General features: G+C 63.9%; 54 protein-coding genes, 1 tRNA gene and 2 pseudogenes (2 of these 57 only partly in view). 21 read left to right on the top strand and 36 right to left on the bottom strand.

Going from position 1 to position 54,245, the window contains the following annotated elements; translation table 11 throughout:
• The 3 genes from ACMGF8_RS30960 to ACMGF8_RS30950 all read left to right on the top strand — a co-directional run.
• Positions 1-941 carry the 3' portion of a TolC family protein gene (locus ACMGF8_RS30960; protein WP_416758294.1) on the top strand. It extends 310 nt beyond the left edge of the window, so the window shows 941 of its 1,251 coding nt (coding positions 311-1,251); its start codon lies beyond the left edge, outside the window; it ends in the stop codon at positions 939-941.
• A gap of 197 nt (positions 942-1,138) precedes the next feature.
• Positions 1,139-2,317 carry an efflux RND transporter periplasmic adaptor subunit gene (locus tag ACMGF8_RS30955; protein ID WP_250329651.1) on the top strand — a complete coding sequence of 393 codons (1,179 nt, stop codon included), beginning with the start codon at positions 1,139-1,141 and terminating at the stop codon, positions 2,315-2,317.
• Between the two features lie 26 nt (positions 2,318-2,343).
• Positions 2,344-5,481 (top strand): CusA/CzcA family heavy metal efflux RND transporter, encoded by a 3,138-nt coding sequence (locus ACMGF8_RS30950; RefSeq protein ID WP_416758291.1) that lies wholly within the window; start codon positions 2,344-2,346, stop codon positions 5,479-5,481.
• A gap of 484 nt (positions 5,482-5,965) precedes the next feature.
• On the opposite strand, the gene ACMGF8_RS30945 is transcribed toward ACMGF8_RS30950, so the two are convergent.
• The 3 genes from ACMGF8_RS30945 to ACMGF8_RS30935 form a co-directional block, all read right to left on the bottom strand.
• Positions 5,966-6,424, bottom strand: a complete 459-nt coding sequence (locus tag ACMGF8_RS30945) for an REP-associated tyrosine transposase (protein ID WP_250329650.1) — start codon at positions 6,422-6,424, stop codon at positions 5,966-5,968.
• A gap of 341 nt (positions 6,425-6,765) precedes the next feature.
• On the bottom strand, positions 6,766-6,984 hold the full coding sequence (locus tag ACMGF8_RS30940; RefSeq protein WP_102880967.1) for a hypothetical protein: 219 nt from the start codon (positions 6,982-6,984) through the stop codon (positions 6,766-6,768).
• A 176-nt stretch (positions 6,985-7,160) separates the two neighbouring features.
• Entirely contained in the window at positions 7,161-8,489 is a 1,329-nt protein-coding gene (locus tag ACMGF8_RS30935; protein WP_250329649.1) for an OprD family porin, read from the bottom strand.
• Between the two features lie 330 nt (positions 8,490-8,819).
• Between ACMGF8_RS30935 and ACMGF8_RS30930 the strand changes: the two genes are divergently transcribed.
• Positions 8,820-9,152 carry a DUF2790 domain-containing protein gene (locus ACMGF8_RS30930; protein ID WP_102860207.1) on the top strand — a complete coding sequence of 111 codons (333 nt, stop codon included), beginning with the start codon at positions 8,820-8,822 and terminating at the stop codon, positions 9,150-9,152.
• Between the two features lie 16 nt (positions 9,153-9,168).
• Here the strand turns inward: ACMGF8_RS30930 and ACMGF8_RS30925 are convergent, their stop codons facing one another.
• A complete protein-coding gene (locus ACMGF8_RS30925; RefSeq protein ID WP_250329648.1) occupies positions 9,169-9,663 on the bottom strand; it encodes a RidA family protein in 495 nt (164 codons plus the stop codon).
• 166 nt (positions 9,664-9,829) lie between these two features.
• Between ACMGF8_RS30925 and ACMGF8_RS30920 the strand changes: the two are divergent.
• The 4 genes and pseudogenes from ACMGF8_RS30920 to ACMGF8_RS30905 all read left to right on the top strand — a co-directional run.
• Positions 9,830-10,606 (top strand): annotated as a pseudogene (locus ACMGF8_RS30920) (PAS domain-containing protein); the annotation flags it as partial.
• A gap of 60 nt (positions 10,607-10,666) precedes the next feature.
• Positions 10,667-11,200, top strand: a complete 534-nt coding sequence (locus ACMGF8_RS30915; RefSeq protein WP_240322062.1) for a methyl-accepting chemotaxis protein — start codon at positions 10,667-10,669, stop codon at positions 11,198-11,200.
• Positions 11,201-11,390: 190 nt separating this feature from the next.
• Positions 11,391-12,164 (top strand): annotated as a pseudogene (locus ACMGF8_RS30910) (PAS domain-containing protein); the annotation flags it as partial.
• Entirely contained in the window at positions 12,147-12,707 is a 561-nt protein-coding gene (locus ACMGF8_RS30905; RefSeq protein ID WP_416760410.1) for a methyl-accepting chemotaxis protein, read from the top strand. The pseudogene ACMGF8_RS30910 and the gene ACMGF8_RS30905, both read left to right, overlap by 18 nt.
• Before the next feature lie 57 nt (positions 12,708-12,764).
• Here the strand turns inward: ACMGF8_RS30905 and ACMGF8_RS30900 are convergent, their stop codons facing one another.
• The 3 genes from ACMGF8_RS30900 to ACMGF8_RS30890 form a co-directional block, all read right to left on the bottom strand.
• On the bottom strand, positions 12,765-13,292 hold the full coding sequence (locus ACMGF8_RS30900) for a GNAT family N-acetyltransferase (protein ID WP_102860211.1): 528 nt from the start codon (positions 13,290-13,292) through the stop codon (positions 12,765-12,767).
• A gap of 57 nt (positions 13,293-13,349) precedes the next feature.
• Entirely contained in the window at positions 13,350-14,255 is a 906-nt protein-coding gene (locus ACMGF8_RS30895; RefSeq protein ID WP_102860212.1) for a LysR family transcriptional regulator, read from the bottom strand.
• A gap of 110 nt (positions 14,256-14,365) precedes the next feature.
• On the bottom strand, positions 14,366-15,139 hold the full coding sequence (locus tag ACMGF8_RS30890) for an SDR family oxidoreductase (RefSeq protein WP_102860213.1): 774 nt from the start codon (positions 15,137-15,139) through the stop codon (positions 14,366-14,368).
• Between the two features lie 161 nt (positions 15,140-15,300).
• Between ACMGF8_RS30890 and ACMGF8_RS30885 the strand changes: the two genes are divergently transcribed.
• A complete protein-coding gene (locus ACMGF8_RS30885) occupies positions 15,301-15,906 on the top strand; it encodes a flavin reductase family protein (RefSeq protein ID WP_102860214.1) in 606 nt (201 codons plus the stop codon).
• Positions 15,907-15,972: 66 nt separating this feature from the next.
• Here ACMGF8_RS30885 and ACMGF8_RS30880 read toward each other — a convergent pair whose 3' ends face one another.
• Positions 15,973-16,857, bottom strand: a complete 885-nt coding sequence (locus ACMGF8_RS30880) for a LysR family transcriptional regulator (RefSeq protein WP_102860215.1) — start codon at positions 16,855-16,857, stop codon at positions 15,973-15,975.
• Positions 16,858-16,953: 96 nt separating this feature from the next.
• Here ACMGF8_RS30880 and ACMGF8_RS30875 point away from each other — a divergent pair, with 96 nt between their 5' ends.
• Entirely contained in the window at positions 16,954-18,360 is a 1,407-nt protein-coding gene (locus ACMGF8_RS30875) for an MFS transporter (protein ID WP_102860216.1), read from the top strand.
• Positions 18,361-18,367: 7 nt separating this feature from the next.
• On the opposite strand, the gene ACMGF8_RS30870 is transcribed toward ACMGF8_RS30875, so the two are convergent.
• Positions 18,368-19,297 (bottom strand): DMT family transporter, encoded by a 930-nt coding sequence (locus tag ACMGF8_RS30870; RefSeq protein WP_102860217.1) that lies wholly within the window; start codon positions 19,295-19,297, stop codon positions 18,368-18,370.
• A gap of 102 nt (positions 19,298-19,399) precedes the next feature.
• On the opposite strand from ACMGF8_RS30870, the gene ACMGF8_RS30865 reads away from it, so the two are divergent.
• Complete coding sequence (locus ACMGF8_RS30865) at positions 19,400-20,299, top strand: LysR substrate-binding domain-containing protein (protein ID WP_102860218.1); 900 nt, start codon at positions 19,400-19,402, stop codon at positions 20,297-20,299.
• A gap of 35 nt (positions 20,300-20,334) precedes the next feature.
• Here the strand turns inward: ACMGF8_RS30865 and ACMGF8_RS30860 are convergent, their stop codons facing one another.
• From ACMGF8_RS30860 to ACMGF8_RS30845, 4 genes are all read right to left on the bottom strand, one after another.
• On the bottom strand, positions 20,335-22,575 hold the full coding sequence (locus ACMGF8_RS30860; RefSeq protein ID WP_102860219.1) for an ATP-binding protein: 2,241 nt from the start codon (positions 22,573-22,575) through the stop codon (positions 20,335-20,337).
• Entirely contained in the window at positions 22,572-23,186 is a 615-nt protein-coding gene (locus ACMGF8_RS30855; RefSeq protein WP_207815939.1) for a biliverdin-producing heme oxygenase, read from the bottom strand. The genes ACMGF8_RS30860 and ACMGF8_RS30855 overlap by 4 nt, the downstream gene beginning before the upstream one ends.
• A 257-nt stretch (positions 23,187-23,443) precedes the next feature.
• The gene (locus tag ACMGF8_RS30850; protein WP_102860221.1) at positions 23,444-23,830 is read right to left on the bottom strand and encodes a cupin domain-containing protein; all 387 of its coding nucleotides are present in this window, start codon (positions 23,828-23,830) and stop codon (positions 23,444-23,446) included.
• Between the two features lie 80 nt (positions 23,831-23,910).
• Positions 23,911-24,720 (bottom strand): AraC family transcriptional regulator, encoded by an 810-nt coding sequence (locus tag ACMGF8_RS30845; protein ID WP_102860222.1) that lies wholly within the window; start codon positions 24,718-24,720, stop codon positions 23,911-23,913.
• A gap of 242 nt (positions 24,721-24,962) precedes the next feature.
• Between ACMGF8_RS30845 and ACMGF8_RS30840 the strand changes: the two genes are divergently transcribed.
• The 4 genes from ACMGF8_RS30840 (at position 24,963) to ACMGF8_RS30825 (ending at position 27,682) form a co-directional block, all read left to right on the top strand.
• Entirely contained in the window at positions 24,963-25,604 is a 642-nt protein-coding gene (locus ACMGF8_RS30840; RefSeq protein WP_060841068.1) for a LysE family translocator, read from the top strand.
• Between the two features lie 74 nt (positions 25,605-25,678).
• Positions 25,679-26,158 (top strand): GNAT family N-acetyltransferase, encoded by a 480-nt coding sequence (locus tag ACMGF8_RS30835; protein ID WP_108545186.1) that lies wholly within the window; start codon positions 25,679-25,681, stop codon positions 26,156-26,158.
• Positions 26,159-26,203: 45 nt separating this feature from the next.
• Positions 26,204-27,298 carry a D-alanine--D-alanine ligase gene (gene ddlA, locus ACMGF8_RS30830; protein WP_207815940.1) on the top strand — a complete coding sequence of 365 codons (1,095 nt, stop codon included), beginning with the start codon at positions 26,204-26,206 and terminating at the stop codon, positions 27,296-27,298.
• Between the two features lie 30 nt (positions 27,299-27,328).
• The gene (locus ACMGF8_RS30825; protein ID WP_102860224.1) at positions 27,329-27,682 is read left to right on the top strand and encodes a gamma-glutamylcyclotransferase family protein; all 354 of its coding nucleotides are present in this window, start codon (positions 27,329-27,331) and stop codon (positions 27,680-27,682) included.
• A gap of 9 nt (positions 27,683-27,691) precedes the next feature.
• Here the strand turns inward: ACMGF8_RS30825 and ACMGF8_RS30820 are convergent, their stop codons facing one another.
• The 11 genes from ACMGF8_RS30820 to ggt all read right to left on the bottom strand — a co-directional run bounded on the left by ACMGF8_RS30820 (position 27,692) and on the right by ggt (position 35,428).
• Positions 27,692-28,273, bottom strand: coding sequence for a hypothetical protein (locus tag ACMGF8_RS30820; protein ID WP_416758281.1), 582 nt, complete (start codon positions 28,271-28,273; stop codon positions 27,692-27,694).
• A 43-nt stretch (positions 28,274-28,316) separates the two neighbouring features.
• Entirely contained in the window at positions 28,317-28,826 is a 510-nt protein-coding gene (locus ACMGF8_RS30815; RefSeq protein WP_416758279.1) for a GNAT family N-acetyltransferase, read from the bottom strand.
• Positions 28,823-29,539 (bottom strand): polyphenol oxidase family protein, encoded by a 717-nt coding sequence (locus ACMGF8_RS30810; RefSeq protein ID WP_416758277.1) that lies wholly within the window; start codon positions 29,537-29,539, stop codon positions 28,823-28,825. The genes ACMGF8_RS30815 and ACMGF8_RS30810 overlap by 4 nt, the downstream gene beginning before the upstream one ends.
• Before the next feature lie 133 nt (positions 29,540-29,672).
• Entirely contained in the window at positions 29,673-30,485 is an 813-nt protein-coding gene (locus ACMGF8_RS30805) for a MerR family transcriptional regulator (RefSeq protein ID WP_102860227.1), read from the bottom strand.
• A gap of 78 nt (positions 30,486-30,563) precedes the next feature.
• On the bottom strand, positions 30,564-30,935 hold the full coding sequence (locus tag ACMGF8_RS30800) for a helix-turn-helix domain-containing protein (protein ID WP_060844620.1): 372 nt from the start codon (positions 30,933-30,935) through the stop codon (positions 30,564-30,566).
• A 5-nt stretch (positions 30,936-30,940) separates the two neighbouring features.
• On the bottom strand, positions 30,941-31,243 hold the full coding sequence (locus tag ACMGF8_RS30795; protein WP_060841059.1) for a type II toxin-antitoxin system HigB family toxin: 303 nt from the start codon (positions 31,241-31,243) through the stop codon (positions 30,941-30,943).
• 115 nt (positions 31,244-31,358) lie between these two features.
• Positions 31,359-31,625, bottom strand: coding sequence for a DUF3077 domain-containing protein (locus tag ACMGF8_RS30790; RefSeq protein WP_416758274.1), 267 nt, complete (start codon positions 31,623-31,625; stop codon positions 31,359-31,361).
• A gap of 465 nt (positions 31,626-32,090) precedes the next feature.
• Complete coding sequence (locus tag ACMGF8_RS30785) at positions 32,091-32,408, bottom strand: helix-turn-helix domain-containing protein (protein WP_053153790.1); 318 nt, start codon at positions 32,406-32,408, stop codon at positions 32,091-32,093.
• The gene (locus ACMGF8_RS30780; RefSeq protein ID WP_172682028.1) at positions 32,395-32,715 is read right to left on the bottom strand and encodes a transcriptional regulator; all 321 of its coding nucleotides are present in this window, start codon (positions 32,713-32,715) and stop codon (positions 32,395-32,397) included. The genes ACMGF8_RS30785 and ACMGF8_RS30780 overlap by 14 nt, the downstream gene beginning before the upstream one ends.
• A 228-nt stretch (positions 32,716-32,943) precedes the next feature.
• A complete protein-coding gene (locus tag ACMGF8_RS30775) occupies positions 32,944-33,438 on the bottom strand; it encodes a GNAT family N-acetyltransferase (protein ID WP_207815948.1) in 495 nt (164 codons plus the stop codon).
• Between the two features lie 154 nt (positions 33,439-33,592).
• Positions 33,593-35,428, bottom strand: coding sequence for a gamma-glutamyltransferase (gene ggt / locus ACMGF8_RS30770; protein WP_416758271.1), 1,836 nt, complete (start codon positions 35,426-35,428; stop codon positions 33,593-33,595).
• Between the two features lie 247 nt (positions 35,429-35,675).
• Here ggt and ACMGF8_RS30765 point away from each other — a divergent pair, with 247 nt between their 5' ends.
• From ACMGF8_RS30765 to ACMGF8_RS30750, 4 genes are all read left to right on the top strand, one after another.
• The gene (locus ACMGF8_RS30765; RefSeq protein ID WP_416758269.1) at positions 35,676-36,668 is read left to right on the top strand and encodes a cytochrome-c peroxidase; all 993 of its coding nucleotides are present in this window, start codon (positions 35,676-35,678) and stop codon (positions 36,666-36,668) included.
• Between the two features lie 144 nt (positions 36,669-36,812).
• Positions 36,813-37,325 (top strand): sigma-70 family RNA polymerase sigma factor, encoded by a 513-nt coding sequence (locus ACMGF8_RS30760; protein ID WP_060841054.1) that lies wholly within the window; start codon positions 36,813-36,815, stop codon positions 37,323-37,325.
• 2 nt (positions 37,326-37,327) lie between these two features.
• Positions 37,328-38,269, top strand: coding sequence for a FecR domain-containing protein (locus ACMGF8_RS30755; RefSeq protein ID WP_416758267.1), 942 nt, complete (start codon positions 37,328-37,330; stop codon positions 38,267-38,269).
• A gap of 119 nt (positions 38,270-38,388) precedes the next feature.
• Positions 38,389-40,869 carry a TonB-dependent siderophore receptor gene (locus ACMGF8_RS30750; protein WP_416758265.1) on the top strand — a complete coding sequence of 827 codons (2,481 nt, stop codon included), beginning with the start codon at positions 38,389-38,391 and terminating at the stop codon, positions 40,867-40,869.
• Positions 40,870-40,929: 60 nt separating this feature from the next.
• On the opposite strand, the gene ACMGF8_RS30745 is transcribed toward ACMGF8_RS30750, so the two are convergent.
• The 7 genes from ACMGF8_RS30745 to ACMGF8_RS30715 all read right to left on the bottom strand — a co-directional run bounded on the left by ACMGF8_RS30745 (position 40,930) and on the right by ACMGF8_RS30715 (position 47,560).
• Positions 40,930-41,769, bottom strand: a complete 840-nt coding sequence (locus ACMGF8_RS30745) for a 5'-nucleotidase, lipoprotein e(P4) family (protein WP_235759662.1) — start codon at positions 41,767-41,769, stop codon at positions 40,930-40,932.
• Between the two features lie 179 nt (positions 41,770-41,948).
• Positions 41,949-42,025: transfer RNA gene (locus tag ACMGF8_RS30740), tRNA-Met, on the bottom strand.
• Positions 42,026-42,102: 77 nt separating this feature from the next.
• Complete coding sequence (locus ACMGF8_RS30735) at positions 42,103-43,566, bottom strand: amidase (protein WP_416758262.1); 1,464 nt, start codon at positions 43,564-43,566, stop codon at positions 42,103-42,105.
• 71 nt (positions 43,567-43,637) lie between these two features.
• Entirely contained in the window at positions 43,638-44,672 is a 1,035-nt protein-coding gene (locus ACMGF8_RS30730; RefSeq protein WP_115580915.1) for an extracellular solute-binding protein, read from the bottom strand.
• 27 nt (positions 44,673-44,699) lie between these two features.
• The gene (locus ACMGF8_RS30725) at positions 44,700-45,509 is read right to left on the bottom strand and encodes an ABC transporter permease (protein ID WP_110596322.1); all 810 of its coding nucleotides are present in this window, start codon (positions 45,507-45,509) and stop codon (positions 44,700-44,702) included.
• Entirely contained in the window at positions 45,506-46,426 is a 921-nt protein-coding gene (locus ACMGF8_RS30720; RefSeq protein ID WP_102880929.1) for an ABC transporter permease, read from the bottom strand. Before ACMGF8_RS30720 ends, ACMGF8_RS30725 begins: the two co-directional genes overlap by 4 nt.
• A gap of 15 nt (positions 46,427-46,441) precedes the next feature.
• The gene (locus ACMGF8_RS30715) at positions 46,442-47,560 is read right to left on the bottom strand and encodes an ABC transporter ATP-binding protein (protein WP_110596323.1); all 1,119 of its coding nucleotides are present in this window, start codon (positions 47,558-47,560) and stop codon (positions 46,442-46,444) included.
• Between the two features lie 226 nt (positions 47,561-47,786).
• Between ACMGF8_RS30715 and ACMGF8_RS30710 the strand changes: the two genes are divergently transcribed.
• Both ACMGF8_RS30710 and ACMGF8_RS30705 read left to right on the top strand, forming a co-directional pair.
• The gene (locus ACMGF8_RS30710; RefSeq protein WP_115580912.1) at positions 47,787-48,704 is read left to right on the top strand and encodes a LysR substrate-binding domain-containing protein; all 918 of its coding nucleotides are present in this window, start codon (positions 47,787-47,789) and stop codon (positions 48,702-48,704) included.
• Between the two features lie 79 nt (positions 48,705-48,783).
• Positions 48,784-50,001 carry an MFS transporter gene (locus ACMGF8_RS30705; protein ID WP_102860240.1) on the top strand — a complete coding sequence of 406 codons (1,218 nt, stop codon included), beginning with the start codon at positions 48,784-48,786 and terminating at the stop codon, positions 49,999-50,001.
• A gap of 96 nt (positions 50,002-50,097) precedes the next feature.
• Here the strand turns inward: ACMGF8_RS30705 and ACMGF8_RS30700 are convergent, their stop codons facing one another.
• The 5 genes in view from ACMGF8_RS30700 to ACMGF8_RS30680 are tightly spaced (at most 59 nt apart) and all read right to left on the bottom strand, a layout consistent with a single transcriptional unit that may run on beyond the window.
• Positions 50,098-50,469, bottom strand: a complete 372-nt coding sequence (locus ACMGF8_RS30700; protein WP_102860241.1) for a c-type cytochrome — start codon at positions 50,467-50,469, stop codon at positions 50,098-50,100.
• A gap of 59 nt (positions 50,470-50,528) precedes the next feature.
• Positions 50,529-52,097 (bottom strand): FAD-binding oxidoreductase, encoded by a 1,569-nt coding sequence (locus tag ACMGF8_RS30695; RefSeq protein ID WP_115580910.1) that lies wholly within the window; start codon positions 52,095-52,097, stop codon positions 50,529-50,531.
• A gap of 13 nt (positions 52,098-52,110) precedes the next feature.
• Entirely contained in the window at positions 52,111-52,800 is a 690-nt protein-coding gene (locus ACMGF8_RS30690) for a hypothetical protein (RefSeq protein WP_110652221.1), read from the bottom strand.
• A gap of 10 nt (positions 52,801-52,810) precedes the next feature.
• A complete protein-coding gene (locus tag ACMGF8_RS30685) occupies positions 52,811-53,146 on the bottom strand; it encodes a c-type cytochrome (protein WP_102860244.1) in 336 nt (111 codons plus the stop codon).
• A 48-nt stretch (positions 53,147-53,194) separates the two neighbouring features.
• Positions 53,195-54,245, bottom strand: the 3' portion of a protein-coding gene (locus tag ACMGF8_RS30680) for an aldehyde dehydrogenase family protein (RefSeq protein WP_416758257.1). 425 nt of this gene lie beyond the right edge of the window; 1,051 of the gene's 1,476 nt are visible here — the last part of the coding sequence; its start codon lies beyond the right edge, outside the window — the gene reads right to left on this strand; it ends in the stop codon at positions 53,195-53,197.

Genomic DNA, 54,245 nt, shown 5'->3' with positions numbered 1-54,245 from the left:
AGCGCGGCGCTCGGGTGGAGCTGGCCAGCCGCGGACAGGCGCTGGCGGCCCTGGAACTGGAGCGACGGAGCAACCAGCTGCGTGCCGATGTCCTGGAGGCTTTCTACGCCGCCCTGCGGGCCCAGGAGCGCACGCAACTGGCCGGGCGTTCCCTGGCCCTGGCCGAGCGCGGTGTCACGGTGGCCCAGGGGCGGGTCAATGCCGGCAAGGCCTCGCCGGTGGAGGCCACCCGGGCCCAGGTGCAGTTGGCGGAAGTTCGCCTGGAACTCAATCGTGGCCAGATGGAGCAGGACAATGCCTATCGGCAGTTGGCCAGGGTCACGGGCGCTGCCACCACGGACTTTGCCGCCGTGCAGGAGCCCTCGCTGTCGGTGGTCACTCCGCCGGCTTCGGCGCAATTGCTGGATCGGTTGCAGGAGACCGCGGAGCTGCGTCTGGCGGAGCAGGAGATTGTCCAGCGGGAGGCGTCCCTGGGCCTGGAAAAAGCCCAGCGCATTCCCGACCTCGACGTCAGCGTTGGCAGTCAGTACGACGCCAGTGCCCGCGAGCGGGTGAACCTGGTGGGCCTGTCGATGCCGCTGCCGCTGTTCAACCGCAACCAGGGCAATGTGCTGTCCGCCGCCCGGCGCGCCGATCAGGCCCGGGACCTGCGCAACGCCACCGAGCTGCGCCTGCGCAGCGAAACCCGCCAGGCCCTGGAGCAATGGAGCACCGCCAGGGGCGAGGTGCAGTCGTTCAACCAGATCATCCTGCCCGCAGCCCAGCGCGCGGTGGACAGTGCCACCCGGGGCTTCGAGATGGGCAAGTTCAGCTTCCTCGAAGTACTGGATGCCCAGCGCACCTTGATCAGCGCTCGCAGCCAGTACCTTGCCGCCGTGGCGCAAACCACCGATGCCTGGGTGCGGATCGAACGCATCTACGGCGACCTCAGCCGTTGGTGAAAGCCTGGTTGAGGGGCCTCGCGTGCCTGGCCGCCCTGCTGGTCAGCGATTGCAGCGGTGCACCGCTGGCGCCGCCGGATGAGCCGCCCCGGCACTGGTGCGTCCATGAATGGCACCGGGCTCTCGACGAACTTTTCTTTCCGCCTACCTCGTAAGGCGCTTCTCGCGCTGCCGAACATCGATTGTCAGGAGCACCCATGGATAAAAAACGCAGCCTTGTCATGGCCATTTCAGCGGTGGTCGGCCTGGGAGCGGCAGCCTTGCTGCTGCCGGACCTGTTCGCGACTCCCGCCCGCACCCAGGCACCTGCAGTGGCAGAGCCGGCCGGGCATGGCGAAGACGAACCTGAAGGGCATCTGGAGCTCAGCCCCGAGCAGATCCAGGCGGCCGGTATCGAGCTGGCCGAGGCCGGGCCCCGGCGCCTCAACCGCCTGCTCAGCCTGCCGGGGGAAATCCGCTTTGACGAGGATCGCACCTCCCACATCGTGCCCCGGGCTGCCGGCGTGGTGGAGTCGGTGCAGGTCAATCTCGGTCAGGTGGTCAAGCGTGGCGAGTTGCTCGCGGTCATCGCCAGCCAGCAGGTGTCTGACCTGCGCAGTGAATTGGCGGCTGCCGGGCGGCGGGTGGAACTGGCCCGTACCACTTTCGAGCGTGAACGCCAGTTGTGGGTCGACCAGATTTCCGCCGAGCAGGATTACCTGCTGGCGCGGCAGACCCTGCAAGAAGCGCAAATCGCCCTCGACAACGCCCGGCAGAAGATGAATGCCCTGAGTGGCAGCGCGCAGTTGGTGGGGGGCAATCGCTATGAAATGCGCGCGCCGTTCGATGGTGTGGTGGTGGAGAAACACCTCAGCGTCGGCGAAGTGGTGGACGAAACCAGCGCCGCTTTCACCTTGTCGGACCTGTCCCGGGTCTGGGCCACCTTTGGGGTGTTTCCCAAAGACCTGGACAAAGTCCGGGTCGGTCAGGCGGTGCATGTCAGCTCCAGTGAGCTGGGGACCCAGGTCCAGGGCCAGGTGGCCTACGTCGGCAACTTGCTGGGGGAGCAGACCCGGACCGCCACCGTGCGGGTGACCCTGGCCAACCCCGATGACGCCTGGCGTCCAGGGCTGTTCGTCTCGGTGCAAGTGGCCACCGAGGCCTTCGAAGCGCCGGTCAGCGTGCCGCAGACGGCGATCCAGACCGTGGAAGACCGGCCTTCGGTGTTTGTCCGGGTTGCCGAGGGCTTCCAGGCCACGCCGGTGGTCACCGGGGCCACTCAGGACGGTTTCGTCGAGATCCGCGAAGGCCTGGCCGCCGGTGCCCAGGTCGCCACCCGTGGCAGCTTCACCCTCAAGTCCGAGCTGGGCAAAGGCTCGGCCGACCATGGCCATTGATCGGTCACAGCACAGAGTGATTTCCCATGTTTGAGCGCCTCATTCAATTCGCCATCGAGCAGCGCATCATCGTCCTGTTGGCGGTGCTGCTGATGGCCGGGGTCGGCATCGCCAGCTACCAGAAGCTGCCGATCGACGCGGTCCCCGACATCACCAACGTCCAGGTGCAGATCAACTCCGCAGCGCCAGGGTTTTCGCCCCTGGAAACCGAGCAGCGCATCACCTTTCCCATCGAGACCGCCATGGCCGGCTTGCCGGGCTTGCAACAGACCCGCTCGCTGTCGCGCTCGGGCCTGTCCCAGGTGACGGTGATCTTCAAGGACGGCACCGACCTGTTCTTCGCCCGGCAACTGGTCAACGAGCGCCTGCAAGTGGCTCGTGAGCAATTGCCTGAAGGCGTGGAGGCGGTGATGGGGCCGATCTCCACCGGGCTGGGGGAAATCTTCCTCTGGACCGTGGAGGCCGAGGACGGTGCGCGCAAGGAAGATGGCACGCCCTACACCCCCACCGACTTGCGGGTGATCCAGGACTGGATCATCAAGCCGCAGCTGCGCAACGTGCAGGGCGTGGCGGAGATCAACACCATCGGCGGCTTCGCCAAGGAGTACCAGATCGCTCCGGACCCCAAGCGCCTGGCGGCCTACCAGCTGACCCTCAATGATCTGGTGACGGCTCTGGAGCGCAACAACGCCAACGTCGGCGCCGGCTACATCGAACGCAGCGGCGAGCAGTTGCTGATCCGTGCGCCGGGGCAACTGGCGTCCATCGAGGACATCGCCAACATCGTCATCAGCAGCAGCGACGGCACGCCGATCCGCGTGCGCAATGTCGCCCAGGTGCAGATCGGTCGCGAACTGCGTACGGGCGCGGCCACCGAGAACGGCCGGGAAGTGGTGCTGGGGACGGTGTTCATGCTGATCGGCGAGAACAGCCGCAGTGTGTCCCAGGCCGTGGCGAAAAAGCTCGAAGAGATCAACCGCTCGCTGCCCGCAGGGGTGGTGGCGGTCACGGTGTACGACCGCACCAACCTGGTGGAAAAAGCCATCGCCACGGTGAAGAAGAACCTCTTCGAAGGCGCGTTGCTGGTGATCGTGATTCTGTTCCTGTTCCTGGGCAATATTCGCGCCGCGCTGATCACTGCCCTGGTGATTCCGCTGTCGATGCTGTTCACCTTCACCGGCATGTTCAGCAACAAGGTCAGCGCCAACCTGATGAGCCTCGGCGCCCTGGACTTCGGCATCATCGTCGACGGCGCGGTGGTGATTGTGGAGAACGCCATCCGCCGCCTGGCCCATGCCCAGCAGCACCATGGGCGCATGCTGACTCGCTCCGAACGCCTGCACGAAGTCTTTGCCGCGGCCAAGGAAGCGCGGCGGGCGCTGATCTTCGGCCAGTTGATCATCATGGTGGTGTACCTGCCGATCTTTGCCCTGACCGGGGTGGCCGGGAAGATGTTCCACCCCATGGCCTTCACCGTGGTCATGGCCCTGCTGGGGGCGATGATCCTCTCGGTGACCTTCGTCCCGGCGGCCATTGCGCTGTTTGTCACCGGCAAGGTCAAGGAAGAGGAAAACCTGCTGGTGCGCAGCGCCAAGCGGGGCTACGCGCCGGTGCTGGACTGGGTCATGGGCCATCGTGCGACGACCTTCGCGGCGGCCGCGGCGATCCTGCTGGGCAGCGGTGTGCTGGCCAGCCGCATGGGCAGTGAATTCATTCCCAGCCTCAGCGAAGGCGACTTCGCCCAACAGGCCCTGCGGGTGCCCGGCACCAGCCTCACGCAATCGGTGGACATGCAGCAGCGTCTGGAGAAAACCCTGCTGGCGCAGGTGCCGGAGATCGAGCGGGTGTTTGCCCGCACCGGCACCGCGGAGATCGCCTCGGACCCGATGCCGCCGAATATTTCCGACAGTTACCTGATGCTCAAGCCCAAGGCGCAATGGCCGGACCCGGGCAAGTCCCGGGAGGCGTTGATTGCCGATATCCAGCGCGCCAGCGCCCTGGTCCCGGGCAGCGCCTATGAACTGTCGCAGCCGATCCAACTGCGTTTCAACGAGCTGATTTCCGGGGTGCGCAGCGATGTGGCGGTCAAGGTGTTCGGTGACGACATGACCGTGCTGAACAAGACCGCCAATGAAATCGCCACGGCCCTGCAGGGCTTGTCCGGTGCCTCGGAAGTCAAGGTCGAGCAGACCTCCGGCCTGCCAGTGCTGACCATCAATATCGACCGCGACAAGGCGGCGCGATTCGGCCTGAATGTGGGCGATGTGCAAGACACCATTGCGGTGGCGGTGGGCGGGCGCCAGGCCGGCACCCTGTATGAAGGCGACCGGCGCTTCGACATGGTGGTGCGTCTCTCGGACCAACTGCGTACCGACATTGACGGCCTTTCGCGGCTGCTGATCCCGATCCCGGCGACCGCGGGCACGGCCAACGGGCAGATCGGCTTTATCGCCCTGTCGGAAGTGGCCAGCCTCGATCTGGTGTTGGGCCCCAATCAGGTCAGCCGCGAGAATGGCAAGCGCCTGGTGATCGTCAGCGCCAACGTTCGCGGGCGGGATATCGGCTCCTTTGTCGAGGAAGCCACGGCGTTGATTGCCAGCAAGGTCAAGGTGCCCGCGGGGTACTGGACCACCTGGGGCGGCCAGTTCGAGCAATTGCAGGAAGCATCCCAGCGCCTGCAAGTGGTGGTGCCGGTGGCACTGCTGCTGGTGTTCGGGTTGTTGTTCATGATGTTCAACAACCTCAAGGACGGCCTGCTGGTGTTCACCGGCATTCCCTTTGCCCTGACCGGCGGGATCATGGCCCTGTGGTTGCGGGGTATTCCGCTGTCGATCTCGGCGGGGGTGGGTTTTATCGCCTTGTCGGGGGTGGCGGTGCTCAATGGGCTGGTGATGATCGCCTTTATCCGCAACCTGCGAGAGGAAGGGCGTTCGCTGTCCGTGGCGATTCATGAAGGCGCCCTGACCCGTTTGCGTCCGGTGCTGATGACCGCCCTGGTGGCGTCCCTGGGGTTTGTTCCTATGGCCCTGGCCACCGGCACCGGCGCCGAAGTGCAACGGCCCCTGGCGACGGTAGTGATTGGCGGCATCCTGTCGTCCACCATCCTCACCTTGCTGGTTCTGCCGGCGCTGTACCAATGGGCGCACCGCAAGGAAGAGGACTAGCGCCTGTCGCCGCTGCCGCAGGCTGTGAGCGGACTGGGCGGCATTCCGTCGAAGGGATGCGGCGGTCTTGAGGTCGCTGCGGGGTTGGCGGGAGATCGTCAGGCAAGGTCCTGCGGACCTTTGCGCAGCTTCGCCGTGGCTCAGCAGCGGCTACAGGGCCAGTGCCGATCGGGGATTTGTGTAGCCGCTGCCGCAGGCTGCGAACGGCACGAAGGGCCGCGGCGGTCTTGAGGTCGCTGCGGGGTTTGCGGGAGATCGTCAGGCAAGGTCCTGCGGACCTTTGCGCAGCTTCGCCGTGGCTCAGCAGCGGCTACAGGGCCAGTGCCGATCGGGGATTTGTGTAGCCGCTGCCGCAGGCTGCGAACGGCCCGAAGGGACGCGGCGTTCTTGAGGCCGCTGCGAGTTCGGCGGGGGATCGTCAGGCAAGTTCCTGCGGACCTTTGCGCAGCTTCGCGGGCTCAGCAGCGGCTACAGGGCGGGTGGGTTAGAGCCAGGCGGCATCCCAGAGGGGATAGTCGCCCACGCGCTGGACCAGTCCCGCTCGAACCGGGTTGTAGATGATGTAGCGGGCAAGCGCCTTGAGGTCTGCTTCGCGACGGATGGCCCGTTCGTAATACCCTTTTTGCCACAGTCGACGACGCTGGTTCAGGCGCTGGTTGATGTTGCGCCCGCTTCGTGACTTGAGTCGGCACAAGGACTCTTCCAGCGAGCATTTCTGCAGTTGGAACAACCAGTGAATGTGATCAGGCATGACCACCCAGGCCAGGGAGTGGATGAGTCCCGCTTCGTGTTGTGCCCTGATTTGTTCGACCACCAGCCGCCCCAGGTAGAAGTCGCTGAACATCGGGCGTCGCTGTTCGGTCACGGCGGTTATCGCGTAGATTCTACCGATCTGTGTGTGTCGTCCTTTGAGCAGGCGAAAACCATTGGATCGGAATTGCATTACCCGGCTCTCCCTGTGCTGGAATGATCCCTTCACGCTAGTCCTGGCTCGGCCTGTTAACAGATGTATCTCGTTAACACCTATGTCTCTCTTGCATCCCTGTAGCCGCTGCTGAGCCAAGGCGAAGCTGCGCAAAGGTCCGCAGGACCTTCAGCGATCCTCAGATGCAGCACCTGCTTCGCGGTCGTTCGCAGCCTGCGGCAGCGGCTACAGGTGCCAGTCCTGCGGCAGTTTTCGGGCAAAAAAAAGCGCCCCATGCGGGACGCTAAAAATTCATCTCTTTCCAAAGGAGCATCAAAAAAACGCTTCAAGAGATGAATGTGCTCGGTAGGCCATCGCCGTTAAATATCTTCCTCGGCCGTAGCGGATGCGCCAGCGTCGCGAGGGGAAGTGCCGGTGCCAGCCGCGGCTGTTTGCTGACTGGCGTTGCCGTGAATCTGTTCCTGGCTGGCGAGGAAGGTGTCGCGGACCTGCTGTGGGCGTTCGCTGCCATCAGATGCCCAGACGGCGGAGCCGGTAGTGGCCAGAAGGCCGATCAACAATAGTCGGGTGGGACCCATGGTGTTTCTCCTGACAAGCTCGCCGGCCGGGGGAATCACGGCGGATTCGAGTGTGTTCAGGAGTATATGGAGGCCAACCTAACGAGAAGGTGAGGCCGATATTACAGTTCTGAAAGCCATGCGTCTGTGAAGAAGTTTTAACACCGGGCAGGCCGCAACCTGCCCGGCCAGACGCTTTAGAGCAGGGCCAGCGGGTACTCGACGATCAGTCGGAATTCTTCCAGGTCGGACTCGAACTGACTGGAGCGGATGGTCGCCTGGCGGATGCGCAGGGACAGGTCCTTGAGCGTGCCGCCCTGGAACACGTACTTGGCTTCGATGTCCCGCTCCCAGCGACGCTGATCGGTCAGCGGATCACCCGCCGCGTCGCGGCGCATGTACACCGAGTTGGCGTGGCTGTAGTCGGCGTCGCTGCCGCGCGCGTAGCGGGTCATGAACGACAGACCGGGAATGCCGAAGGTCTGCATGTCGAGGTCGTAGCGGACCATCCACGAACGCTCCTTGGGCGAGTTGAAGTCGCTGTACTGGATCGAGTTGTCGAGAAAGATCGAGTCCGACTGGCGCAGGTAGTCGAAGTCGTCGTTACCGTTGTTGCGCTGGTGCGACAGGGCCAGTGTGTGGGCGCCGTAGGTGGCGCCGACCTTGGCGCTCCAGATGTTGTTGTCGAACTCGCCCAGCAGTTTCTTGCCCTCGTCCACAGCCTTGTAATAGTTGAAGCCGCTGAACAGGGTCAGGTCGTCGGACACCGGGTAGTTCATCGCCGTGCCGAAGTAGTACTGATCCCAGGCGTCTTTCAGGCGGCTGCTGTAGAGGCTGAAACTCAGGTTGGGGTTGAACTTGTAGTCGCCACCGAAGTAGCCGACCCAGGGCGAGTCGACCTTGCCCGCGTAGAAGGTGGCGAAGCCGTCGCGCATGCCGCTGCTGTCGGGCTGGCTCATGGCGTGCAAGCGCCCGCCCTGCAGGTTGAGACCGTCGAGGCTGGTGTTTTCCAGGGTCACCCCGCGAAAGCTTTCCGGCAGCAGGCGCGAGTCGCCGTAGTGCACCACCGGGGTCTTGGGGAACACGTCGCCGACTTTCAGCACGGTGTCCAGGGCCCGCAGTTTCACTGCGCCGCCGGCCTTGCCATAGCCGTCGGCGGGCTCGTTGTCGTGGTTCACCGGCAGCATGCCGAAGGAGCCACGGCCGCCGCTGCGCCCGCTGCCGGAGTCGAGCTTGAGGCCGTACATGGCAAAGGCGTCGATGCCGAATCCGACCGTGCCCTGGGTGAAGCCGGACTCGAACTGGCCGATCAGGCCCTGGGCCCAGGCTTCGGAGTAACCGTTGCCGGTGGGGCTGGACTGGCCCTTGCGATCATCGCGGTTGAAGTAGTAGTTGCGCAGCAACAGGTCGAGGCGGCTGCCTTCGACAAAGCCTTCGGGTCGTTCCTCGGCGGTTACCGCCGCCACGGGACACAGCCCCAGTACCGCGGCAAGCACGGACAGGGACAGAGGGGGATTGATTCGCATGGGGTCGCTCCTGAGTGTTGGCAGCTATCAACTTTTATATCGCCAGAGGCGTTCTTATTGGGCGGACTGACCGGCGCAGAAGCGCCCTGAAAGTCGCTGTCGATAGTTGCAAACAGTCGATAACGGCGAGGTGACCCGGTGATTACAATTGTGCAAGAAAGGACGCTGGTAACGCTCGGCCAAAGCCTCTGAAACCCCCATGAACAGGGGCGATGGCAATGGGGGGGGAAGTTGCCTGAAGGGGCATTACAGATAAGTAATGTGCCCGCGATCATTCTGACAGGGTCGGTTCCTTATCCTCGCTGGAGTCAACTGGACGAGGAAACTGTCATGAAGCTTTTCAACTTGAGTATCGCCGCGTTGCTGCTGTCCATTTCTGCCCTGGCCCTGGCCGAGGGCGGTGGTGATCGCACCTTTACCCGCGCCATGCTGGAGAACCAGAAGGCCATGGAGCGCTATGCCGCGAGCCAGGGCAAACCGGCACCGGTGGTGCAGAGCTACCGCTATGGCATGGCGCTGGATATCGCCAGGGTGGTCAATGTGACGCCTGCGGCCAAGTCCTGCGAGGTGGTGCCCTCGCGCATGACGTATGAAGACTCCGCCGGTCAGCTCAAGACCATCGAATATCAGGTGGTGGGTCAGTGCCGCAACAACGGCAGCTGACTCTGGTGTCGTGCCCTCAGGCGTCGCCTGGTTCGGGGTGCAGGGCAACGATCATGTCGACTTCCACCGAGGCGTTTTTCGGCAGCTGATAGACCCCCAGCGAAGTGCGTGTGTGCACGCCGGCCTCGGCAAACACCGAATACAGGATCTCTGAGGCGCCATCCGCCACTTCGCTCTGCTGGGTGAAGTCCGCCGCGCTCTGCACATAGACGTTGATTCGCAGAATGCGCTTGATCCGCTGCAGGTCGCCGAGCATCTGTTTCAGGATCGCCAGGGCTCGCAGGGTACAAATCTGTGCCCCGTGCCGGGCCTGCTCCAGGGACGTCTCGGCGCCCACCCGGCCGACCACCATCACCGTGTTGTCGATGCGCGGGATCTGCCCGCTGACATAGACCTCATCACCGTTACGCACCGCCGGCACATAGTTGCCGCCAATGCGCATTTCGCCTTCGAAACTGTGGCCGATCCGGGCTGCCGCCTGCTGGAAAAGTGCCTTGCGTGTTGCGTCCATAGTCCAACTCCGTCGATCGCCGTGGAATTTCCAGAAGCCGACTATACGCGCTCCAGCGCGGCGATGAATCTTCGGCGAAAGCCCCGTATCGACGGGCTTTGCCTGCCGTTGAAATTTTTTGGTCGGACAAGTCGCAGTTGCTATTAAGAAAATTCTTTCAGGGCCGATGTTAGGCCCAAAGCAGCCCATTTTTTCAGTCCCCCGTCCCCGGTGCATCCTCATGTTCAATAAACGCTTGAAGCAAGAGTTGTCGGCGCTTCGTGAAGAACTCTCGAGCCTTCAGCAAGTGAAGGAAAGTCTTGAAAGCGAGATGCTCGTGATCAATTTGAGCGCCGATGGACGGATTCAATCGGTCAACCACAACTTCGCCCAGGAAATGCTCTACAAGGGAGGCGATCTGGTGGGCCGTGCCCTGGAGGACATCGTCCCGGAACACGTCAAGCACGACGAGTTCCATCAGCGCTTCAAGGCGACCCTGGCCCGGGGCGAGCATTTTGCCGGGGCGGTGCGCTTGCTGCGGGGCAACGGTGAGGAAGCCTGGCTGCGCGCCATTTCCCAGCCGATTCGCGACTCAGAGGGCCGGATCAAGTACTTCGCGATCTTTTCCAGCGACCTGACCCGCACCATCGAGGCCTCCCGCGAGCACGAGAACCTGATCGGCGCGCTGATGCGTTCCACCGCGCTGATCGAGTTCGATCTCAATGGTCATGTGCTGACCGCCAATGACCGTTTCCTGGCCGGGATGGGTTACAGCCTGGCGCAGATCAAGGGCAAGCATCACCGCATGTTCTGTGAGCCGGAGGAGTACAACAGCGCGGCCTACCAGGCGTTCTGGAGACGGCTGAATGCCGGGGAATTCATCGCTGAACGCTTCAAGCGGATCGATGCCCATGGCCGGGTGGTCTGGCTGGAGGCCTCCTACAACCCGGTGCTGGACGCCAACAACAAGCTCTACAAGGTGGTGAAGTTCGCCACGGTGATCACCGATCAGGTGAATCAGGAAATGGCCGTGGCCGAAGCGGCCAACATTGCCTACAGCACCTCATTGCAGACCGACAACAGCGCCCAGCGTGGCACCACGGTGGTCACCGAGGCGGTGAACGTCATGCGTGATCTGGCCAAACACATGCAGGAGGCCGGCGAGGGTATCGGCGCTCTGAACGAGCAATCCCTGGTGATTGGCAGCATCGTCAAGACCATCAGCGGAATTGCCGAGCAGACCAACCTGCTGGCGCTCAATGCGGCGATCGAGGCAGCCCGTGCCGGTGAGCAGGGACGGGGTTTTGCCGTGGTCGCCGATGAGGTCCGGCAACTGGCCTCGCGTACCAGCAAGGCCACCGAAGAAATCGTCGGCGTGGTCCGGCAGAACCAGGACATGGCCCGTGAAGCCGTGGAGTTGATGGCCGAAGGCAAGCTGCAGGCCGAGCAGGGCCTGGCCCTGGCCGCAGAAGCCGGCACGGTGATCGTCGAGATCCAGGACGGCGCACAGAAAGTGGTGAGCGCGGTGGGTCAGTTCGCCAATCAACTGTCGACCTGAGTCATGGGGCCCCGGTGACGGGGCACCGTTCATCCTCTGGGCACGGCGTTCGCCGGCTCCGATGGCCTTGAGGAAATTTCCGAAGAGGTCTTAAGAATATTCTGAAACGCTGGGCATGGCTTGGAGAAAGGTCAGGCAGCGCCGATGGCAAGAGGGTCGCTGTATCCACTCTTAGTCTGTCGGTGTATCCATGTTCAACAAACGTTTGAAGCAACAGCTTGCCACCTTGAGCGACGAGCTGAATGCTCTGCAGCAATTCAAGGCCTGTCTGGAAACCCAGGTGCTCAGCATCGAACTGGACGGCGAGGGGGTGATCCGTCGGGTCAACCAGAACTTCACACGCACCCTGGGCCTTGATGGCCAACAGCTCTGTGGGCAGCCCCTGGAGCAGATTGTGTCGCGCCACACCCAGGCGACGCAGTTGTATCGCACTTTCCAGGCGGCCCTGGGGCGCAACGAAGGCTACATCGGCCAGTTGCGCCTGCAGCGGGGCGACGGCCGCGACGCCTGGTTGCATACCTGCGTGCAGCTGGTCCATGACAGCGCCGGACGCCTGGACCACTACTCGCTGATCTGCAGCGACCAGACGGCGTCGGTGGAAAGCGCCTGCGAGCATGAAAACCTGATGGCGGCGTTGCTGCGTTCCACTGCGGTGATCGAGTTCGATCTGCAAGGCCGGGTGCTGACCGCCAACCCGCGTTTTCTGGCCTGCATGGGTTACCGCCTCGATGAAGTCCAGGGCCAGAACCACCGTCTGTTTTGCGAACCCCAGGAATATGAGGGGCCGTCGTACCAGGAGTTCTGGGCGCGCCTGAACGCTGGCGAGTATGTCGCCGACCGCTTCAAGCGTATCGACAGCCAGGGGCGTGTCGTGTGGCTCGACGCCTCTTACAACCCGGTGCTGGATGCCAACGGCCAGCTGTACAAAGTGGTGAAGTTCGCCACCGTGATCACCGAGCAGGTGAACCAGGAACGCTCGGTGGCCGAGGCTGCCGACATCGCCTACAGCATCTCCCGCCAAACCGATACCAGCGCCCAGCGCGGCTCGGCGGTGGTCACTCAAACCCTGGACGTGATGCGTGACCTGGCCAAGTGCATGCAAGACGCCGGTGACGGTATTGAAGCCCTGAACGAGCAGTCCCTGGTGATTGGCAGCATCGTCAAGACCATCAGCGGGATTGCCGAGCAGACCAACCTGCTGGCCCTCAATGCGGCGATCGAGGCCGCTCGGGCCGGTGAGCAGGGGCGCGGTTTCGCCGTGGTCGCCGACGAGGTCCGGCAACTGGCCTCGCGTACCAGCAACGCCACCGACGAAATCGTCGGTGTGGTCCGGCACAACCAGGACATGGCCCGTTCGGCGGTGGAACTGATGGCCGAAGGTCGCCAGCAAGCCGAGCAGGGCCTGACCCTGGCGGCGGAGGCCGGCGCGGTGATTGTCGAGATCCAGGACGGTGCGCAGAAAGTGGTGGGCGCGGTGGGGCAGTTCGCCAGTCAGCTGTCCAGCTGAGTGTCACGCTGAGGGTTCAAGTTTCGCGTCCGCCTGGCCCAGCGGACGCGGAGGGTTTCAGTGTTGCAACGGCCCATGGCATTCGTAATGCAAACGGTCGAACCACTGCCCGTGCAGCAGGAAGCTGCGGCGTGAATGGCCGTAGCAGGAGAACCCTGATGCCTCCAGTACCCGCACCGAGCCGAGGTTCTCCGGGCGGGCGTTGGCTTCGATGCGGCTCAGTTGCAATTCCCCGAAGGCCCGTTGCCGGACTTGCTCCACCGCCGCCTTGGCGATGCCGCGGCCGTTGAAGCGGGCGCCCACTCGATAGCCCAGTTCGGCGCAATTGAAGTAGGCGCGCTGCACCCGGTGCAGGTTGATGCGTCCCACCAGCTGTGAGTTTTCACGGATCAGGAATTGATAGCCGCGATCCGCTTCGGCGTCCTGTCGAGCCTGGGCGATGGCTTCGGCGACGCCTTCGACACAGTAGTACGCGGCGGGTCGGGCGTTGATCGAGGTCTCGAAAAAAGCGCGGTTCTCTTGTTCAAAAGCTAGCAGTTCATGCACGTCGTCAGGCTGCGGGGCGGTGATGTACAGGTGCGTCATGGTCCGGTGGCCTCAATCCGTTGAAGGCGCCTTCATCTCACGTTCTGCAGGTCGGCTTCAAGTCTCCAGGTGCGGTTTGATCAGTTCGGCAAACCATTCGATGAACACATTGAGACGGCGCGAGCGATGGCGGCGGTCGGGGTACAGTGCGCTGATTTCCATGGGCGCCACCGGCAGGTCATGAAGCACCTGCACCAGTTCGCCGCGCTCCAGTAGATGCTGCACATCGAAGCGCGGCACCTGGATCAGCCCCAGGCCCTGGCGACAGCAGGCAATGTAGTTCTCGACGTTGTTGACGATCACCCGACTGGGCAGGCCCAGCAGGTGCTCGCGACCTTCCTGCAGGTATTCCCAGGGCAGCTCTCGACCCGTGTCCGGGCAGGCGTAGCCCACCATCCACTGGCCGTTCTGCAGGTCCTGATGGCTGTGAGGCTCGCCATGTTCGGCGAGGTAGGCGGGGCTGGCGCAGTTGATCAGCGCCAGGCGTCCCAGGGGACGGGCGATCAGGCTGCTGTCCGCCAGGCTGCCGACGCGGATCGCGCAGTCGATGCCTTCCTGGACCAGGTCGATGCTGCGATCGCAGGCCCCCAGCGCCAGTTGCAGGCCGGGGTATTGCGCCAGCCATTGGGGCAGGGCGGGCACGATCAGGCGCCGGGCGATGCGGCTGGGTACGTCGATGTTCAAACGTCCACTGACATCCACCTGGCGATGCTGGAACAGTTGGCTGAGTTCGGATGCATCCGCCAGCAGACGCCGGGCTCGCTCCAGAAGGATGGCGCCGTCGGCGGTCAATTGCACATGCCGGGTCGTGCGGTGCAGCAGGCGCGTGCCGAGGCCGGTTTCCAGTTGCTGCACGGCGGAGGAGACGGTGGCCCGTGGCAGTTCCAGGACATGGGCGGCCTTGATGAAGCTGCCCATGTCGGCCACCTGGATGAACACGCGGTATTGTTCAAGCTTATCCATCGTATGAACGATCCTGGTCCGGGGGACGCCGAGCGGCAATGGATCGCGGCATCGTCCGAGGCGATCGATGCAGCGGCTCGGCAGGCCAATTTACCCCTTGGGCGCCAGGATTACTTGGTGGTGTAGCCGCCGTTGATCAGTAAGGTCTGACCGGTGATCCACCAACCCTCGGTCACCAGGTGACGAATGAAGGGCACCACATCCTCGATATCAGTGAGTCCGGTCTTGCTCGAAGGCGACAGGGCCGCAGCGCTCTTGTGGTAGGCCACCGCGTCGTCCCCTTCGGCAGGGTAGAAGAACGGTGTATCCATGGGGCCTGGCCCGACAGCGGTGACCGAGATGCCGCGGGCGCCGAACTCCTTGGCGGCGGCCCGGGTGAAGTGTTCCACCGGGGCCTTGGAACCGCCATAGGCGGCATAGAACGGGGTGAAGGCTCCCAGCAGCGACGTCACCAGGGTCACCAGCTTGCCGTTGTCCTCCAGGTGTTTGCCGGCTTCCTTGATAAAGAAGAACGCGCTCTTGGCATTGACCGCAAACATCTGGTCGTACTCGTCTTCGCTGATGTCGACTATGGGTTTTTTCAGCACCTTGCCCACGGTGTTGATGGCGATGTCGATCTTGCCGAAACGCGCCTTGACCTCGCTGAACAGACGCTCCACGGCACTGGCGCTGGTGAGGTCGGCCTGCCAGGCGTGGGCCTCGACCCCCAGGTCCTTGAGCGCCGCCAGGGTACGCTCGGCGTCGGCCTGGCTGGCGCTGCTGTTATAGTGCACGGCCACGGCTTTGGCCCCGTGACTGGCAAGATCACGGGCAATCAGGCCGCCGAGGTTTTTCACCCCTCCGGCAATCAGCACGACTTTGTTGTTCAGGGAATGATCGGCCATGGTGCGACTCCTTCGACGATTGGTGAAGGCTGAGTCTAGTCTTTGGAAGGGCGCGGATAAGCCGTCGGCGGCTGGACGGATTATCCAGAAAATCCATCCAATGCCGCGGTCTGCCCGAGGGCTGGATAGGGCTACAATCGGATTTTTTTCAGGAGCCTGCCATGCCTGCATTTCGTCGTTCGGTCCCTCTGGAAAAGGCCTACCGCCTGCTCAATCACGGTCCTACGGTGCTGGTCAGCGCGGCCCATGGCGGCCAGCGCAATATCATGGCCGCGGCCTGGGCGATGCCCCTGGATTTCGAGCCGCCGAAAGTTGCCGTGGTGCTCGACAAGTCCACCTGGACCCGGCAACTGCTGGAGGCTTCGGGCACCTTCGTCCTCAACGTGCCCTGCGCCGCTCAAGTGGACATTGTGCAGAGCCTGGGCAACAGCTCCGGACTGGAGCTGCACCACGCCGGGCGCGACAAGTTTTGCGCCTATGGTTTGTCGACCTTTGCCGGCCAGGCCCTTGAGGCTCCGCTGCTGGAAGGTTGCGTGGCCTGGCTGGAATGCCGGCTGTTGCCCGAGCCCCACAATCACCAGCAGTACGACCTGTTCCTCGGTGAGGTGATTGCGGCCCAGGCCGATGCCCGAGTGTTCAGCGAAGGGCGTTGGCACTTCGAGGGTCAGGACTCGCTGCGCACCCTGCACCATGTAGCGGGTGGGCATTTCCTGACCATTGGCGACGCCGTTGATGGTCGTCAGTTGCCCCAGGCCGGTGGGGTTTGAGTCAACGTCTGCTGGGCGTGATCCAGCACCTGCAAGTCCAGCGCTCTGCCGCCGACCGGGTCTTGGCTACCAGCTCACCTGGCCCAGGGCGTCGGCGAAGGCGTTGAGTTTCGGCGAGCATTGGCGTGAGGGCGGGTAGACTAGGGACAGTTCCCGGCAGCGCCCGTCATGGGCCTGGAGAATCGGCACCAGATGGCCTGCGTCGATGGCATCGCGCACGGCGAACTCCATCAACTGGGCGATGCCGAAGCCGCCCAGCACCGCGTCCACCAGGGCATCGCCGATGTCGAAGATCAGCCGCCCCTGCACCGCCAGGTCCAGAGGCTTGCCCTGGTCCATGAACTGCCAGTCCACCAGGCGGCCGCTGCGCAGGTTGCGCACGGTGAGGCAGTTGTGCTGCTGCAAGTCCGCCAGTTGCCGGGGCGTGCCATGGCGCTGCAGATAAGCCGGCGCCGCCACCGTTACCCAGCGCAGGGGCGCCAGGGGGCGGGCGATCAGGCGCTGGTCGTTGATCACCCCGGTACGCAGCACCGCGTCGAAGCCTTCGTCGATGATGTCCACCACCCGATCGGTCATGACCGCCTCGATGCTCAATTCGCGATAGCGGGTGGTCAGCTCGCCAATGACCGGCATCACCACCTTGCGCCCGAACAGTGAAGGGGTGCTGATCTTCAGCGCTCCGGTGGGAGAGTCCCGGCGGTCCAGCAGCAAGTGCTCGGTATGGGCCAGTTCTGCCAGCAGCGGTCCTGCCCGGTCCACCAGAACCTGGCCGTCCGGGGTCAGGCTGACACTGCGGGTATTGCGTTGCAGCAGGCGCACGCCCAGTTGCTGTTCCAAGCGGGAAATGGCCCGGGACAAGCCGGATTGGGTCAGCCCCAGGTCGCCGGCGGCCCGGGTGAAACTGCGGGTCTCGGCCACCCGGACCAGCAGGCGAAGGGCGTTCAGATCCATGATTAAAGTCATTACTGAAAGAGGAAGTGGCGTATTTATCATTTAAACGGCATCGATGACACTGGGCGCCGCCTATTTCAGACAAGGATTTTCGCAATGTCCGCGACCCCGTTAGCCAAGCCGTCGGGCTGGATGCTGTTACTGCTGGCCACCGCGCAGTTGATCATCGCCCTGGACGCCACCATCGTCTTTGTTGCCCTGCCGGACATTGGCCAGCGTCTGGGGTTCTCCGCCCAGCAATTGCAGTGGGTGGTCAGCGCCTACAGTGTGGCCTTTGGCGGCTTCCTGCTGCTGGGCGGGCGTGCGGCGGACCTGTTGGGCAAGCGGCGTTTCTACATCATTGGCCAGTCCCTGTACGCCCTGGCGTCCCTGGCCGGCGGCCTGGGCGGCAGCGCCCTGTTGCTGGTGCTGGCCCGGGCCGTGCAGGGCGTGGGCGGGGCGATGCTGTTCCCGGCCACCCTGGCCCTGATCAACACCTGGTACGCCGAAGGCCCGGCCCGTAACCGCGCCTTTGCGGTGTGGAGCGCGGCCTCGGCGGCGGGGCTGGCCCTGGGGGCCTTGCTGGGCGGGGTGTTGACCCAGTACTGGGGCTGGGAAGCGGTGTTCCTGGTCAACGTGCCCCTGGCCGGTGCCTGCGCACTGATGGCCCGACGCTGGATTCCCGCCGACCCGGCGCGCCCGCGTGGCCGTCAGTTCGATCTGCGCGGTGCCCTGACCGTGACCCTGGGGGGCACCTTGCTGGTGTTTTCCATTGTTCAGGGGCCGGAGTGGGGCTGGACCGCGCCGGCGACCCTGGCTTGCCTGATGCTGTCCCTGGCGTTGCTCTGGCTGTTTGTCCGACTCGAACAGCGCAGCCCGGACCCGCTGATGCCGTTGCGTTTGCTGGGTTATCCACAACTGCGCATGGCCATGGTGATTACTGCATTGTTCATGAGCAGCTTCGGCGTGCAGTACTACTTTCTCAGCCTGTATTTCCAACAGGTCTACCAGTTCAGCGTGTTGCAGAGCGGCTTGGCGTTCCTGCCTTCGACCCTGCTGTGCACAGCCGGGATCTGGGTGGCGGAACGGGCGCTGCTGCGCATCGGCTTGCGGGCGACCCTGGTCAGCGGCTTGCTGCTCGGGGCGCTGGGCATCGGCATGATGTACCTGGCCTTGCCCGGCAGCAGCGGTTTTGTCGGCCTGTTGCCGGGAATCGTGGTCATGAGCATCGGCCAGGGTATGACCTGGACCTCGATGTGGGTCTCGGCCGGGCAGGGTATCGCAGCGTCCGAGCAAGGGGTGGCAGCGGGGGTGGCCTCCACCAGTCAGCAAATCGGCGGGGCCCTGGGGCTGGCGCTGCTGGTGTCCCTGGCCAATACCTTGAGCCCTGAGGGCAATCAGGCTCATGGCATTGAAATGGCCACTGCGGCCAGCGCCCTGCTGGCCTTGCTCGGGGCCCTGCTGGCGCTGCGCTTGCCCCGGGTCTCACCGGCATTGCCGGCCTGTTCCGTGGCCCAGGGCTGAGGCGCGTTCAGTGGGGCTGGGGCAAGTGGCGGCGCACGGCCCACAGCACCCCGGCCAGCAACAGCAGGGCCGCCGAGCTTTGCAGCAGGCTCGGCAGGTGTTGCAGGCAGATAAAACCGTACAGCAGGGCAAACAGGGTCTCGAACACGATCAACTGGCCGCTGAGCGTCAGCGGCAAGCGCCGGGTCGAGGCGTTCCACATGCGATTGCCGAACCAGGAACCCAGCACGGCACTGGACAGGCTCAGGCCCCAGAACAGCATCCAGCGTTGCTCGCTGGCCTCGACCTGGGTGCCCGGCAGGGAGAAAGCCTCCGCCAGCAGCCAGATCAGAGCGCTCATCAGCCCAGTGGTGATGCCCCACAGGGTCGACCACTGGCTGCTGTTGAAACGGCTGCCCTTGAGGTAGCGGGCGTTGTCGGTGGCGAACCAGGTCCAGCACAGCAGGGCGCCAAAGGCGCAGAGCAGACCCAGGGCGCGCTGGCCCAGCTCGGGTGAATCGCCAGGCGCGGTCAGCAGGGTGTCTAGGTTGATGCAGCAGATGCCGGCGAACACCAGCAGCAGGGGCCAGCGCAGGCGGCGCAAGGGCACGGCGTCGGCGTCGCCGCGTCCGGCCAGGGTAATGGTCAGTGGCAGCAGGCCGACGATCAGCGCGGTGCTGGCTACCCCGGCCCACTGGATGGCGCTGGCCAGGAGCATGAAATAGATCAGGTTGCCGGTCAGCGCCAGCTTCACCAGCAACCCGGCATCGCTCCAGGTCAGGCGTTGCAGCAGCTCCCGGGCCTGGGGCGCAGCCAGGAGCAGGGAGAATGCACCATACAGGGTGAAGCGGGCACAGCTGAGCATCAGCGGACTGAACTCCGGCAACAGGCTGGGCACCACAATGGCCAGGCCCCAGACCGCACCGGCCAGGGCGGCGTAAGCAACTCCGCGTTTCATGCACACACTCGCAGCGATTCAGCAAAGCGCGCAGCCTAGTCATTGCTGACCGAGTGGACAAAGGATATATAGGCACCTACCTATTCTTCTGGGGAATGCCTGATGAGCCGTTTTGCCCGTCATTTGCCACCATTGGAAACCCTGGTGACCTTCGAGGCGGTGGGGCGCAACGCCAGTTTCACCCGCGCCGCCACCGAGCTGTGCCTGACCCAGAGCGCAGTGAGCAAGCAGATCCGTGCCCTGGAGCTGTCGCTCAAGACTGAGCTGTTCGAGCGTCAGGCCCGGGGGGTGAAACTCACCGCCAGCGGTGCCTCGCTGTTCGCCGAGGTCAGCACTCAGTTGGAGGCGTTACTGCGCAGCGTCAGTCGCCTGCGGGCCGGGCGCGATGCCAACACCGTCACCGTGCAATGCACCCATGCAGTGGCGCAGTTCTGGCTGTTTCCGCGCTTGCTGGCGTTCAACAAACAGCACCCGGACATCACCGTGAGCATCCACGCCAACAACGACATGGACGAGTCCAGCGTGGCCGAACACGACTTCGCCATTCTCTACGGCGCCGGGCATTGGTCGTCCCTGACCGCTACGCCGTTGTTCGCCGAGATGGTCTATCCCATCGCCAGCCGGCGCCTGGAGTTGCCGGCTATTGACGCGCTGGCGCAACTGGCCGAGCTGCCCTTGATCCAGCTGGATGCCTCGGCCTGGAACTGCATCGACTGGCGCGACTGGTTCCGGCATTTCGGCCTGGACTACAGCGCGCCGCCAGGGGCCATGGGTTTCAATCAATTGACGCTGATGTTCAGCGCCGTGCAGCAGGGTATGGGGGTGGGCCTGGGCTGGGATTTCATGGCCAGCGAGTTGGTGGCGCAAGGCGAGTTGCAGCGCGTCGGCCAGTGGGCGTTTCGCACCGGGCAGGCAGATTTTCTGGTGCATGTGCGGCACAAGCGCCTGTCTGCCAGCGGCCAGTTGTTTCGCGACTGGCTGGTGGCGCAGGCGAGTGAATGAGCGCCCGGGGCGGTGTGCCAGCCCCGCTGCCTTGATCAGAGGCTGGCGCGGGGCACACTGAAGCGGAACTCGCTGCCCTTGCCCGGTTCGCTGTGGGCCTCGATCTTGCCGCCGTGGGCCTGGATGATGCCCTGGGTGATGTACAACCCCAGGCCGGTGCCGTTGGGGTTGCCTTCCTTCAGGGTCCAGTAGCGGTCGAAGATGAACGGCAACTGGTCGGCGGGAATGCCTTCCCCGGTGTCGCGGACGCTGAAGACGATCTGCTCGCCGTCGGACATCGCCACCACCCCGACCTTGCCTTGCTTGGGGGTGAACTTGATGGCGTTGCCCACCAGGTTCGACAACACCTGGAACAACCGCTCGGGATCGGCATGGATGGTCAGCTCGGGCTCGGCGTGGAAGCTGATGTCGATGGCCTTGTCCAGGGCCAGGGGGGCCAGCAGCGAATAGGCCTCTTCAAAGATCTGGCTCACCTCCAGCGGCTGTGGCGCGATGCTGTAGCGCCCGGCTTCGATCTTCGAGGTGTCCAGCAAGTCCTCCAGCAGGTTGTTCATGCGGCTGGCGGCCTGTTGCATGGTGTCGATGGCCGAGGAAATGCGTCGTGACGTATGCGGGCCGTCAGAGCTGAAGGCCTTTTGCATCATGCCGCAGAGCATGGAAATCACCGTCATCGGGTTGCGCAGGTCGTGGGACACCACCGCCACCAGCTCGTCCCGGGCGCGCACGGCCTGTTGTTCACGCAGGACCTGGCGCGCCAGGTCGTGTTCCAGGGCCGAGCGCCGCAGATCGTTGGCGGCGAAGCGGTCGCCGTGGCTCCACTTGCTGGAGATCCCGGCCATTTCCACCTTCCAGATCTCGAACGAGGTGCGCGGTCGCAGGCGCAGGCCAGCGTCGGAGTTTTCCAGGTCCAGGGGCTTTTGCGGGTTGCCGCTCCAGTGGATGTTTTCCTTCACCTCCGGGCGGAACCACAGCACGCCGTTATCCACAGGTTTGGGCAGACTCATGGCCAGGACACCGCTGGCGACCTGTTGATAACTCGCCGCCGGCGGGTACACGCTGGCCAGGTGATGGCTGGCAAACACCGCTTCCCCCGTGCCTTGCAGCCAGCGATGCAGCGCGCGGATTTCGTCCTGTGGCGGGCACTGGCCGAAGCAGTGCAACTGTTTGTCCTCGATGATCGCCACACCGCCGGCTTGCGTCAGGTCCAGCAGCACCTGCGGCGCCTGGGTCAAGCCGTCGAAGACGCTGCCGCTGGCGTCGCGCATGGCCTGGTCGAGGCTGGCCAGGGCGGCGACTTTCTCTTCCCGCTGCCGGCTCAGGTCCAGGGCTTGCATGGCGCTGATCTGCAACGACAGCACCTGGCCAATGGTCTGGCAGGCTATGCGCAGTTCGTGGGGCACCAGCAGCGGCTGGCGGTTGCCGCAGCTGATCAGGCCCCAGAGCTGATCGTCCTTGAGCAGGGAAATGCTCATGGACGACAGCACGCCCATGTTCTTCATGTACTGGCAGTGAATTGGCGACACGCTGCGCAGGGTGGCGAAACTCAGGTCCAGGGGCTGCTGGGTGTCCGGGCGCAGGGTCGGCAGCAGCGGCACCGGCTGGTAGTCGGCATTGGGAATGATCCGCAGCCAGTTGCTGCGGTACAGCTCGCGGGCCTGTTGGGGAATGTCCGAGGCGGGGAAGAACAGGCCGTTGAACACCTCCATGTCGGGGCGGGTGGCTTCGGCGATCACTTGGCCGTGGCCTTCCTCCTCGAAGCGGTAGATCAGCACCCGGTCGTAGCCGGTCATGGCCTGGATCTCGCTGACGCTGATGGCGTACAGCTCGTGCAGGGTCCTGGCCGCTTGCAGGCGCCGCAGCAGGCGCCCGAGATTCTCGGTCTGTTGCTTGAGGTGCTGGTGCTGTGGGTGATCGGGCTGGATTTCCAGCTCCAGCATCAGCACCCCTTGATGGCGATGCAGCAGGGCTTCGAAAGGTGTTCCGTTGAGTGACAGGTGCAGCGGCGGAGCATCGAACAGCTGATCCTGTTGCAGCACTTCACGGATGCGTTGAGCGTCTGTTTCTCCCAGCAACTGCTCCAGGGGGTGACCCAGCAGCGAATCGGCGGGCTGGCCCAGTAGGGTCTCGACGTTGGCGCTGATCTGCTGGATGCGCAGTTGCGGTTCGCACAGGGTCAGCAACACACCGTGGGGCTGGATCGCTCCCGGAGAGTGGATGGGTTCGTTGGCGCAATTGGCCAGCAACTGTTCGAAGGTTTGGGATTCTTGGGGGGTCATAGCAGCACCTCGCGGCGGTCGAGCCAGCGTTCGAAACAGGCAAATGTGGATTGCGCGGCGCTGACCAAGTGTCGGCGTGTGCTCGCGTCTTCGGGCATGCGCCCCAGGTAGTCGAGAAAGTCCTTCCAGCGCCGCCCGGTGGCAGTGCCATAGACGTCGAGAAAGGCGCCGCCGTTGTCGGCATCCAGATCCAGGCGCCGGGCCATTTCCCGGCGCAGAATCTGTCCGCCCAGGGTCGCGCCTTCCAGTACGTAGAGCACGCCCAGGCAGGCCCCGGCGCTGGCCAGAGGCGGCAGTTGCTCACAGCGGGGCAGGGCCTCGATGCTGGCGACATCCAAGCCCAGGGCACGCAGATCCCCGAACAGGGTCGGGGTCTTCAGGCGTTGGCTCAGGTCATAGCCCGCAGGGATCAGGCCGCTGTTCTGCAGGGTCGCTTCCAAGGGGTGATAGAAGCCGTAATAGGCCTGGATCAGGCGTCGATACCAGGGCGCATCAAGCCGCTCACAGAAGAACGGCAGGCGTTTCTCCAGGACAACGTGCAAGGTCGCGGTGCCGGTGCGCAGGTCTTGAAGCAGGGTGGGCGTGGTGCTGGCTTGGTGCGGTGTCGGCATGCAGGGATCAGGGGTCGCAACAGGTAGTGGACGCGCCATGGGCGTCATCAAAAGCCGGGGCCAGGCTGGCATCCCCGCGATAGAGCCATCGCACAGAAAAAATCGGAGCGTCACTTTACCCGTGCTTTTTCCCTCGACGTAGGGGTTTTGTCACACCGTCGGTCGGTCAGCAGCGTTGATTGAGTGGCGTGTCAAAGCGTCTGACCTCGCCGGTGCGGTGGAAATTCCCTTTTCCACCTTGCAGATTCGGGCCGGGGTCAGATCCAGACGTCGTTCTGTGCCGTACGTTCGCCGCCTTGATCGCCGGTGTTGAGCACGCCCTTGGGCTCGATCAACAGCAGTTTGACCTCCTGCTCGGCCCAGGGCTTGTGTTCGACGCCCTTGGGCACCACGAACATCTCGCCGCTGCCGATGGACACCTGGCCGTCACGAAAGTCGATGTGCAGCAGGCCGTCGAGCACGATGAAGGTTTCGTCGGTGTCGGCGTGGCTGTGCCAGACGAACTCCCCTTGCAGCTTGGAGATCTTGAACTGGTAGTCATTCATCTCGGCGATCACCTTGGGGGTCCAGTGTTCGCTGAACAGGCCGAGTTTGTTGGCGAAGTTGATGCTTTGGTAGGCGTCTTGCGGGGCAGGGTTTTGCATGTTGCGGTCCACCTCAGTGATGAATGAGCACTGAGGGTAAACAGCTAGGGGCGCCGGCTTCTTGAACGATCGTGTGTGGCTCAGCGGCCGAGCATCTTCAGCCAGCGAGCGGGAGGCAGGCCGTAGGTCTGGCGAAACTGTCGGGTCATGTGGCTCTGGTCGGAGAAACCCGCCATCAGCGCCGCATTGGCCAGGGACTGGCCCTGCACCAGCAGGGCGCGGACCAGGTCCAGGCGGCGCATGCTCAGGTAGCGATAGGGGCTGGTGCCGAACAGCAGGCGAAAGTCCCGGGACAGGCTCCAGCGGTCGCGTTCGCTATGGGCTGCCAACTCGTCCAGGGTGAGGGTCCGGTCCAGGGCGCTGTGGATGTACTCTCGGGCGCGTTCTGCCGCTACGTAGTCGAAGCGCTGGCGGGACCGCGGGACTCCGGACACGCTGTTCAAGGCGTGGGCCAGGTCGAACAGCGCGTCCTCCTGTTCCAGCGGATCGAGGGGGCCGTCGACGCTGCGCAGCAGGGTCTCGGTGGCGGCGAACAGCCGCGGGTCATTGGACAGGCCGCCGGCAATGAAGGGCAGTGGCTGGCCGCCGAGGATCTGCTGGATCAGCGCCGGCTCGACATACAGCATGCGGTAGTGAAAACCGTCGTGGGTGCCGGCCTCGCCGTCGTGGGGCTCGTCGGGGTGCAGGACCATGGTGGCCCCAGGCAGGCTGTGGCGCCAGCCGCCGCGGTACTGGAAACTCTGCACCCCGCGCAGGGTGCGGCCGATGGCGTAGGTGTCGTGGCGGTGCATGTCATAGCCATGGCCGGCGAAATACGCCTCGATGCGCTCCAGGCCCCGGGCGGGCGGCGCGCGGTGAACCCAGTCGGTGACAGCGGTGGGTTTGGCCATGGAACGGTCCTGATGGATGAAGCCGAGGGCGGTACGTTAACTCAGGGGCGCGCTGGCTGTCTTGCCCCTCGGCTCACGCCGTGGCAGTTCTACCGGAAGAAGGGGGGCCTTGCAGGATGGATCAGGCGCAGCGCGGCGGCCGACGGCTTGAGCAGGATTGCGAGGCCAATCGGCGGTTGCCTGGGCAGGCGCGAGTGGAGTAGCGTCGTTCACCCGGATCCCCTTCATGGCCACCTGCGCTCATGCACGTCTCATACCTGGTTTACCTCGCCCCGCTGTTGTCGCTGGCCCTGCTCTGGAGCGTGGCGGTGATCACCCCAGGACCGAACTTTTTCACCACAGCACAACTGGCGGCGAGCTGCTCGCGGCGCCATGGCCTGTTTGCCTCCCTGGGGGTGGCCAGTGGCACCGTGCTCTGGGGGCTGGCGGGAGGCTTGGGCATCAAGTCGCTGTTCAGCGCGGCGCCGGCGCTGTTCGTGTTGTTCAAGGTCGCCGGTGGCTGTTACCTGATCTACCTGGGACTCAAGCAGTTCAAGCGCAAACCGGCCCTGGATAATCCAACCGCCAATGGCGCGGTCCATGCTGAGCGCAGCCTGTTCTCGGCCTACCGGCTGGGCTTTCTCGGCAACATGACCAACCCCAAGTCGGCGCTGTTCGTGGCCACCATCTTTGCCACGTCGATGCCGGCCTCCCCGCCACCTCTGCTGCTGGGACTGGCGGTGCTGACCATGGCCGGCCTGTCGCTGTCCTGGTACTGCTGCGTGGCGCTGTTTTTCGCCAGCAGCCGGGTGGCCGGGTTCTACGCCCGGGCCCGTCGCTGGCTGGACCGTCTGGCTGGTGGTTGCTATGTGCTGTTTGGCGGGCATCTGCTGGCCAACCGTTGAGCGGCCGGCGCCTTGCGCTGGCCAGGATACGCCCCCCAACAAGGACGACCCGTCCCCGTATCAGGAGACTGAACATGGCTGTTGTTTTTCGCCCGGTAGCAGAGGCGGACATTGCGCGGATCTGCAGTTTCGTGGGCAATCCCCAGGAGTTGTATTTCTTCTTTCCTGCCGCCACCTGGCCGCTGACCCACGACCAGTTGCGTGACTCCATCGCCCAGCGCAGCGACTCGACGGTGATCGAGTTGGATGGGCAGGTGGTGGGCTTTGCCAACTTCTATCGCTGGGCCAGTGGCGGCACCTGCACCATCGGCAATGTCATCGTCGACCCAGAGGTGCGCGGCGCGGGCCTGGGAGCGCAACTGATCGGGCAGATGATCCATATCGCTCGCAGCAAGCACCAGGCCAGCGAGGTGACGCTGTCCTGCTTCAACAGCAATGTGGCGGGCTTGCTGTTCTATCCGAAGCTGGGTTTTGTGCCGTTCGCCATCGAAGAGCGCAAGAACAAGGAGCAGGAGCGGGTGGCGTTGATCCATTTGCGCTACAGCCCCAGCTGAAACCAAGAGAACCGTCAGCGATCATTTTTTTAACGGAAACCATTCATGAGCAAATTGCGGGTCGGAATTATTTTTGGTGGCCGTTCGGCCGAACACGAAGTGTCGTTGCAGTCGGCGCGCAATATCGTCGATGCCCTGGATCGCACGCGCTTTGAGCCGGTGCTGATCGGCATCGACAAGCAGGGGCACTGGCACCTCAACGACACCTCGAACTTTCTGATCAACCAGGAAAACCCGGCGCTGATTGCCCTCAACCAGTCCAACCGCGAACTGGCGGTGGTGCCGGGCAAGGCCAGCCAGCAATTGGTGGAAACCAGCAGCCAGGAGCTGTTGGGGCATGTGGATGTGATCTTCCCGATCGTCCACGGCACCCTGGGTGAGGACGGTTGCCTGCAGGGTCTGCTGCGCATGGCCGACCTGCCTTTTGTCGGCTCCGATGTGCTGGGTTCGGCGGTGTGCATGGACAAGGACATCAGCAAGCGCCTGCTGCGCGATGCCGGGCTGGCGGTGACGCCGTTTATCACCCTGACCCGTGCCACTCGTGGTCGCTACGGCTTTGCTCAGGCCCGGGACCAGCTCGGCCTGCCGCTGTTCGTCAAGCCGGCGAACCAAGGCTCCTCGGTGGGGGTGAGCAAGGTCGAAAGCGAAGCCGATTATATGGCTGCTGTGGAGCTGGCCCTGGGGTTCGATCACAAGGTGCTGGTGGAGTCCGCGGTGCGCGGGCGGGAAATCGAATGCGCGGTGCTGGGCAATGACCAACCGATCGCCAGTGGCTGCGGCGAGATCGTGGTCGGCAACGGTTTCTATTCCTACGACAGCAAGTACATCGACGCAGACGCGGCCCAGGTGCTGGTGCCGGCGGACATCAGCGTCGAGCACAGCGAACGCATCCGCGCCCTGGCCATCGAGGCGTTCCAGGTACTGGGCTGCTCCGGGCTGGCCCGGGTCGATGTGTTTCTCACCGACGACGGTGAAGTGCTGATCAACGAAATCAACTCGCTGCCCGGGTTCACCCGCATCAGCATGTACCCCAAGCTATGGCAGGCCGCCGGCATGCGTTACAGCGAGCTGGTGAGCCGCCTGATCGAGCTGGCGCTGGAGCGCCATGCCGAGCGGCAAGGTCTGAAAATCAACCGCTGAAGCGGATCATCGTGTTTAAGGACGTGACGAATGAGTTCGGCAACAGAAGCTTCGGTCTACCTTTTTTCCTACGGCACCCTGCAAGACAAGGCGGTGCAGCTGGCCAACTTCGGCCGTGAGTTGAGTGGCAGCACCGATGCCATGCTCGGCTATGAACAGAGCTGGGTGGAAGTCACCGATCCCGAGGTATTGGCCGCCAGTGGCAAGACCCATCACCCGATCCTGCGCCCGGGGGCGGCGGACAGCGCGCCGATTGCCGGCACGGTGTTTCAGATTACCCCCGAGGAACTGGCAGCGGCCGACCGCTATGAAGTCGCCGACTACAAGCGGGTCAGCGTGACCCTGGCCTCGGGGATCCAGGCCTGGGTCTACGTCAGCGCCTGAGTTCCTGACTCACTCCGGCGGCAGCATCACCCCGAGACAGGCCAACACCAGCACCACGGCCCCGAGCGCGCAGAGCACATAGTTGAGCGGGGTGAAACGGGCGTTGCTGCGGCCTTCGGGGTCGCCGGCGGCGGCATTCAGGCCGCGCTGGCCCAGCCAGGTGACCCACGCCAGCACCGGTAGCAGCGCCAGGCTGGCGATGTCGGTTACCGGGTAGCCGATGTTCTTGCGTGACAGCGCATCCACCACGTTGTTGACGATCAGCCCCACCACAAACAGGGTCGCCAGTTCACCGGGGCGCCAGTCATGGCTGCGGCCGTCGCGCTTGAGCTGTGCATCGGCTTCGCGGTACAGCGCATGGGTGAAGAAAATCGCGAAGAACGCCCGGGCCACCGGCCACAACTCCTGGCCGCTGGCGTACCTGAACTGATGCCAGTTCTTATAGGCCCAGTACAGCTGGTAGATACCGAAGGTGAGGATGTACAGGGTCAGGAACTTGACCTTGGACACCACATAGAAGGGTTGTGGCGCCGTGTGCGCCGAAGGGGCGACCAGATCCGCCTGGGGCGGGGCATAGAGATTGTCAGACACGGGCACTCCTTGGGTTGGGTCTGAGGCGGGAGGCAACGTTAGCTCAGGTAGCTGGCCAAGCACCAGTACGGTCTCGATGGCCGACGAGGGCCGGGTTCAGGCCTGGGGGGGGATCTGCGGGCCGAACGTAGTGAATATCCCATTCACTTTCGCCTACCTGAACAAAACCCAGGCGTCGATAAAATCGATTTGAGTCACTGCCGCGCAACGCATCCAGGTGGATGGGCAATTGTTCTCTGGTGGAACGCTGTAAAAGCGGCTTCAGGGCCTGGGCACCGATGCCCCGCCCCTGGAATTGCGGCATGACGTACAGGTGCTGCAGTCGCAGATGATCCTCGTGTGATTCGCTCTGGATAAAGCCCACGGGCTGTCCGTCACTGAGGATGAAGTGGCAGCGCTCGGCCGCGAAGCTTGCGGCAAAGCGCTCCCGGGCGCGCTGTGGGTCGAAGCGACCCAGGCGCTCTAGGCTGTCGCGCATGGCCGCGATGCGCATCTGGACCAGGGTTTCCAGGTCGGTCAGAGAGGTCGGGAGTAGCGCAAAGCCGAGGCTCATGTCCGGCCGATCCAGGAGTACTGGAAGGCCTTGGCTTCACCCCGATGCACGCGTCGGCGATAGCTGGCCAGGGTCGGGGTCGAGCAGTAGGTGCACAGCTCGCTGATTTCGATCTGCTCGTCCTCGATGCCGGCGGCCTGCAGCAGGTACACGGCGTAGCGGCTCAGGTCGAACCACAGGGAGTCGGGCTGGGTCGGCTGTGGCGGGGGAATTTGCGGGGGTAGCCGTGGGGCCGGCTGCTGGCGACTCCAGGGCGCTTGCGCAGCGGGCCACAGCGGATCCTGAGTGGCGGACAGGGTGTCGATGAAGTCGGCACTGACTTCATAGCAGCAGGGTTTGATCGACGGGCCGATGGCCACACGCAATTGCCGTGGGGCGATGCCCTTGCTGGCGAAGTGTTGCAGCACATTGGCGATGATCCCGCCGTGCAGGCCTTTCCAGCCACCATGCACGGCCGCCACCCAGGAGCCGTCGTCGCTGCTGATCAGCAACGGCAGGCAGTCGGCGGTGACCACCGCGATGGGCCGGCTGGAATGGGTGAGGACCGCATCGCCGCGAATGATCCCGCTGGGCAGGGTGGTGCTGGCGTGCACCACCTCGCCACTGTGGACCTGCGAGCAGAAGAACAGGTTGGCCGGCAGGGCAGCGCCCAGGGTCGAAAACTCATGACGGATGCCGGGTATCTGGTTCAACACAGCTGCCTGGAAACTCATCGGGCCTTCGCTCGGTAACCTGGGAATGGCTGCAGAGCATAGCGGTATCCGAGGCACTTTTGCTGACAGACCGCGCTGCAAAGGCAGCGCCAGACCAGCGGTTGCCTCTGGGGCGGCCCGCCTTGCGGATGTTTCAGGCCTTGAGCGGGATGTACAGCTCCACCACGCTGTCCGGGTGCATGGGCCCCAGGAAACGCTCGCCGGTGTATTCGAATTCCACCGCTTCGATCGGCATCAGCCCGGCCGCGGGCAGCCATTCGCTGTAGGCGGCGCGAAAGGTTTCCGGCAAGGTGGCCACGGTGCCGTGATGCTCGACCCGGGCGTAGTGGCGGGCGGGGATGTCCAGCTCGACCATGCCCGGCACCAGGGGCGCATCGGCGGCCACCGGCAAGCCGGCGACATAGCGCCACTGGCCGTCCTCCAGGGGCTGGCAGATGCCGTAGGTGCCCACCGGCTCGGCCAGGCGCTGGATTTCCTGCTCCCGGGGTTCGAAGCGTTGCCAGAGCTCGGCGATGGAGCCCGGGTCGTCCTGCTGCCAGGCCATGCCGATGATCCGTTGCCGGGCCAGGAACACCTTCTGCGGCGTCTGCGGGGCAGGGATCTGGCGCTGTGGCTGGGCCAGGTAGCGTTGCAGGTGACCCAGCACTTTCTGGCTGCGGGCAATCTCGCTTTCCAGCTGCCGGGCATGCTCCTGCAGCGACTGCTGCATGTGCAGCACGCTGTCCAGGCCGCCCTGGTCCGCCAGCGTGCGGATGTCTTCCAGGGACATGCCCAGTTGCCGCAGCCAGACGATGCGGCCCAGGGTCACGATCTGTTCCGGGCTGTAGTAGCGGTAGCCGTTGTCGCGGCCAGTGAGGGCCGGGGTGAACAGGCCGATGCTGTCGTAATGGCGCAGGGTCTTGGTGGTGAGGCCGTGGCAGCGGGCCATTTGTCCGATGGTGAGCATGGAGCGTCCTTGGTGGTGTTGGGTTGCCAGGCAGGTTGGGCCTTTACCCAAGGGCAAGCTCAAGCCCGGCAGTGATGCTCAGGACGACTTGTTCGGCTTGATCAGGCTTTCGGCCGGGATGCCGAACAGTTGGTGCAGTTTCCAGATCATCGGCAGGGTCAGCGCGCGCTTGCCGTTGAGCACCTCGTAGACGCGGTTGGTGCGGCCGATGGCGGGTGCCAGGTCGGCGGCGGACAAGCCGGATTGCTCCATGCGGAACTTGATCGCCTCGATCGGGTTGGGCAGGTCCAGGGGAAACTGCTTGGCTTCGTACGCCTCGATCAGGGTGATCATCACGTCGAAGTAATCGCCTTCAGGCGTCCCGGGTTGCGGTTCGTTGTCGAACAGGGGCGAGACGCTTTGCAGCGCGGCGCGGTAGTCCTGGTCGGTGTGGATAGGGCGGATGTTCATCTGGGTTACTCCATGTCTACGCTGTCGGCATCAATGGCGTCGTACTGCCGGTGGGTGCCTACGAACTTGATGTACAGCGCGCCGAAACGATAGGCCACGGCAACGACCAGTCGATACTCGTTGCCCTTGATGTTGAAGACCACCCTGCGGCTTTTGAGAATGCTTGCGTTGCGATACTGGTCCTTGATTTGCGCAGGGTTGGACCACTCGGCATTCCTTGCTTCATCGACCCAAGCCAGTAAAGGCTGCTCTGCATCCGGGTACTTCTCCCAGAAGGCCTTCAACTGACTGACTGCAATAATTCTCATGGCGCGATCCTAGTCCCGTGCTGGGACTTAAACAAGTCGCTGAGTGCGTCAGGCGACGTACGGGCAGATCGCTGGATCTGCCCGCGCAGGCGACGTCGGCTCAGGGACGATCAGGTCATGCAGAGAGCGTGGCGTGCACGTCGTCCATCAGTGCCTTGCCCATCTCTGCCAGGTGGTGTGCCGCCCAAGCATAGCGGTCGCAGCCCGGCTCCATGGCCGCCTCCAGGGTGAATTGCTTTGCTAGATGCAACAGCGCCGAGGCGTGCTCCAGGGCATCGCTGATCGGCACATCGGTATTGACGCGAAACAGCGGACGCAGGTGTTCGCCGCACTGGGAAAAGCGGACTTCACCGAGGGTGGTCAGGGGCGATTGAGTGGTCATCGGGTACCTCCGGTTTTGTGTGACGGGAGGTGTGGGGGAAACAGATTGCAGAAGCAGTTCATGGTCACGACTCCTTGATTCGAAGGACCGTCACCGTCTGCCGCCAAGCAGATCAGGGTGGCGGATTGCGCAGGATTGGCGGACCGGGAATCAAGGAACCGGCGAACCCGAAGGTTCTCCCACGCAACCCGCCATAACGCAGGTATGCAGGCGCAAAAAAAGCGCCTGCATGATTGGTGGGGGCGCTGTTGCGCCTCGATTCTATCAGGCCGCCAAGCCTGATCGCTGATTTTGCAGCGACGGTCGAACCATAGGTTGGAGTAGGGGGAGTCGCAACGGCATTACTGCGACATTTTGTGAACCGCCCCTGTAGCCGCTGCCGCAGGCTGCGAACGACCGGAACGGTCGCAGCGATCTCCCTGGCGCCGAAGGCCCTTCGGTCCTTGTCGCAGCCTGCGGCAGCGGCTACAGAGGTTGTGCCAGCACCTCACGAAATACATCGGGCCTGAGCATCGCGATATGCAGCAATGAACGGGCCGCTCCGGAAGGCGAGCGCCGACCTTGCTCCCACTCTTGAAGGGTCCTTACCGACACGCCAAGCAGTTGGGCAAACTTGGGTTGTGACAACCCGGTTTTACCGCGGGCTTCGGCGGCCTTGGTGAGCGGAATGCTGTGGGTATTGCCGTGACGGCCGGCTTTGACATCGATGATCGCGTCCAGAAGCTCCTGGCCGATATTGCGCTTGGCATCACGTGCCAATAGTTCTTCTTCAGTAAGGGGCATGATTCATCTCCTTCGCGATTCTGCGCAGAACAGGCGCTGGAATGTTTTCGGTAGCGCCTTTGCCATAGATCACCAACGCAACCAGGGCTCCGCATGCGAGCTGGGTGGTATAGATGACCCGCACCGAGCCACTTTTTCCACGTCCATCAACGCTCCATCTGATTTTCCTGCAACCGCCAGAACCCGGAATGACAACGCCGGACTCCGGGTCGTTGGCAAGAAACGTCATGAACGCTCCACGCTCTTCTTCGGACCAGTAATCGGGCCAGAGTCTGGAAAACAGCGGAGATTCTATGATCGTCAGCATGCGGGAGGATTCTACGTCTTTGACGTACCTTGCGGCAATGGTGAGTGCTAGGAGATGACTCCTGAAAGATTAAGAACGTGGAGTTGCAACGCCAATGAGCGGAGTCCTGATTTCCAGTCAGCCCATTCGCTTTCTTGTGTGTGATCCATGCCTTCGATGTCACCTTTTGCATGACCTGAAACTCGGGCAACTCTGCTCAGTGCGGCTCTATGATCCAGAGCAGCTAACTCAAGCTTCCAACACCTTCGCCATCTCACTGGTCGCGGCCCAACCCAGCCCCTGATACAGCGGCTTGCCGGCCTCGGTCGCATGCAGTACGGCAAAGCCCAGCCCGCGCTGGCGGAACTCGGCCTGTGCCAGTTTCATCAGCGCCGACGCCAGGCCGCGGCGCCGGTAGGCCGGTTCGACGTAGACGTTGAGCACATAGCCGCGCTGATCCTGGGTTGGATGGGAAGGGTGGGGCGGCCAGTCGATGCTCATCAGGCCGATGCTGGCCACGCTCTGCTCGGCGTCCATCAGGGCGAAGCCGTAGTAGCGGCCGTCCTCCAGGCGTTCGCGCAACCAGGGGCGAAAGTGCTCGGTCATCACCTGCAAGGTGGAGAGGTCATTGCCCGCATCGAGAAACATCGCCTGGCGATGGCGGCAGATCAGTTCAAGGTCCTGGGGCGTTAGGCGTCGTGGGCTCAGGCCCGGAATATCAAGGTCGGCTGCAATTTTGTTCATCGTCGGTTCCTCGGTTGACAGGGAAGATGCTAGGGCAGATCCCCAGGCCGGGTCAGACACAGACCACCGCAAAATCTTGCATACAGCGCCCGTGTTCCCCGCCCACAAAAAAGGGCCAGCCTCACGGCCAGCCCTCGGGTTCATCCGATAACCCTCAATCCCCCAGCGCTTCCCCTTCGCGCCGAGGATCGGCGCCGCCGGCCCAGGAGGCCTTGCCCTGTGCATCACGCACGCGAACGATGGCCTGGGTGCCGCTGGTCATGTCGATTTCGTTCACTTCATGGCCCTGGGCTTTCAGCGCCTGTTTCAGCGCCGGGCTGAACTGGCCCTTCTCCAGTTCGGTCGGGCCGTTGCGGCTGCCAAAGTTGGGCAGGCCGACGGCGGCTTGCGGGTCGAGGTTCCAGTCGAGCATGCCCACCAGCGACTTGGCCACGTACTCGATGATCTGCGAGCCGCCCGGGGAGCCGACGCTGGCCAGCAGTTCGCCGCTGGCGCGGTCGAAGACCAGGGTCGGGGCCATGGACGAGCGCGGGCGCTTGCCCGGTTCGACGCGGTTGGCCACCTTCTGGCCGTTTTCCTCGGGGATGAAGGAGAAGTCGGTCAACTGGTTGTTGAGCATGAAGCCCTGGACCATCAGGTGCGAACCAAAGGCCGCTTCCACCGTGGTGGTCATGGACACCGCGCCGCCTAAGTCATCCACCGCCACCACTTGCGAGGTGGAGATGCGCATCGGCGAGCGATCCGGTGCATAGGCCACCTGGATGCCCTGGGGCTTGCCCGGTTCGGCCTTGCCCAGGCTGCGTTCGCCGATCAGCGCGGCGCGCCGGGCCAGGTAGTCCGGGGCGATCAGGCCGGCCACCGGCACGGGCACAAAGTCGCTATCGGCCACGTACAGGCCGCGGTCGGCGTAGGCCAGGCGCTCGGCTTCGGCGATCAGGTGCACCGCTTGCGGCGCAGGCTCAAGGCCGGCCGGCAGGTTGGTTTGCTGCGGCTTGAGGTTGGCCAGGGCATAGCGCGGGTCGCGTTGTTCCAGGGCTTGCAGGGTGCCGAGGATCTGCGCCACCGCCACGCCGCCGGAAGAGGGCGGCGGCATGCCGCACACCTGCCAGCGCTTGTAGTCGCTGCACAGCGGCGCGCGTTCCTTGGCGCGGTAGCCTTGCAGGTCGTTGAGCGACAGGCTGCCGGGGTTGGCGTGGCCCTGGACCTTGGCGACGATTTCCGCGGCCACCGGGCCTGTGTACAGGGCGTCCGGGCCTTCCTGGGCGATGCGCTTGAGCACCGCGGCCAGCTGTGGATTTTTCAGCAAGGTGCCCACGGCTTTCGGCGTGCCGTCGGCATTGAGGAAGTACGCGGCCATGTCCGGCGAGCGCGCCAGGAACGGGTCGGCGCTGATCATGGTGTGCAGCCGTGGTGAGATAGCGAAGCCTTGCTCGGCTAGGTGGATCGCCGGCTCGAACAGCTGCGCCCAGGGCAGGCGCCCGTGTTTCCGGTGGGCCATTTCCAGGGCCCGCAGTACGCCTGGGGTGCCGACCGAGCGGCCGCCGATCTGCGCCTGGGGGAAGGGCATCGGCTTGCCGTCCGCCTGTAGGAAGAGTGTCTCGGTGGCGCCTGCGGGTGCGGTTTCCCGGCCGTCATAGGTGCGCACGGCCTTGCCGTCCCAGAGCACGATCATCGCGCCGCCGCCAATCCCCGAGGACTGCGGCTCCACCAGGGTCAGCACCGCTTGCATGGCAATCGCCGCGTCGATGGCCGAGCCGCCTTGGCGCAGCATCTCGCGCCCGGCCTCGGCGGCCAGCGGGTTGGCGGCGGCCGCCATGTGTTTGTCGGCGTGCCGGGTCTGCATGTCGGTGCGGTAGCCGGAGGCGATTTCCGGAGCGGCAGGCAGGGCAGTGGAAGAGGGCGGGTTGTTACAGGCGCTGAGGCTGAGGGCGGCGGCCAGCAGGCCGAGGCTGAGGAGTCGGGGGTGACGGGGAGGGAAGATCGAGAACACGCGTTGAGCTCCGTTCACTGGGAAATGAGGTGTCGTCCATGGAGGGGAATGTACAGCAGTGGCGCCGACAGCAGGGCCGGCAGGTGGCCATGACCGTGCGCTGGGCCAGTGGCAAGGCGCTGCTCAGCGGCCCTGTACATAGGGTCGCAGGCAGGCGTGCACCCGGCCACCGATTGATCTGAGTCAGGGCGGCTGGGGGAGGTTGGGCACATGGTGCAGCAAACCATAAGCCTGATGAGAGGACGCCATGCACGGTTGTAAGTGGTTACTTGTGTTCGGATTGCTGTTGGGGGGCGAGGTGCGGGGCGAGGCACCGAGCGAGCCGATCCTGCCGGTACAACCGGCGAAGATCACCGATGTGGCCAAGGTGGAGTTGGGCAAGCAGCTGTTCTTCGACCCGCGCCTGTCCAAATCCGGTTTCATCTCCTGCAACTCCTGCCACAACCTGAGCATGGGCGGCAGCGACAACCTGCCCACCTCCATCGGCCACAACTGGCACCAGGGGCCGATCAACTCGCCCACGGTGCTCAACTCCGGCCTGAGCTTTGCGCAGTACTGGGATGGCCGCGCGGCCACGCTCCAAGAGCAGGCCAGCGGTCCGATCACCAACCCGGGGGAAATGGGCTTTACCCATGAACTGGCGGTGGAGGTGCTGCGCTCCATTCCCCAGTACCGGGCATCGTTCAAGCGCGTGTATGGCAACGATGAGATCAGCTTCGACGACGCCACCAACGCCATTGCCGCCTTCGAAGCCACCCTGGTGACGCCCAATGCGCCGTTCGACCGCTGGCTCAAGGGCGACAAGGCGGCCATCAGCTCCACCGCGCTCAAGGGCTACCAACTGTTCAAGTCCATCGGCTGCGTGGCCTGCCACAACGGCGAAGCGGTGGGCGGCGGCTCGTTCCAGAAAATGGGCATGATCGAGCCCTACGTCACCCAGAACCCGGCCCAGGGCGTGGCCGGGCTGACCGGCAAGGACGCCGACCGCATGCTGTTCAAGGTGCCGACCTTGCGCAACGTGGCGCTGACCTACCCTTACTTCCATGACGGCGCCTACTGGACGCTGGAAGAGGCGGTGGACGTGATGGCCAGGCTGCAATTGGGGCGCAAGCTGGGCACTGAGGAAGTCGGCCAGATCGTGGCCTTCCTGGAAACCCTGACCGGCGATCAACCGGACTTCAAGCTGCCGATCCTGCCGCCGTCCTCGGCGCAGACACCGCGTCCGCAGCCGTTCAACTGACCTGGGTGGAAAAACCGCAGCGTGCTGCGGTTTTTCCGGAAAGGCCTGGTATGCGGCATTCAGGTCTGCCGGGAAGGGCGCTCTGTTGTCATGAAAAAACGACTGGATAATAATGAGAGATATTATCATTAGCGGCGGTCGATCATGGACGCAGGGGTCAAGGCTTCAATATCGCTGGAGATCGAAGATCTGTATGGCGCCCACCACGGCTGGTTGAAGGGCTGGTTGCGCAGCCGCACCGGCAACTGTGCCGATGCGGCGGACCTGGCCCAGGACACCTTCGTGCGGATGCTGTCGCTGCGCCAGTTGCCGGCACTGCGAGAGCCCCGTCATTACTTGGCGACCATCGCCCGCGGCCTGCTGATCGACAAGGCGCGCCGCAGAGTTCTGGAACAGGCCTATCTGGAGGCTTTGGCGGCACGTCCGGAGCCTCAGGACATTTCACCTGAAACCCATCATTTGATCATCGAGTCATTGCTGGCCATCGATGCCTTGCTCGATGGACTGGGCACGCGCACCCGGCAGATTTTCCTCATGGTGCAGCTGGACGGCCTGAGCTATGTGCAGGTCGGGCGGCAGTTGGGGGTGTCGGTGACCACCGTCAAGAATCATCTGGGCAAGGCACTGCTGCAATGCATACAACTGATGGACGATTGAACGTGCCGTCGCCTCCTCCCCTGGACAAGGCCCTCCTGCAGGCAGCGGTGGACTGGTACCTGGTCCTCAACGATCAACAGGTCAGCGCGGCGCAGCAACAGGCCTGGCAGCAGTGGCTTGGCGCCGATGCGCAACATGCGCGAGCCTGGGCCCGGGTGCAAAGGCTGCAACTGCAGCTGCGTGGGGTACCGCAGGATATTGCCTTGCCGGTCTTGTCGGAAATGGGCATCCAGCGCCGCCAGGGCCTCAAGGTACTGCTGCTGATGGCTGGTGGCTCGGCGTTGCTGGGCGGCTATCGGCTGTCTCCCTACAGCGCCGACTTCGCCACGCGCACCGGCCAGCGCCGGGAAGAACTGCTGGCGGACGGCACGCGGCTGCACCTCAATACCGATACCCGGGTCGACGTTGCCTACAGCCATGAAGAACGGCTGATATTCCTGCGTCAGGGCGAGATCCAAGTCACCACGGCCGCAGACCAGGCACCGGCGCGCCCTTTACTGGTGGTAACTGCCCATGGCCGCATCCGGGCCCTGGGCACCCGTTTCGATGTGCGCCTGGAGCCGGCCTTCAGCCAAGTATCGGTTCAGCAACATGCGGTGGAGGTGCGCCTGAACGATGATCCGCAACATGCCCGGAGGGTCGCCGAAGGCCAGGCGCTGACCTTCGGCTCCGGGCAGATGGGTGCCCTGCGGGTGGCGGACAATGCCGAGAGTGCCTGGGTCCGGGGCCAGTTGGTGGCGCTTGACTGGCGACTGGCGGATTTCATCCGTGAGCTGGGTCGTTACCGCCCTGGCTACCTGGGGTGTGCGGATGAAGTTGCGCAACTGCGCATCAGCGGGGCCTTCCGCCTGGACGATATCGATGGGGTGCTGGCCAACCTGCCATTGTCGTTGCCGGTGAGGGTGCGCCGGTTTTCCAGGTACTGGGTGCGTGTGCAAGCGTGACGGGCGAATGGTCGCTTGAAGAAAAATCGTCAATGCGCCTTGCCGATTCCGCCTGGCGTTCGGCTCATCAGTAGAGCGGTCAATCAGCCGCCTTTACTGCTATGGCATAGGACGCGTACATGAGCCACCGGAGTCGTTTCACCCAGGCCGCCTTGCGGCGCAGTTTCAATCGCACGGCATTGAGCATCACCCTTGGCACGCTGCTGGCGGCCACCTGTGTTGCGCCGTTGGCCCTGGCCCAGGAGGCGGTGGGCGAAGCGCAGGAATTCAACATTGCGCCAGGGGCACTGGGTACTGCACTCAGTGAGTTTGCCGCGGCCAGCGGAGTTACCCTGTCCTTTGGCTCCAGCCAGACCCAGGGGCTCGTTACCCAGGGGCTCAAGGGCCGTTATTCCTTCAGTCAGGGCGTGGCGCAGCTGCTGGCCGGCAGTGGCTTGCAACTGCGCCAGGAAGGCCCGGCGCGCTATACCCTGGTCAAGTTGCCGACGGGGGCGGCGCTGCATCTGGGGCCGACCCAGATCACCGGCGCGTCTCTGGGCACCACCACCGAAGACACCGGTTCCTACACCACCGGTGCCATGCAGACGGCCACCAAGCTGGCCCTGTCGATTCGCGAGACTCCACAGTCGGTGACCGTGGTCACCCGCCAGCGCATGGACGATCAGAACATGCAAAGCCTGGAGGATGTGCTCAAGAGCACCCCGGGCATTTCCATCACCAAGGACGGACCCCAGCGGCCGATTTTCTATTCGCGGGGTTTTGAAGTACAGAACCTCATGGTCGATGGCCTGGCCAACGACATGTCGCATTACCTGAGCCGGGACATGAGCACTGCGGCCGACACTGCGATCTTCGATCGGGTCGAAGTCATGCGTGGCGCCGCTGGCCTGATGCAGGGGACGGGCAGCCCCTCGGCGGCGATCAACATGGTACGCAAGCGGCCCACTGCCGCACCGCGTCTGAGCATCACTGCCAGTGCCGGCAGTTGGGACAATTACCGCAGCGAAATCGATGCCTCCAGTGCCCTCAATGACAGTGGCACGTTGCGCGGGCGCCTGGTGACTGCCTACCAGAGCAAGAACAGTTTCCAGGACGTGGCCGATGCCGAGCGTTCGGTGTTCTACGGCATTGCCGAGGCCGACTTGAATGACAACACCACGCTGACCGTGGGCGCTACCAATCAGGCGTCGCACAACACCACGACCTGGGGCGGGCTGCCTGCGGCGATTGACGGCCGGCACCTGCACCTGTCGCGCTCGGCCTACCTGGGCAGTGACTGGGAGTACTGGGACCAGAACAACGTCACGGCCTTTGGTCGCCTGGAGTACCGCTTCGACAACGCCTGGAAATTGTTGCTGTCGGCCAGCAAGTCCTGGTCCGACTTGCAGATGCTCGGTTCGATGACCGAGCGTTTCGGCGCCGATTTCGACGAGTTCGGCCAGTACGTCGGTCAGTACCACTACAAGGATCAGCAAGACAGCTACGACCTCTTCGCTTCCGGGCCGTTTGCTCTGTTCGGGCGTGAGCATGAGCTGGTGGTGGGGGGCAGTCAGCGTGAGCTGGCCTTTCGCGGCAAGGGCAATTTCCAGGACAACGAGACGCGGACCAACATCTACCGTCCCGATCCCCATAGCGTGCCCAAGCCGCAGATGGACCTGGATTACTGGCGCCAGGAGCGCAACTCCGAGCTGAAAAGCTTCTACCTCACCTCACGTTTTAGCCTCGCCGAGCCCCTGACCCTGATTCTGGGCGGGCGCCTGGACTGGTACGACTACGATGTGGATACGCGCTTTGCCGGGGTGCGCACCGCCTCCAGCACCGACTACAAGGTCACCCGCAACCTCACCCGCTATGCCGGCATGGTCTACGACCTTGACGCCCATCACTCGGTGTATGTCAGCTACACCGATGTCTTTAGCCCACAAGCGGAAGTGGACAGCTCCGGTGGCTTGATCAAGCCCGTAGTCGGCAAGAACTACGAGACGGGCATCAAGGGCGAATACTTCGAGGGGGCCCTGACCGCCAGCGCTGCGGTGTTCAGGATCGATCAGGTCAATCGCGCCAAGCAGGTGGTCAGCGCTCAGTGCTCCAGCCTGCAGTGCTACGAAGCCAGCGGCGAGGTGCGCAGCGAAGGTATCGAGCTTGAGGTCAACGGTAAGCTGGCGCCGGGTTGGGAGTTGGGGGCGGGCTACACCTATGCCCAGGCCAAGTATCGCAAGGACAGCAACGAGGACAATGTCGGCCGCCTGTTCGACACCGATATTCCACGTCACGTGTTCAAGGCCTTTACCACTTACCAACTGCCGGGAGACTTGCATCGTTGGACTGTGGGCGGGGGGCTCTATAGCCAGAACCGGATCTACAACAAGGATGTGAATTTCTACGACTCGGGCACGCCGATGTACGTCGAACAGAAAGGCTATGCCCTGGTGGACCTGATGACTCGCTATCAGGCGTCCGAACACCTTGAGTTTCGGCTTAACCTGAACAACGTCTTCGACAAGAAGTACTACCAGAGCATCAGCACCAATACCTACTACGGCAATGACATCTATGGTGAACCGCGCAATGCCATGGTGACGGTGCGATGGTCGCTGTAGCGGGTCATGGCTCGAAGGGAGCCATGACCACCCCTGTGCGGGGGCTGTGGTGTTGCGTGGTTAGTCTTTCACCTGCCAGGCGTTAGCTCCGGCCGCCGCCTTGAACTTGGCGCGGTTTTCCGGCGTGGCCGGCGGTTCGGAATCACCGAAGATTGCTTTCAACCAATGGCCGTCGGTGGGGTTGGGGAAGAGGATGAACTTGCGCCCGAACTGCTGCTTGTCCTCGGTCATCAGGCTGCTGCGCTGTTTGACGTCGGCTACGTAGTACTTGCGTTTGAAGTCGTTGAGGTTGTCGCCCAGCATCAGCACCACGTTGTGGTCCTTGGCGATTTCCTGCTGCCGTGGCTCCTTGTTGGAGCTGTCGCGGTACACCGTCAGGTGCTGTTCATCGGCGTAGGGCAACTGGTTCTTGCGCAGGTTGGCCAGGGCGTAGTCGTAGGTCTTTTCGCCCTGGTCGCGGCTGGTGACGTAGAACACCTCGACGCCTTTGGACTGGGCGTACTTGAGGAATTCCACGGCGCCCGGAGTGGCCACCGGGCCATTGTCCGCGACCCACTTGTCCCAGGCCTCGTCGTCGAAGAATTCTTTCCCCGAATTGATCATGTAGCCCCAGTAGCTGTTGCTGCTGAGCACGGTGTCGTCGACGTCGCTGATGATCGCCAGCGGCCGGTCGCCGGCCTTGTGCTCCTGCAGGGCACGGTCCAGTTGCAGACGGGCGATGTTGAAGCCCTGGTAGTACAGCGCCTCGAATTCGGCGGCGGTCTGCTTCCAGGCCACGGCGGCGGTCAACAGGTTGGAAGGCGGGGTAGGGGCCTGTTCGGCAAAGGTTGGGGTACAGGCGATTGCCAAAAGCGAGAACAGCCAGGGGGCGACTGAAGTTGCGTGGTTTTTTATTGTCATTATCGAGCCCTTGAAGTGAGGATGGCGCAGCTCTCACACACACTGCCGGAGTGTTCTATCCCAGCCAGTGGCGGTGCTCAATGCGGGTGTCGCGTTTGTGGATCAATGCGGCGTAATCCCCGGTACTTTTCGCGGGCATAAAAAAACGGCTTACCTTGCGGTAAGCCGTTTTTAGTACTTGGTGGCTACACAGGGACTTGAACCCCGGACCCCAGCATTATGAATGCTATGCTCTAACCAACTGAGCTATGTAGCCAAGTGGCGCGCATTATTCGCGCAGAACGACAATGCGTCAAGCGTTTTTATAAAAAAATTATCTACGCTATCAACCGTTTATCCCTTCCCCCCCGAAATCAGTGGCGATGGGCAGCGCTGGAACCAGCGGCTGGCCTGTTCGTAGGCGTGTGCCAGTTGCAGGACGGCGAAGTCGGCCTGATGCTTGCCGATGATCTGCAGGCCCATGGGCAGGCCGTCGGCGTTGAAGCCGGCCTGCACGCTGGCCACCGGGCAGCCGGACAAGGTGCCGGGAATCACCACCTCCATCCAGCGGTGATAGGTGTCCATGGCCGCGCCTTCGATGCTGCACGGCCAAGGGGTGTGCTTGTCGAAGGGGAAGACCTGGGCGCTGGGCAGCAGCAGGTAGTCGAAGCGTTCGAACAGTTTTGACAGGGCGCGGTACCAGTCGCTGCGGATCACCGAGGCGTCGAAGACCTGGCTGGCGGACAGCTTGAGGCCGTTCTCCACTTCCCAGATGGCTTCTGCCTTGAGCTGCGCGCGCTTGTGTGGGTCGGCATAGGTGCTGCCCAGGGACCCGGCGACCATCCAGTGGCGCAAGGTGCGCCAGCTGCTCCACAGGCGCTCGGGGGCGAAGTCCGGGCTGGCCGGTTCTACGCTACAGCCCAGGCTGCGGAAATCGTCCAAGGCCTGTTCGCAGAGTGGCAGCAGGCCCTTTTCCATCGGCAGGTAACCGTTGAAGTCCCCCAGCCAACCCAGGCGCGTGCCCTTGAAGTCGCGCTCCAGTGGCGCGGCGAAGCCCTGGCCGGATTCGGCGATGGACAGCGGCGCCCGCGCATCGCCGCCGGCCTGTACTGACAGCAGCAGGGCCGCGTCGCGCACGCTGCGGGCCATGGGGCCTTCGTAGCCGAGCTGGTCGATGAACAGGTCGCTGCTGTCGTCGAACGGCACCCGGCCCTGGGACGGGCGGAAACCGAAGATGTTGTTGAAGGCCGCCGGGTTGCGCAGCGAGCCCATCATGTCGCTGCCGTCGGCCACCGGCACCAGGTGCAGGGCCAGCGCCGCGGCGGCGCCGCCACTGCTGCCGCCGGCGGTCTTGCTCGGGTCATAGGCGCAGCCGGTGGCGCCGAACAGCGGGTTGTAGGTCTGCGAGCCGAGGCCGAACTCCGGGGTGTTGCTCTTGCCGATAATGATCGCCCCGGCAGCCTTGATCCGTTCCACCATGATGCCGTCGCGCTCGGGGATGAAATCCCGGTACAGCGGCGAACCCAGGGTGGTGCGGATGCCCTGGGTCAGGGACAGGTCCTTGATCGCGTGAGGCAGGCCGTGCATCCAGCCACGGTACTGGCCGCGGGCCAGTTCGGCGTCGCGCTGCTCGGCCTGGGCCAGCAGGCTGTCGGCCGGTTGCAGGCTGACCAGGGCATTGACCAGGGGGTTGTAGCGCTCGATGTGGGCAAGGTAGGTCTGCATCACTTCCCGGCAGGAAACCTGACGCAGGCGGATACGCTCGGCGAGTTCATGGGCCTGGAGCAGGACCAGTTCGCTGGGGGGATTGGCGGTCATGGCAGGGGGCCTTTCAAACGGCTTTAGAAACGCCCCGGCATCCAGGCCGGGGCGGCAGAAGTCAACGCAGGTCAGCGCATCAGGTTGGTCCACAGGCGGTCGGCGAGGCGGATCGCGCCTTCGCCGCAGGTCTGGCTGAAGACCACCTTGGTGCCTTCGGGGATGTGCAGTTCGGGGGCATCCTTCAGCCCGGCATCGAGGAAGGGTTCGACGCCCTTGATCGGGCTCTGGTGCTTGAGGAAGTTCTGGGTCATGGCGGCGTTCTCAGGCTGGCTGAGGAAGGCGATGAAGGCCTTGGCGTTCGCCGGGTGCTTGCTGCCCTTGGGGATGACCATGTTGTCCACCCAGGCCAGCACGCCTTCTTTCGGGTAGAGGTACTTCAGGCTGGGCTTCATCTCCCGGGCGCGCATCGACGAACCGCCCCAGAACATCGACATGTCGATTTCCCCGGCCGCCAGGTTCTCGCGGATCGCCCCGGCCTTGGAGCTGTAGGTCTTGACGTAGGGCTTCTGCGCCTTGAGTAGGCCAAGGATCTGCTGCATCTGCTTGGGGTCTTCGCTGCACAGCGGAATGTTCAGGTACAGGCTGGCCATGTCGATCACTTCGCTCACCGAGTCGAACATGTTGATCCGCCCCTGCAGCTCCGCTGGCGGTTCGTAGAGCACCTTGTAGCTGTCGCTCGGGCCTTTGTAGCGTTCGCTGTTGAGCACCACGCTGGTGGTGCCCCAAATGAAGGGCACCGAGTAGGCGCCTTCAGGGTCCCAGGTGGGCTTTTTCAGGTTGTCGACCACGCCGGCGTAGTAGGGCTGCTGGGCCGGATCGAAGCGCTCCAGCAACTGCTCCTGGATCAGGATCGGAATGAACTGGTGGGACGGGATCGCCACGTCATAACCGGTGCCGCCCTGTTTCAGCTTGGCCAGCAGGGTTTCGTTGGAATCGTAGGAGTCCACCGTGACCTCGATGCCGGTCTGCTTCTGGAACTTGGCGAGAATCTCCGGCGAAAAGTAGCCGCTCCAGCTCACGACGTTGAGTTTCTCGGCGGCCTGTACCGCCAGTGGCAGGCTCAGCAGCAGCGAGGTTCCCAGACTTGCGATCAACTTGCTCATGGCATTTCCCCAAGGTCAGTGGACGGTTCAAGGGTGTTTCTTGCTCAACAGGTAAGAGAGGCTGACGAACAGCACCGAGACGCCGAGGATCAGCGTCGACACGGCGTTGACGTCGGGTGTCACGCCCATGCGCAACAGGCCGAAGATGAAGATCGGCAGGGTGGTGGTGCCCGCCTGGGACACCATCATCGAGATCACGAAGTTATCCAGGGAGACGATGAAGGCCAGCATCAGCCCGGAGACGATCCCCGGCATCAGCAGCGGCAGGGTCACCTTGCGAAAGGTGCGCCAGGGGCCGGCGTACAGGTCCGCGGCGGCATGCTCCAGGGACAGGTCCATGTCGTTGAGGCGGGCGCGGATCGGCAAGTAGGCGAAGGGGATGCAGAACACCGTGTGGGCGATGATCAGGTTGCCGTAGCCCAGGGACAGCCCCAGCGTCGAGAACAGTGCGAGGGTGGCCACGCCGACGACGATTTCCGGCAGCACCAGGGGCAGCATGATGGCGCCCATGGACAGTTGCAGGCCCTTGAACTTGGCTCCGCGTGAAGTGCCCAGGGCGGCCAGGGTGGCGATGGCGGTGGCTGCCATGCTGGCGCACACGGCGATCAGCAGGCTGTTGCCCGCCGCCTGGCGCAGGGCCTGGTTGGCAAACGCCGCGCGGTACCAGTCGAGGCTGAAGCCACTCCACACCGTGGCCGACTGGTTGGCGTTGAAGGAGAACACCACCAGCACCAGGATCGGCGCGTAGAGGTACAGGTAGAACAGGAAACTGAAGCCGCCGAAGCCGGGAAAGTCCTGGACGCCGAGGCCGTTGCGTTTGAACAGGCGGATCATCATGCACCCTCCTGAAGGGTTCGCTGGCGCTGGGCGCGCAGGGCGTAGACGGTCAGTACCAGCATCACCGCGGCCATCAGCACCAGGGACAGGGCGGCGCCGAAGGGCCAGTTACGGGCGTCGCTGAACTGCCGGAAAATCAGGTTGCCGAGCATCATCCGGGTGCCGCCGCCCAGCAGTTCCGGAGCGATCATCGCGCCCAGGCAGGGCACGAAGGTCAGGATCGCCCCGGCGAAAATCCCCGGCTTGGCGATTGGCAGCACCACTTTGCGCAAGGTGCGCCAGCGTCCGGCGTAGAGGTCCTGGGCCGCCTCCAACAGGCGGATATCCATCTTTTCCAGGGTGGCGTAGATCGGCAGCACCACGAAGGGCGCGTAGGTGTAGACCAGCCCCAGCAGCACCGCGCCGTCGGTGTACAGCAACTGCAACGGCTCGTGGATGACCCCCAGGCCCATCAGGCTGTTGTTGATCACCCCGGTGTTGCGCAGCAGCAGAATCCAGGCGTAGGTGCGGATCAGCAGGTTGGCCCAGAACGGCACGGTGATCAGGAAGATCAGCAAGCCCCGGCGCTGCACCGGTTGCATGGCCAGCCACACCGCCACCGGAAAACCGATCAGCAGGGTGATGAGGGTGGTCAGCCCGGCAATGCCGATCGAGCGCAGGGCGATCAGCAGGTAGGAGTCGGCGAAGGCCAGGCTGTCATCCAGTTGCCGTTCGAACAGCAGGGAGGTGTAGGCGTCGCTGCTGAAGACCTGGTTCACCCCGCCGTAGGGGTTGGCTTCCATCAGCGAGTAGCCGATGACGATCAGGATCGGCACGATCAGGAACAGGCCGATGGCAATCAGCGCCGGGCTGACTCCGAGAACGCTGCGCAAGGCCTTGCGCCGTTCCAGGTGCTGGGAAATCGATGAGGCGTGCATGGCGAATCCTCGTGGTCAATCCAGCAGGACGCTGGCGCTGCCGCGTTCGAACACCAGCCCGGCGTGGCTGCCCACGCTCAGACGCGGATGGTGTTCGAGGCTGTTGGGCGCACGCACGGTGAGGCGCATGCCGTCGCCAAGGCTGACCTGGTATTGCAGGTCGGTGCCCAGGTAGATCTGCGCCTCGATGCGGCACGCCAGGGCGCCTTCCACGGCGTCGCTACGCAGGTGCAGGCGCTCCGGGCGCACGGACAGGGTGACCTGCTGGCCGACTTTGACCGTGTTGCAGGGTTGCGCCGGCAGCGCCTCTCCGGCGGGACCGCTAAACCAGGCCAGGCCGGCTTCGACGCGGCTGACGGTGGCCTGGATGAAGTTGGTTTCACCGATAAAGTCGGCGACGAAGCGATTACGCGGTTGCTCGTAGATCTCCTCCGGGCGACCCACTTGCTGCACTTCGCCTTCGGAGAGCACGGCGATGCGGTCGGACAGGGTCAGGGCTTCTTCCTGGTCATGGGTGACGAAGATGAAGGTGATGCCGGTCTTGGCCTGGATCGCCTTGAGTTCTTCGCGCATGGCCTGGCGCAGCTTGAGGTCCAGGGCCGACAGCGGTTCGTCCAGCAACAGCACCTTGGGGTGGGGCGCCAGGGCCCGGGCCAGGGCGATGCGTTGCTGCTGGCCGCCGGAGAGTTGGTTGGGCTTGCGCCCGGCGAAGCGTTCCATCTGTACCAGGGCCAGCATCTCGCGCACCCGCTCGGCGATCTGCGCCTTGCTCAGCACCTGGCCCATGGGCCGCGATTCCAGGCCGAAGGCCAGGTTCTCGGCCAGGGTCATGTGGGGGAACAGCGCATAGTGCTGGAACACGGTGTTCACCGGGCGCTCGAAGGGCGGCCGCTCGGCGATGTTCTCGCCGTAGAGGAGGATCTCGCCCTGAGTCGGAAATTCGAACCCGGCGATCATCCGCAACAGGGTGGTCTTGCCGCAGCCAGAGGGGCCGAGGAGGGTGAAGAATTCGTTGTCGCGGATGTCCAGGTCGATGTGCTTCAGGGCCACCGGGCCGCTGTGTGGATCGCCGTAGACCTTACGCACCGAGCGGATGGACACCGCCAGTGTTTGCAGCGCATGCAGGGCATTCATGCCTTACCTCCGATTCCCCCATGGGCTGTCGCGCAGGCCATGGATATTGTTTTTCTTAGGGCAGGATCGAGATGTGTTCGGATGCGTGCAAAGCCTGTTTTTACGGGCTTTGCGCGGGTTCTTATTGTTCTGCTGGGGCTGATTATCAGTGAGGGGTTGCGGGGGCGAAACATCAATTTTAACATACCAGCTGTTAAATAATTTAATAGCAGAGGGCGTCAAAACCATGGCCGAACAGCGTTTGCCACCGTTGAATGCGGTGCGGGCTTTTGATGCCGCGGCCCGCCTGGGCAGCTATGTCGAAGCCTCCAAGTCGCTGCATGTCACCCAGCCGGCCATCGGCCGCCACGTGAAGCTGCTGGAGGACTGGCTCGGGGTGCAGTTGTTCGAACGCACCTCGCGCGGGGTGGTCCTGACCCCGGCGGGGGAGAAGTACCACCGCAAGATCGCCGCCGCCCTGCAACTGATCATCGAGGCCGGGCGCGAAGCCCAGCCCAAGGCCGCCGAGCGCTGGCTGCGGATCATGGTGGTGCCGGGTTTTGCCAAGCGCTGGCTGACCCCGCGCCTGGAGGCGCTGCGCCATGTGCGGCCGGGTTTGAAGTTCGCCATCGAGCCGAACTCCACCTTCACCGAAGTCGACGCCAAGAGCGCCGACCTGGGGATCGCCTATGGCCTGGATGGGCAGTATCCCGAGTCACGGATCAGCCTGATCTGCCCTCGGGTGTTCCCGATTTGCACCCCGGCTTACCTGGCCGGCATCGAGCCGATCAAGGGCCCGGCGGATCTGGCCCGTCACGAGTTGATCCATTTCGATGACGGTGAGTGGTGGAACCTGTGGTTTGCCGCCAATGGCCTGGATATCCAGCTCAGCTCCGACCTGATCTATGTGAACAACGACCACGCCCTGTCGGTGGCCGAAAGCGGCGGCGGCATTGCCCTGGCCAATGAAGTGCTGGTGCGCGAGGAGCTCAAGGCCGGCACCCTGGTGCGGGTGCTGGAGGATCAGGTGAAGCTGGAAAGCTACCGGGTGCTGACCCCGGCCACTGAATGGTCGCAGGACGTGGAGTGGTTCATCCAATGGCTCAAGGCCGAGCTTGAAGCGGACTTCCCCGAGGCGCGGATAGTGGGGTCGTTAGCAAGCTAATGGGATGGCGTGTGCGCAGCAAAAAATGGCACATTGGCGCACCTGCCCCTGTGCACCCACCCGTTGTACGGAAAATCCTATGGCTAGCAGCAACCCTCAGACCGTCGCAACGACGGCATCTCCCGCTTCGCAAAGCAGTCCACTGGTCTTGCGCATCATTGGTGCGGTGGCCCTGGCCCACTTGATCAACGACCTGATCCAGGCGGTGCTGCCGGCGATCTACCCGATGCTCAAGGACAACTACGGCCTGACCTTCACCCAGGTCGGTCTGATCACCCTGACCTTTCAGCTCACCGCTTCCCTGCTGCAACCCTGGGTTGGTTTTTACACCGATCGACGGCCTCTGCCGTTCCTGTTGCCAGCGGGCATGATCTGCACCCTGATCGGCATCTTGATGATGTCCCAGGTCGGCAGCTTTGCCCTGATCCTGCTGGCGGCTGCATTGATCGGCATTGGCTCTTCGACCTTCCACCCGGAAGCGTCGCGGGTCGCCCGGCTGGCTTCCGGCGGGCGCTATGGCCTGGCGCAGTCGAGCTTCCAGGTGGGCGGCAACGCCGGCACCGCGTTCGGCCCCTTGCTGGCCGCGGCGATCATCATTCCCTACGGCCAGGGCAATGTGGCCTGGTTCGGTCTGTTCGCGCTGTTTGCCCTGGTGGTGCTCTATGCCATCAGCCGCTGGTACGCCAACCATCTGCGCCTGCACAAGCTCAAGCAGGGCCAGGCGGCGACCCATGGTCTGTCGAGGAACCGGGTGATCAGCGCCCTGGTGGTCCTCGGGCTGCTGGTGTTCTCCAAGTATTTCTACATGGCCAGCTTCACCAGCTATTTCACCTTCTACCTGATCGAGAAATTCGACCTGTCGGTGGCCAGCTCGCAACTGCACCTGTTCCTGTTTCTCGGCGCGGTGGCGGCGGGGACCTTCTTCGGCGGGCCGATCGGCGACAAAATCGGGCGCAAGGCGGTGATCTGGTTCTCGATCCTCGGGGTGGCGCCGTTCACCCTGCTGCTGCCCCATGTCGACCTGTTCTGGACCAGCGTCCTCAGTGTGGTGATCGGCTTTATCCTGGCCTCGGCGTTCTCCGCCATCGTGGTCTACGCCCAGGAACTGGTGCCGGGCAACGTCGGCATGATCGCCGGGGTGTTCTTCGGTTTGATGTTCGGTTTCGGCGGGATCGGCGCGGCGCTGCTGGGGCACCTGGCGGACATCCATGGCATCGAGTACGTGTACTTCCTGTGCTCGTTCCTGCCGCTGTTCGGAGTGCTGGCGATCTTCCTGCCGCGCACCCGCAAAGCCTGACGCGCGGTGGTTCGACGCGTAAAAAAACGCCCGGGGCCATGCTCCGGGCGTTTTCGTTTCAGCGTGGTGCTAGTTGAGGCGTCGCTGCCTGCGGCCTCAGTGCAGGCTTTTCAGGTAGGCAATCAGGTGTTGCCGGCTCTGCGGGTCGGCCTGGCCGGGAAACATCATCTTGTTGCCCGGTACCAGGGTCGCCGGGTTGCTCAACCAGCGCTCCAGCGTGGCATCGTTCCATTGCAGGCCTGCGCCTTGCAGGGCACTGGAATAGCTGAAGCCCTGGGCCTTACCGCTGGCCCGGCCGAACACGCCTTGCAGGCTGGGGCCCATCAGGTGCTTGCCGTTCTCGACGCTGTGGCAGAAGCCGCATTGAGCGCTGAACAGAGTCTTGCCGAGGACCGCATCGCCGTTGGCCAGGGCCAGGGGGGCGGCCAGCAACAGGGCGTGAGCTGCGAGCAGTGGGGTGTACTTCATGGATTTTCCTGTGCTTCAAAGGGCCCCGTGGCGCCAGGCCGACGGGGCGTGTGTGCGATTTAGAAGGGGTTGGCCAGATCGATCCCGGACTTGCCCGGGGCGAGGATGTTGTTCGGGTCCAGGGCGCGCTTGATGGCGTGCTCGACCTTGCGCTTGACCGGGCCGTAGCTCTGCGCCACCCGCTCCTGGAAGGCGGTGTTGACCCGGTACACGGCATAACCGTGCTGCTCGAACACATCCAGCAGTTCTGCGAAGCAGGCGTTGGCGCGCAGGGTTTCTTCCGGGTTGCTGCGGTCGTACAGCACGTCGATGACGTGGTGCATGTCGCGCCAGCCGACGATGAATTCGCCGACATAGTCCAGGCCGTGCTTGTTGAGGACCTGCTTGGCCAGGGCCTGCTGTTTGTTGCACTCGCTGCCGCGGGCCTGGCTTACCGGGGCGAACCACATCGAGCCTCCGCCGCCGCGCCAGTTGTACAGGCCGAACTCCTGCAGGTTGGGCACCCCGGACATCAGTTGCGAGCGGTACAGGAACGGTTGTGTGTTGCCCGCTTCTTCCTGGGTGACGATGCGTCCCTTGCCCAGGGCCTTGAGGGCCTGGTTGACGATCTTCCAGTTGACGTCCACTTGCTCCTGGGTGCCGTACAGCGCGGCGTAGACGTTCCAGGCACCGAGGTTCTTGTCCTTCTGGATCTGCTTGAGGATGGCCTCGGAGGTGGCCCCCGGCTCGCTGGTGTAGTCGGAGCGGCGGGTGTTGCAGGTGGCCGCTTCCCACAGCACGCCGGCGATCACCACCGAGTTGGGAATCACCTGGGCGATGCGCAGCGGGCGGATGAATTCGACGATCTCGGCAATGTCCGACTCGTTCTCGAACTTGATCTCGAACGGTTTGAACACCGGCGGCTTGGGCATCAGCCAGAAGCCCATCTTGGTGCAGATGCCGTAGTTGGCCTGGGTGAACATGCCATCCAGGGTCGGGCCGTAGCCCCACTTGAACACTTGCCAGGCGTTGTCGCCTTTGACCCCGCCCATGCCGCTGCGATAGACGTCGCCGTTGGCCAGCACCACTTCCATGCCGCACTGCATGAGGAAGTGTTCGCCGTAGGGGGTGTAGCCGACGCCGCGGTCCATGGTGTTGCCCAGGGGACCGGCGATGGCCGAGGGCGCCGAGAAGGACAGCATCAGCGGCAGGTTGTGTTCCTGGATGTAGTCGTAGAGCTGCTGGTAGGTGACCCCGGGCTCCACCAGCGCGGTGCACAATTGCGGGTCGACGTGGAGGATCTTGTTCATTTTCTTCAGGTCGAGAATCACCTGGCCGCGTTGGCCGGGGGCGGCCGAACCGTAGCCGAAGTTGCGCCCGGTGGAGATGGTCCAGACCGGGATCTTGTGTTCGTTGCAGATCTTCACCACCCCCTGCACCTGCTCGACGCTGGTGGCGGTGACCGCGGCCGAAGGCATGTGCTCGGCGGTGTCCACCGCCATCATGATCTTGCTGTAGGGCACCAGTTGGTCGTCCTTGACCAGGACGTTCTCGTCCCCCAGCAATGCTCGGAACTGGGCGATGGCTTTATTGAAGTGGGCCGCATTCACGCCCCGGGGCAGCAGTGGCTTCTGGGTTTGCTCAGTCATGGGATCAGCTCCTTCAAGCCTCGATCGAAAACGAAACGAAATGGCCGCTCAGCGGCGTGGCCCGTGGGCTGGCCAAAGGCGCCTGGCCGAGGCGGCCGCGGGTCAGTTCGGCCAGGCTGTAGCCGAGGATGGCGGCCCATTGTTCGGCGCTGCGCGGATCGCGGGCGCGAGCGCCGGCCTGGAACGCCGGCTGTGCCAGCAGGCGTTGTTCGCTGAGGCTGAAACCGGCGCCACAGGCGTTCAGTTGCAGACCCAGTTGCAAGGCGCAGCCATGGGCGGCGGCGGTGCCCAGCAGTTGGTGGCGCGAGCTCCGGGCATCGCTGTGGTGCTGGCCGAGCCATTGCACCCGGGCCCCGGCGCTACGGGCCTGGTCCAGCACAAGGGCGGCGCTGGCGTCGTCCAGCAGGCCGATCAGGCGTTGTGGCCGGCCGCTGCCCAGGCGTTGCTGCAGCGCCTGGAGCGACGCCAGGTTGCCCTCCCAGCGCTGCACGCTGACCTGGCGCGCTACCGAGCTGGCGTTGATCCCCTGGACGAAAGCCGAGTCGGCGACGGCGGGGCTGACCAGGGCCAGGGTCGGTAGCCGTGGGCCGGTGGACGGGCCCAGCACGCTGTTGGCCAGGCCCAGGCCGGGGCCGGTCACCGCGACGCTGGCCAGGCCGCCCAGGGCCATGCCCTTGAGCAGTGAGCGACGTTCAATGTTCATGGGCGTCTCCTCAAGGTTGGGCGGCCGGGGCCGGGGCGTTGGAGATGTACTCGGCGACCTGCTGCAAGGCGTTGTCGTCGATGAACGATGCCGGGAAGGCCGGCATCGCGCGAAAGCCGTTGCGCACCACCGCGGTGATGTAGGGCGGCGGCAGTTGGCGCCCCTTGATCGGCGGGCCGACCTGCTTTTCGTGGCAGTGGCCGCAGACCTTGGCATAGACGTTTTCACCGTTTTTCCAGACGCCGTCGCCATCGGCGGCGGCCGGACCGGCCAGCACCATCAGGGGCAGGGCCAGGCACAAGGCAAGGGTCCGCTGTGCAGCGGGGCTGTTGAGGAGCGAGGACATGGCGTACTCCGTATTGTTATGGGGTGGCTCGGTTGATAAGCGCCCAGCTCAGAAGGGATAGGGACGTGGTGTGTGTTGCAGGGTGATCCAGTGGTCGGTGGTGAATTCGTCGATTGCCCAGTCGCCGTTGAAACGGCCCAGCCCCGAGTTCTTCTCGCCGCCAAAGGGCGCGTTGGGCTCATCGTTGACCGGCATGTCGTTGACGTGGCTCATCCCCGCATGAAGGCGCTGGGCGAACTGCACGCCACGCTCCGGGTTGGCGCTGAACACCGCGCTGGACAGGCCGTATTCACTGGCATTGGCCAGCTCCAGGGCGTGCTCGGCATCCCGCGCGCTCTGGATGCCCACCAGTGGGCCGAAGATTTCTTCGCGGGCGATTTCCATGTCGGCGCGGACGTCGCCGAACACGTGGGGCGGCAGCACATTGCCCGAAGCCGGGCCACCCACTAGCAAGGTCGCGCCTTCGGCCAGGGCCAGGCGGATCTTGTCCTGCAGACCGGCCAGCTGTTTGCTGTTGATCACCGGGCCGACCACCGTGGCCGCCAGACTCGGGTCGCCGTAGGGCAGGGCCTTGACCCGTTCGACAAAGCGCTGGGTAAAGGCCTGCAAAACCGGCTGCTCGACGATGATGCGGTTGATCGCCATGCAGATCTGCCCCTGATGCAGGAACTTGCCCACCACCGCGGCGTTCACCGCCTGCTCCAGGTCGGCATCGGCCAGGACCACGAACGGGCTGTTGCCCCCCAGCTCCAGGGCCACGTGCTTGAGGTGCTCACCGCCACTGGCGATACGCCCGATGTTGCGACCGACCTGGGTCGAGCCGGTAAAGGAAATGAACGCCGGGACCGGGTGCTCGACAAAGGCATCGCCGATTTCCGCCCCGGCGCCGACCACCACGCTGAGCACCCCGGCGGGCAGCCCGGCTTCCTCGAAGATCCGCGCCAGCAGCAGGCCGCCGGTCACCGGGGTGTCGCTGGCCGGCTTGACCACCACCGCGTTGCCCAGGGCCAGCGCCGGGGCCAGGGAGCGGGCGCTCAGGTGCAGGGGGAAGTTCCACGGGCTGATCACCCCGATCACCCCCAGCGGCTTGCGGTAGACG

Source organism: Pseudomonas sp. BNK-7, from assembly GCF_048072025.1.
In the GTDB taxonomy this organism is placed as follows: domain Bacteria; phylum Pseudomonadota; class Gammaproteobacteria; order Pseudomonadales; family Pseudomonadaceae; genus Aquipseudomonas; species Aquipseudomonas danubii.
The sequence above is the reverse complement of the archived record's forward strand: the minus strand, read 5'-3'. Positions and strand labels throughout refer to the sequence as shown.

What these genes read in the sequence shown, in the direction of transcription:
- ACMGF8_RS30955 (WP_250329651.1), top strand. Translation starts at nt 1,139, where the DNA reads ATGGATAAAAAACGCAGCCTTGTCATGGCCATTTCAGCGGTGGTCGGC.
- ACMGF8_RS30950 (WP_416758291.1), top strand. Translation starts at nt 2,344, where the DNA reads ATGTTTGAGCGCCTCATTCAATTCGCCATCGAGCAGCGCATCATCGTC.
- ACMGF8_RS30945 (WP_250329650.1), bottom strand. Translation starts at nt 6,424, where the DNA reads ATGCAATTCCGATCCAATGGTTTTCGCCTGCTCAAAGGACGACACACA.
- ACMGF8_RS30940 (WP_102880967.1), bottom strand. Translation starts at nt 6,984, where the DNA reads ATGGGTCCCACCCGACTATTGTTGATCGGCCTTCTGGCCACTACCGGC.
- ACMGF8_RS30935 (WP_250329649.1), bottom strand. Translation starts at nt 8,489, where the DNA reads ATGCGAATCAATCCCCCTCTGTCCCTGTCCGTGCTTGCCGCGGTACTG.
- ACMGF8_RS30930 (WP_102860207.1), top strand. Translation starts at nt 8,820, where the DNA reads ATGAAGCTTTTCAACTTGAGTATCGCCGCGTTGCTGCTGTCCATTTCT.
- ACMGF8_RS30925 (WP_250329648.1), bottom strand. Translation starts at nt 9,663, where the DNA reads ATGGACGCAACACGCAAGGCACTTTTCCAGCAGGCGGCAGCCCGGATC.
- ACMGF8_RS30915 (WP_240322062.1), top strand. Translation starts at nt 10,667, where the DNA reads ATGGCCGTGGCCGAAGCGGCCAACATTGCCTACAGCACCTCATTGCAG.
- ACMGF8_RS30900 (WP_102860211.1), bottom strand. Translation starts at nt 13,292, where the DNA reads ATGACGCACCTGTACATCACCGCCCCGCAGCCTGACGACGTGCATGAA.
- ACMGF8_RS30895 (WP_102860212.1), bottom strand. Translation starts at nt 14,255, where the DNA reads ATGGATAAGCTTGAACAATACCGCGTGTTCATCCAGGTGGCCGACATG.
- ACMGF8_RS30890 (WP_102860213.1), bottom strand. Translation starts at nt 15,139, where the DNA reads ATGGCCGATCATTCCCTGAACAACAAAGTCGTGCTGATTGCCGGAGGG.
- ACMGF8_RS30885 (WP_102860214.1), top strand. Translation starts at nt 15,301, where the DNA reads ATGCCTGCATTTCGTCGTTCGGTCCCTCTGGAAAAGGCCTACCGCCTG.
- ACMGF8_RS30880 (WP_102860215.1), bottom strand. Translation starts at nt 16,857, where the DNA reads ATGGATCTGAACGCCCTTCGCCTGCTGGTCCGGGTGGCCGAGACCCGC.
- ACMGF8_RS30875 (WP_102860216.1), top strand. Translation starts at nt 16,954, where the DNA reads ATGTCCGCGACCCCGTTAGCCAAGCCGTCGGGCTGGATGCTGTTACTG.
- ACMGF8_RS30870 (WP_102860217.1), bottom strand. Translation starts at nt 19,297, where the DNA reads ATGAAACGCGGAGTTGCTTACGCCGCCCTGGCCGGTGCGGTCTGGGGC.
- ACMGF8_RS30865 (WP_102860218.1), top strand. Translation starts at nt 19,400, where the DNA reads ATGAGCCGTTTTGCCCGTCATTTGCCACCATTGGAAACCCTGGTGACC.
- ACMGF8_RS30860 (WP_102860219.1), bottom strand. Translation starts at nt 22,575, where the DNA reads ATGACCCCCCAAGAATCCCAAACCTTCGAACAGTTGCTGGCCAATTGC.
- ACMGF8_RS30855 (WP_207815939.1), bottom strand. Translation starts at nt 23,186, where the DNA reads ATGCCGACACCGCACCAAGCCAGCACCACGCCCACCCTGCTTCAAGAC.
- ACMGF8_RS30850 (WP_102860221.1), bottom strand. Translation starts at nt 23,830, where the DNA reads ATGCAAAACCCTGCCCCGCAAGACGCCTACCAAAGCATCAACTTCGCC.
- ACMGF8_RS30845 (WP_102860222.1), bottom strand. Translation starts at nt 24,720, where the DNA reads ATGGCCAAACCCACCGCTGTCACCGACTGGGTTCACCGCGCGCCGCCC.
- ACMGF8_RS30840 (WP_060841068.1), top strand. Translation starts at nt 24,963, where the DNA reads ATGCACGTCTCATACCTGGTTTACCTCGCCCCGCTGTTGTCGCTGGCC.
- ACMGF8_RS30835 (WP_108545186.1), top strand. Translation starts at nt 25,679, where the DNA reads ATGGCTGTTGTTTTTCGCCCGGTAGCAGAGGCGGACATTGCGCGGATC.
- ddlA (WP_207815940.1), top strand. Translation starts at nt 26,204, where the DNA reads ATGAGCAAATTGCGGGTCGGAATTATTTTTGGTGGCCGTTCGGCCGAA.
- ACMGF8_RS30825 (WP_102860224.1), top strand. Translation starts at nt 27,329, where the DNA reads ATGAGTTCGGCAACAGAAGCTTCGGTCTACCTTTTTTCCTACGGCACC.
- ACMGF8_RS30815 (WP_416758279.1), bottom strand. Translation starts at nt 28,826, where the DNA reads ATGAGCCTCGGCTTTGCGCTACTCCCGACCTCTCTGACCGACCTGGAA.
- ACMGF8_RS30810 (WP_416758277.1), bottom strand. Translation starts at nt 29,539, where the DNA reads ATGAGTTTCCAGGCAGCTGTGTTGAACCAGATACCCGGCATCCGTCAT.
- ACMGF8_RS30805 (WP_102860227.1), bottom strand. Translation starts at nt 30,485, where the DNA reads ATGCTCACCATCGGACAAATGGCCCGCTGCCACGGCCTCACCACCAAG.
- ACMGF8_RS30800 (WP_060844620.1), bottom strand. Translation starts at nt 30,935, where the DNA reads ATGAACATCCGCCCTATCCACACCGACCAGGACTACCGCGCCGCGCTG.
- ACMGF8_RS30795 (WP_060841059.1), bottom strand. Translation starts at nt 31,243, where the DNA reads ATGAGAATTATTGCAGTCAGTCAGTTGAAGGCCTTCTGGGAGAAGTAC.
- ACMGF8_RS30790 (WP_416758274.1), bottom strand. Translation starts at nt 31,625, where the DNA reads ATGACCACTCAATCGCCCCTGACCACCCTCGGTGAAGTCCGCTTTTCC.
- ACMGF8_RS30785 (WP_053153790.1), bottom strand. Translation starts at nt 32,408, where the DNA reads ATGCCCCTTACTGAAGAAGAACTATTGGCACGTGATGCCAAGCGCAAT.
- ACMGF8_RS30780 (WP_172682028.1), bottom strand. Translation starts at nt 32,715, where the DNA reads ATGCTGACGATCATAGAATCTCCGCTGTTTTCCAGACTCTGGCCCGAT.
- ACMGF8_RS30775 (WP_207815948.1), bottom strand. Translation starts at nt 33,438, where the DNA reads ATGAACAAAATTGCAGCCGACCTTGATATTCCGGGCCTGAGCCCACGA.
- ACMGF8_RS30765 (WP_416758269.1), top strand. Translation starts at nt 35,676, where the DNA reads ATGCACGGTTGTAAGTGGTTACTTGTGTTCGGATTGCTGTTGGGGGGC.
- ACMGF8_RS30760 (WP_060841054.1), top strand. Translation starts at nt 36,813, where the DNA reads ATGGACGCAGGGGTCAAGGCTTCAATATCGCTGGAGATCGAAGATCTG.
- ACMGF8_RS30750 (WP_416758265.1), top strand. Translation starts at nt 38,389, where the DNA reads ATGAGCCACCGGAGTCGTTTCACCCAGGCCGCCTTGCGGCGCAGTTTC.
- ACMGF8_RS30745 (WP_235759662.1), bottom strand. Translation starts at nt 41,769, where the DNA reads ATGACAATAAAAAACCACGCAACTTCAGTCGCCCCCTGGCTGTTCTCG.
- ACMGF8_RS30735 (WP_416758262.1), bottom strand. Translation starts at nt 43,566, where the DNA reads ATGACCGCCAATCCCCCCAGCGAACTGGTCCTGCTCCAGGCCCATGAA.
- ACMGF8_RS30730 (WP_115580915.1), bottom strand. Translation starts at nt 44,672, where the DNA reads ATGAGCAAGTTGATCGCAAGTCTGGGAACCTCGCTGCTGCTGAGCCTG.
- ACMGF8_RS30725 (WP_110596322.1), bottom strand. Translation starts at nt 45,509, where the DNA reads ATGATGATCCGCCTGTTCAAACGCAACGGCCTCGGCGTCCAGGACTTT.
- ACMGF8_RS30720 (WP_102880929.1), bottom strand. Translation starts at nt 46,426, where the DNA reads ATGCACGCCTCATCGATTTCCCAGCACCTGGAACGGCGCAAGGCCTTG.
- ACMGF8_RS30715 (WP_110596323.1), bottom strand. Translation starts at nt 47,560, where the DNA reads ATGAATGCCCTGCATGCGCTGCAAACACTGGCGGTGTCCATCCGCTCG.
- ACMGF8_RS30710 (WP_115580912.1), top strand. Translation starts at nt 47,787, where the DNA reads ATGGCCGAACAGCGTTTGCCACCGTTGAATGCGGTGCGGGCTTTTGAT.
- ACMGF8_RS30705 (WP_102860240.1), top strand. Translation starts at nt 48,784, where the DNA reads ATGGCTAGCAGCAACCCTCAGACCGTCGCAACGACGGCATCTCCCGCT.
- ACMGF8_RS30700 (WP_102860241.1), bottom strand. Translation starts at nt 50,469, where the DNA reads ATGAAGTACACCCCACTGCTCGCAGCTCACGCCCTGTTGCTGGCCGCC.
- ACMGF8_RS30695 (WP_115580910.1), bottom strand. Translation starts at nt 52,097, where the DNA reads ATGACTGAGCAAACCCAGAAGCCACTGCTGCCCCGGGGCGTGAATGCG.
- ACMGF8_RS30690 (WP_110652221.1), bottom strand. Translation starts at nt 52,800, where the DNA reads ATGAACATTGAACGTCGCTCACTGCTCAAGGGCATGGCCCTGGGCGGC.
- ACMGF8_RS30685 (WP_102860244.1), bottom strand. Translation starts at nt 53,146, where the DNA reads ATGTCCTCGCTCCTCAACAGCCCCGCTGCACAGCGGACCCTTGCCTTG.